This window comes from Paraburkholderia sp., assembly GCF_035656215.1.
Taxonomy (GTDB): Bacteria; Pseudomonadota; Gammaproteobacteria; order Burkholderiales; family Burkholderiaceae; genus Paraburkholderia.
In genome coordinates this window covers 1-55941 of the sequence record NZ_DASRSY010000318.1, presented here as the reverse complement: position 1 = coordinate 55941, position 55941 = coordinate 1, and the positions used below count along the sequence as shown (strand labels likewise).

At 61.1% G+C, this 55941-nt stretch carries 58 protein-coding genes and 2 pseudogenes (1 of these 60 only partly in view); 28 read left to right on the top strand and 32 right to left on the bottom strand.

Annotation, left to right across the window (positions count from 1 at the left end):
- Positions 1 to 430 carry the 5' end (the start) of an SMP-30/gluconolactonase/LRE family protein gene (locus tag VFE81_RS18220; protein WP_325045925.1) on the bottom strand. The gene continues 1502 nt to the left of window position 1, outside the view, so only the first 430 of its 1932 coding nucleotides appear in the window; the start codon lies at positions 428 to 430; its stop codon lies beyond the left edge, outside the window.
- 309 nt (positions 431 to 739) lie between these two features.
- On the opposite strand from VFE81_RS18220, the gene VFE81_RS18215 reads away from it, so the two are divergent.
- The 4 genes and pseudogenes from VFE81_RS18215 (at position 740) to VFE81_RS18200 (ending at position 2585) form a co-directional block, all read left to right on the top strand.
- Positions 740 to 1321, top strand: coding sequence for an RNA polymerase sigma factor (locus tag VFE81_RS18215; protein ID WP_325045924.1), 582 nt, complete (start codon positions 740 to 742; stop codon positions 1319 to 1321).
- Between the two features lie 12 nt (positions 1322 to 1333).
- Entirely contained in the window at positions 1334 to 1642 is a 309-nt protein-coding gene (locus tag VFE81_RS18210; RefSeq protein WP_325045923.1) for a hypothetical protein, read from the top strand.
- A gap of 117 nt (positions 1643 to 1759) precedes the next feature.
- Positions 1760 to 1900, top strand: a pseudogene (locus VFE81_RS18205) (SAM-dependent methyltransferase); the annotation flags it as partial.
- A 121-nt stretch (positions 1901 to 2021) separates the two neighbouring features.
- Positions 2022 to 2585, top strand: a complete 564-nt coding sequence (locus tag VFE81_RS18200; protein ID WP_325045922.1) for an isochorismatase family cysteine hydrolase — start codon at positions 2022 to 2024, stop codon at positions 2583 to 2585.
- Positions 2586 to 2971: 386 nt separating this feature from the next.
- On the opposite strand, the gene VFE81_RS18195 is transcribed toward VFE81_RS18200, so the two are convergent.
- The 6 genes from VFE81_RS18195 to VFE81_RS18165 form a co-directional block, all read right to left on the bottom strand.
- Positions 2972 to 3265, bottom strand: a complete 294-nt coding sequence (locus tag VFE81_RS18195; RefSeq protein ID WP_325045921.1) for a hypothetical protein — start codon at positions 3263 to 3265, stop codon at positions 2972 to 2974.
- A gap of 807 nt (positions 3266 to 4072) precedes the next feature.
- Positions 4073 to 5341, bottom strand: a complete 1269-nt coding sequence (locus tag VFE81_RS18190; RefSeq protein WP_325045920.1) for an RNA polymerase sigma factor — start codon at positions 5339 to 5341, stop codon at positions 4073 to 4075.
- Positions 5338 to 5709: a YciI family protein gene (locus VFE81_RS18185; RefSeq protein ID WP_325045919.1), complete on the bottom strand. Its 372-nt coding sequence runs from the start codon at positions 5707 to 5709 to the stop codon at positions 5338 to 5340. Before VFE81_RS18185 ends, VFE81_RS18190 begins: the two co-directional genes overlap by 4 nt.
- 214 nt (positions 5710 to 5923) lie before the next feature.
- On the bottom strand, positions 5924 to 6589 hold the full coding sequence (locus tag VFE81_RS18180; protein WP_325045918.1) for a glutathione S-transferase family protein: 666 nt from the start codon (positions 6587 to 6589) through the stop codon (positions 5924 to 5926).
- Positions 6590 to 7239: 650 nt separating this feature from the next.
- Positions 7240 to 9525: a xanthine dehydrogenase family protein molybdopterin-binding subunit gene (locus tag VFE81_RS18170; RefSeq protein WP_325045917.1), complete on the bottom strand. Its 2286-nt coding sequence runs from the start codon at positions 9523 to 9525 to the stop codon at positions 7240 to 7242.
- A complete protein-coding gene (locus tag VFE81_RS18165; protein ID WP_325045916.1) occupies positions 9526 to 10053 on the bottom strand; it encodes a (2Fe-2S)-binding protein in 528 nt (175 codons plus the stop codon).
- 141 nt (positions 10054 to 10194) lie between these two features.
- Here VFE81_RS18165 and VFE81_RS18160 point away from each other — a divergent pair, with 141 nt between their 5' ends.
- Positions 10195 to 11091, top strand: a complete 897-nt coding sequence (locus tag VFE81_RS18160; protein ID WP_325045915.1) for a LysR substrate-binding domain-containing protein — start codon at positions 10195 to 10197, stop codon at positions 11089 to 11091.
- A 78-nt stretch (positions 11092 to 11169) separates the two neighbouring features.
- On the opposite strand, the gene VFE81_RS18155 is transcribed toward VFE81_RS18160, so the two are convergent.
- A complete protein-coding gene (locus tag VFE81_RS18155) occupies positions 11170 to 12081 on the bottom strand; it encodes a LysR substrate-binding domain-containing protein (protein ID WP_325045914.1) in 912 nt (303 codons plus the stop codon).
- 242 nt (positions 12082 to 12323) lie between these two features.
- Between VFE81_RS18155 and VFE81_RS18150 the strand changes: the two genes are divergently transcribed.
- The 9 genes from VFE81_RS18150 to VFE81_RS18110 all read left to right on the top strand — a co-directional run bounded on the left by VFE81_RS18150 (position 12324) and on the right by VFE81_RS18110 (position 21438).
- Positions 12324 to 13289 (top strand): amidohydrolase family protein, encoded by a 966-nt coding sequence (locus VFE81_RS18150; RefSeq protein WP_325045913.1) that lies wholly within the window; start codon positions 12324 to 12326, stop codon positions 13287 to 13289.
- Positions 13289 to 14215: an amidohydrolase family protein gene (locus VFE81_RS18145; protein ID WP_074289307.1), complete on the top strand. Its 927-nt coding sequence runs from the start codon at positions 13289 to 13291 to the stop codon at positions 14213 to 14215. Before VFE81_RS18150 ends, VFE81_RS18145 begins: the two co-directional genes overlap by 1 nt.
- 103 nt (positions 14216 to 14318) lie before the next feature.
- Positions 14319 to 15713 carry a UbiD family decarboxylase gene (locus tag VFE81_RS18140; RefSeq protein WP_325045912.1) on the top strand — a complete coding sequence of 465 codons (1395 nt, stop codon included), beginning with the start codon at positions 14319 to 14321 and terminating at the stop codon, positions 15711 to 15713.
- Complete coding sequence (locus tag VFE81_RS18135; protein ID WP_325045911.1) at positions 15713 to 16327, top strand: UbiX family flavin prenyltransferase; 615 nt, start codon at positions 15713 to 15715, stop codon at positions 16325 to 16327. The genes VFE81_RS18140 and VFE81_RS18135 overlap by 1 nt, the downstream gene beginning before the upstream one ends.
- A gap of 67 nt (positions 16328 to 16394) precedes the next feature.
- The gene (locus VFE81_RS18130; protein ID WP_325045910.1) at positions 16395 to 17510 is read left to right on the top strand and encodes a GTP-binding protein; all 1116 of its coding nucleotides are present in this window, start codon (positions 16395 to 16397) and stop codon (positions 17508 to 17510) included.
- A 145-nt stretch (positions 17511 to 17655) separates the two neighbouring features.
- Positions 17656 to 19002, top strand: coding sequence for a nucleobase:cation symporter-2 family protein (locus VFE81_RS18125; RefSeq protein ID WP_325045909.1), 1347 nt, complete (start codon positions 17656 to 17658; stop codon positions 19000 to 19002).
- 90 nt (positions 19003 to 19092) lie between these two features.
- Positions 19093 to 20481, top strand: a complete 1389-nt coding sequence (locus VFE81_RS18120) for an amidohydrolase family protein (protein ID WP_414695617.1) — start codon at positions 19093 to 19095, stop codon at positions 20479 to 20481.
- 30 nt (positions 20482 to 20511) lie between these two features.
- Positions 20512 to 21243, top strand: a complete 732-nt coding sequence (locus VFE81_RS18115) for an Asp/Glu/hydantoin racemase (protein WP_325045907.1) — start codon at positions 20512 to 20514, stop codon at positions 21241 to 21243.
- Between the two features lie 9 nt (positions 21244 to 21252).
- The gene (locus tag VFE81_RS18110; protein ID WP_325045931.1) at positions 21253 to 21438 is read left to right on the top strand and encodes an SDR family oxidoreductase; all 186 of its coding nucleotides are present in this window, start codon (positions 21253 to 21255) and stop codon (positions 21436 to 21438) included.
- Between the two features lie 18 nt (positions 21439 to 21456).
- On the opposite strand, the gene thrS is transcribed toward VFE81_RS18110, so the two are convergent.
- On the bottom strand, positions 21457 to 22671 hold the full coding sequence (gene thrS, locus VFE81_RS18105; RefSeq protein WP_325045906.1) for a threonine--tRNA ligase: 1215 nt from the start codon (positions 22669 to 22671) through the stop codon (positions 21457 to 21459).
- Between the two features lie 280 nt (positions 22672 to 22951).
- Positions 22952 to 23347, bottom strand: a complete 396-nt coding sequence (locus VFE81_RS18100; protein ID WP_325045905.1) for a lysozyme inhibitor LprI family protein — start codon at positions 23345 to 23347, stop codon at positions 22952 to 22954.
- A 154-nt stretch (positions 23348 to 23501) separates the two neighbouring features.
- Here VFE81_RS18100 and VFE81_RS18095 point away from each other — a divergent pair, with 154 nt between their 5' ends.
- Positions 23502 to 23987 carry a GNAT family N-acetyltransferase gene (locus VFE81_RS18095; RefSeq protein ID WP_325045904.1) on the top strand — a complete coding sequence of 162 codons (486 nt, stop codon included), beginning with the start codon at positions 23502 to 23504 and terminating at the stop codon, positions 23985 to 23987.
- Positions 23988 to 24055: 68 nt separating this feature from the next.
- On the opposite strand, the gene VFE81_RS18090 is transcribed toward VFE81_RS18095, so the two are convergent.
- Complete coding sequence (locus VFE81_RS18090) at positions 24056 to 24640, bottom strand: flavin reductase family protein (RefSeq protein ID WP_325045903.1); 585 nt, start codon at positions 24638 to 24640, stop codon at positions 24056 to 24058.
- Between the two features lie 125 nt (positions 24641 to 24765).
- Here VFE81_RS18090 and VFE81_RS18085 point away from each other — a divergent pair, with 125 nt between their 5' ends.
- Together VFE81_RS18085 and VFE81_RS18080 are read left to right on the top strand one after the other, a co-directional pair.
- Positions 24766 to 25422, top strand: a complete 657-nt coding sequence (locus tag VFE81_RS18085; RefSeq protein ID WP_325045902.1) for an aspartate/glutamate racemase family protein — start codon at positions 24766 to 24768, stop codon at positions 25420 to 25422.
- A 4-nt stretch (positions 25423 to 25426) separates the two neighbouring features.
- The gene (locus VFE81_RS18080; RefSeq protein WP_325045901.1) at positions 25427 to 26233 is read left to right on the top strand and encodes an aminoglycoside phosphotransferase family protein; all 807 of its coding nucleotides are present in this window, start codon (positions 25427 to 25429) and stop codon (positions 26231 to 26233) included.
- 197 nt (positions 26234 to 26430) lie between these two features.
- Here the strand turns inward: VFE81_RS18080 and VFE81_RS18075 are convergent, their stop codons facing one another.
- Together VFE81_RS18075 and VFE81_RS18070 are read right to left on the bottom strand one after the other, a co-directional pair.
- Positions 26431 to 26763, bottom strand: coding sequence for a hypothetical protein (locus VFE81_RS18075; RefSeq protein WP_325045900.1), 333 nt, complete (start codon positions 26761 to 26763; stop codon positions 26431 to 26433).
- 224 nt (positions 26764 to 26987) lie between these two features.
- A complete protein-coding gene (locus VFE81_RS18070; protein ID WP_325045899.1) occupies positions 26988 to 28511 on the bottom strand; it encodes a PLP-dependent aminotransferase family protein in 1524 nt (507 codons plus the stop codon).
- Between the two features lie 108 nt (positions 28512 to 28619).
- On the opposite strand from VFE81_RS18070, the gene VFE81_RS18065 reads away from it, so the two are divergent.
- Positions 28620 to 29360, top strand: coding sequence for a GNAT family protein (locus tag VFE81_RS18065; protein ID WP_325045898.1), 741 nt, complete (start codon positions 28620 to 28622; stop codon positions 29358 to 29360).
- A 135-nt stretch (positions 29361 to 29495) separates the two neighbouring features.
- Here VFE81_RS18065 and VFE81_RS18060 read toward each other — a convergent pair whose 3' ends face one another.
- Both VFE81_RS18060 and VFE81_RS18055 read right to left on the bottom strand, forming a co-directional pair.
- Entirely contained in the window at positions 29496 to 30032 is a 537-nt protein-coding gene (locus VFE81_RS18060; protein ID WP_325045897.1) for a GNAT family N-acetyltransferase, read from the bottom strand.
- Between the two features lie 158 nt (positions 30033 to 30190).
- Entirely contained in the window at positions 30191 to 31057 is an 867-nt protein-coding gene (locus tag VFE81_RS18055) for a LysR family transcriptional regulator (protein ID WP_325045896.1), read from the bottom strand.
- A gap of 125 nt (positions 31058 to 31182) precedes the next feature.
- On the opposite strand from VFE81_RS18055, the gene VFE81_RS18050 reads away from it, so the two are divergent.
- The 3 genes from VFE81_RS18050 to VFE81_RS18040 all read left to right on the top strand — a co-directional run bounded on the left by VFE81_RS18050 (position 31183) and on the right by VFE81_RS18040 (position 33866).
- On the top strand, positions 31183 to 32127 hold the full coding sequence (locus VFE81_RS18050; protein WP_325045895.1) for an AEC family transporter: 945 nt from the start codon (positions 31183 to 31185) through the stop codon (positions 32125 to 32127).
- A gap of 248 nt (positions 32128 to 32375) precedes the next feature.
- The gene (locus VFE81_RS18045; RefSeq protein WP_325045894.1) at positions 32376 to 32954 is read left to right on the top strand and encodes a DUF4337 domain-containing protein; all 579 of its coding nucleotides are present in this window, start codon (positions 32376 to 32378) and stop codon (positions 32952 to 32954) included.
- Positions 32955 to 33176: 222 nt separating this feature from the next.
- Positions 33177 to 33866 carry a class I SAM-dependent methyltransferase gene (locus VFE81_RS18040; protein WP_325045893.1) on the top strand — a complete coding sequence of 230 codons (690 nt, stop codon included), beginning with the start codon at positions 33177 to 33179 and terminating at the stop codon, positions 33864 to 33866.
- A gap of 39 nt (positions 33867 to 33905) precedes the next feature.
- On the opposite strand, the gene VFE81_RS18035 is transcribed toward VFE81_RS18040, so the two are convergent.
- From VFE81_RS18035 to VFE81_RS18015, 5 genes are all read right to left on the bottom strand, one after another.
- Positions 33906 to 35183, bottom strand: coding sequence for an RNA polymerase sigma factor (locus VFE81_RS18035; RefSeq protein ID WP_325045892.1), 1278 nt, complete (start codon positions 35181 to 35183; stop codon positions 33906 to 33908).
- A gap of 4 nt (positions 35184 to 35187) precedes the next feature.
- Positions 35188 to 35595 (bottom strand): VOC family protein, encoded by a 408-nt coding sequence (locus tag VFE81_RS18030; protein WP_325045891.1) that lies wholly within the window; start codon positions 35593 to 35595, stop codon positions 35188 to 35190.
- 84 nt (positions 35596 to 35679) lie between these two features.
- Positions 35680 to 36207 carry an SRPBCC family protein gene (locus VFE81_RS18025; protein WP_325045890.1) on the bottom strand — a complete coding sequence of 176 codons (528 nt, stop codon included), beginning with the start codon at positions 36205 to 36207 and terminating at the stop codon, positions 35680 to 35682.
- Between the two features lie 61 nt (positions 36208 to 36268).
- Entirely contained in the window at positions 36269 to 36682 is a 414-nt protein-coding gene (locus VFE81_RS18020) for a YciI family protein (protein ID WP_325045889.1), read from the bottom strand.
- Positions 36683 to 36833: 151 nt separating this feature from the next.
- The gene (locus VFE81_RS18015) at positions 36834 to 37187 is read right to left on the bottom strand and encodes a YciI family protein (protein WP_325045888.1); all 354 of its coding nucleotides are present in this window, start codon (positions 37185 to 37187) and stop codon (positions 36834 to 36836) included.
- Between the two features lie 263 nt (positions 37188 to 37450).
- Between VFE81_RS18015 and VFE81_RS18010 the strand changes: the two genes are divergently transcribed.
- Positions 37451 to 37606, top strand: coding sequence for a glycine zipper 2TM domain-containing protein (locus tag VFE81_RS18010; RefSeq protein ID WP_325045930.1), 156 nt, complete (start codon positions 37451 to 37453; stop codon positions 37604 to 37606).
- A gap of 339 nt (positions 37607 to 37945) precedes the next feature.
- Positions 37946 to 38974 carry a tryptophan--tRNA ligase gene (gene trpS / locus VFE81_RS18005; protein ID WP_325045887.1) on the top strand — a complete coding sequence of 343 codons (1029 nt, stop codon included), beginning with the start codon at positions 37946 to 37948 and terminating at the stop codon, positions 38972 to 38974.
- Between the two features lie 99 nt (positions 38975 to 39073).
- Here trpS and VFE81_RS18000 read toward each other — a convergent pair whose 3' ends face one another.
- Positions 39074 to 39355, bottom strand: a complete 282-nt coding sequence (locus tag VFE81_RS18000; protein ID WP_325045886.1) for a hypothetical protein — start codon at positions 39353 to 39355, stop codon at positions 39074 to 39076.
- A gap of 264 nt (positions 39356 to 39619) precedes the next feature.
- Here VFE81_RS18000 and VFE81_RS17995 point away from each other — a divergent pair, with 264 nt between their 5' ends.
- The gene (locus VFE81_RS17995; protein ID WP_325045885.1) at positions 39620 to 40513 is read left to right on the top strand and encodes a glutamate/aspartate ABC transporter substrate-binding protein; all 894 of its coding nucleotides are present in this window, start codon (positions 39620 to 39622) and stop codon (positions 40511 to 40513) included.
- Positions 40514 to 40617: 104 nt separating this feature from the next.
- Here the strand turns inward: VFE81_RS17995 and VFE81_RS17990 are convergent, their stop codons facing one another.
- A complete protein-coding gene (locus VFE81_RS17990) occupies positions 40618 to 41091 on the bottom strand; it encodes a hypothetical protein (RefSeq protein WP_325045884.1) in 474 nt (157 codons plus the stop codon).
- A 796-nt stretch (positions 41092 to 41887) separates the two neighbouring features.
- Positions 41888 to 42160: a DUF1488 domain-containing protein gene (locus VFE81_RS17985; protein WP_325045883.1), complete on the bottom strand. Its 273-nt coding sequence runs from the start codon at positions 42158 to 42160 to the stop codon at positions 41888 to 41890.
- Positions 42161 to 42502: 342 nt separating this feature from the next.
- On the opposite strand from VFE81_RS17985, the gene VFE81_RS17980 reads away from it, so the two are divergent.
- Positions 42503 to 42976, top strand: a complete 474-nt coding sequence (locus tag VFE81_RS17980; protein ID WP_325045882.1) for a GNAT family N-acetyltransferase — start codon at positions 42503 to 42505, stop codon at positions 42974 to 42976.
- Between the two features lie 46 nt (positions 42977 to 43022).
- A complete protein-coding gene (locus VFE81_RS17975; protein ID WP_325045881.1) occupies positions 43023 to 43373 on the top strand; it encodes a DOPA 4,5-dioxygenase family protein in 351 nt (116 codons plus the stop codon).
- 28 nt (positions 43374 to 43401) lie between these two features.
- Here the strand turns inward: VFE81_RS17975 and VFE81_RS17970 are convergent, their stop codons facing one another.
- From VFE81_RS17970 to VFE81_RS17960, 3 genes and pseudogenes are all read right to left on the bottom strand, one after another.
- A complete protein-coding gene (locus VFE81_RS17970; protein WP_325045880.1) occupies positions 43402 to 43716 on the bottom strand; it encodes a high-potential iron-sulfur protein in 315 nt (104 codons plus the stop codon).
- A 28-nt stretch (positions 43717 to 43744) separates the two neighbouring features.
- Positions 43745 to 44434, bottom strand: a complete 690-nt coding sequence (locus tag VFE81_RS17965; protein ID WP_325045879.1) for a nitroreductase — start codon at positions 44432 to 44434, stop codon at positions 43745 to 43747.
- A gap of 115 nt (positions 44435 to 44549) precedes the next feature.
- Positions 44550 to 44726, bottom strand: a pseudogene (locus tag VFE81_RS17960) (peptidase); the annotation flags it as partial.
- Positions 44727 to 44891: 165 nt separating this feature from the next.
- Here VFE81_RS17960 and VFE81_RS17955 point away from each other — a divergent pair.
- The gene (locus tag VFE81_RS17955; protein ID WP_325045929.1) at positions 44892 to 45887 is read left to right on the top strand and encodes an aldo/keto reductase; all 996 of its coding nucleotides are present in this window, start codon (positions 44892 to 44894) and stop codon (positions 45885 to 45887) included.
- Between the two features lie 86 nt (positions 45888 to 45973).
- Here VFE81_RS17955 and VFE81_RS17950 read toward each other — a convergent pair whose 3' ends face one another.
- From VFE81_RS17950 to VFE81_RS17930, 5 genes are all read right to left on the bottom strand, one after another.
- The gene (locus VFE81_RS17950; RefSeq protein WP_325045878.1) at positions 45974 to 46543 is read right to left on the bottom strand and encodes a YbhB/YbcL family Raf kinase inhibitor-like protein; all 570 of its coding nucleotides are present in this window, start codon (positions 46541 to 46543) and stop codon (positions 45974 to 45976) included.
- A gap of 142 nt (positions 46544 to 46685) precedes the next feature.
- Positions 46686 to 47486, bottom strand: coding sequence for an ROK family protein (locus VFE81_RS17945; protein WP_325045877.1), 801 nt, complete (start codon positions 47484 to 47486; stop codon positions 46686 to 46688).
- Positions 47487 to 47521: 35 nt separating this feature from the next.
- Complete coding sequence (zwf, locus tag VFE81_RS17940) at positions 47522 to 49123, bottom strand: glucose-6-phosphate dehydrogenase (RefSeq protein WP_325045876.1); 1602 nt, start codon at positions 49121 to 49123, stop codon at positions 47522 to 47524.
- 162 nt (positions 49124 to 49285) lie between these two features.
- Positions 49286 to 52093 carry an MGH1-like glycoside hydrolase domain-containing protein gene (locus tag VFE81_RS17935; protein WP_325045875.1) on the bottom strand — a complete coding sequence of 936 codons (2808 nt, stop codon included), beginning with the start codon at positions 52091 to 52093 and terminating at the stop codon, positions 49286 to 49288.
- 51 nt (positions 52094 to 52144) lie between these two features.
- Complete coding sequence (locus VFE81_RS17930; RefSeq protein ID WP_325045874.1) at positions 52145 to 54238, bottom strand: amylo-alpha-1,6-glucosidase; 2094 nt, start codon at positions 54236 to 54238, stop codon at positions 52145 to 52147.
- A 225-nt stretch (positions 54239 to 54463) separates the two neighbouring features.
- Between VFE81_RS17930 and VFE81_RS17925 the strand changes: the two genes are divergently transcribed.
- Positions 54464 to 54772 (top strand): hypothetical protein, encoded by a 309-nt coding sequence (locus VFE81_RS17925; RefSeq protein ID WP_325045873.1) that lies wholly within the window; start codon positions 54464 to 54466, stop codon positions 54770 to 54772.
- A gap of 135 nt (positions 54773 to 54907) precedes the next feature.
- On the opposite strand, the gene VFE81_RS17920 is transcribed toward VFE81_RS17925, so the two are convergent.
- On the bottom strand, positions 54908 to 55885 hold the full coding sequence (locus VFE81_RS17920) for an IS5 family transposase (protein WP_325045872.1): 978 nt from the start codon (positions 55883 to 55885) through the stop codon (positions 54908 to 54910).
- Positions 55886 to 55941: the final 56 nt, after the last annotated feature.

Genomic DNA, 55941 nt, shown 5'->3' with positions numbered 1-55941 from the left:
CGACGTCCACCCGAGGCTGGTTGCTCAACGCACTGACCTGAACCAAAAGATCGCGAGTCCTGGTGGTGCGGTTGTATCGTCCCACCGCACCGCTTCCGTACGAGCTGCCGGGCTGCAGTGCCACGAAGATCGACGTCGCGTTGCCCGTGATCGCGCTGCCCTGAAACTCGCCGTGCGCGCCGATCGAGCCAACGCTCTTGCCGTTCTGGTAGATTGCGACGCCACCCTCGTACTCGTCCCACATAGAGGCCGTATAGATGACGCCGTCGGGCGCGACCCACATGGAACGCGCGGTGTTACCCACGTGGGCAGCGAGGGTGCCATAGGTGTTCGCCAGCCAGTCGGTGGTGTTTTGCGCCTGACAGGCCGGCGCAATCATGGCGATCGCCGCGGCGAGAAGCACAGCATGAATTCGTTTTTTTTCGACCATGACTGATGCTCTCCTGAATGTAGTGATCATTCACGTGAATGCCCGGTCAGCCAGATTTCCAGAAATCCGTGATCGGTGACCCCATATGAACATATGCAACTCATTGCGCCTTTACAAGCGGCACTGCGACTTTGCATACGGACGTGAATTGCGGTTTTGAGCGAAGCTTGAGCGTCTCTCCTGTTGGCCGCGTGCTGCCTCATGCATGGGGCATTGTCTCCCGTTGTGCGTAAAGCGGCGATCTGCGGCAGACGCAGCTTTTTTTAAAGCGGCCCACAATATTCCCATTCCTGAAACGTCTTCAGACGCATGGAACCGCCACCCACCCCGGACACGATGACCGATCGAGACAGCGACATCACCGCGACCGTGGTGCGCGAGCGCACGAAGCTCGTCAATTTTATCCGGCGTCGCATACGCGATCCAAACGACGCCGAAGACATCCTGCAGGATGTTTTTCACGAATTCGTGCAGGCTTACCGCCTTCCCGCTCCGATTGAACAAGCGAGCGCGTGGCTGTTCCGTGCCGCACGCAACCGCATCATCGACCGTTTTCGCAAGAAGAAAGAGGAGCCGCTGCCGGACCTGTCCCAGGATGGGGATGACGCCGACAGTGAGTTTCGCCTCGATCTTGCGCTACCGGCGCACGATGCAGGTCCCGAAGCGCTCTACGCTCGCACTGTATTGCTCAAGGCCTTGCAGGATGCGCTCGATGAGTTACCGCCCAATCAGCGTGAAGTGTTTATCGCGCACGAGTTGGAGGGGCGGTCCTTCAAAGATATGGCGGCGGAAAGCGGCATCACACTCAATACGCTGCTTGCGCGCAAACGCTATGCGGTCTTGCATCTGCGTGCCCGACTGCAGGCCATTTATGACGAACTGGATATTTAGAGGAGTTGACGGATGAATTATCGAATCAGATGTGCAGGCAAAGTGCTGCTTGTGGTGGTCGGCATAGCCGTGCTCGGGTGCGCGGTCACGACGCTATGGAACTGGGTGATGCCGGCGTTATTCGTTGGCGCCCGTACGATCGACTTCGCGCATGCACTTGGCTTGCTGGTTTTGAGCCGCATCCTGTTTGGCGGATTCCGCGGACACGGTGGCTGGCGCGGGCGACGGCATTGGCGCAAATGGGACGCCATGACGCCAGAAGAACGGGAACGCTTCCAGGCGGCGAGAGGGTCACGTCCGACTCGGCCCGCGGAAGATTGAGTACGCGTGGAGCGCGGTATCGGTGTGATTTTTGACATTTCGTCAGGATAACTCATGTTACTCGGAGAGCGTATGACATTGACTGCCACAATGCTTCTGCGGCGGCTTCACCGACAGAGCCACGTTCTCGCCGACAACATGTACACCGCCGAGGACGCCGTTCGGCCATACAAGGAGTACCTTGACGGCAATCCGCGCTTTTCAAGCACGACGCTGGACTTTGAATCGGGGGTCGAATTTACAGTCGTCGTTTCTTAAGCTGATGTGAAGTATTATTTCCCCGGTAGCGAAGCGTCGTTCTGACAACAGATGCTTCGGCGCGTTCGACGTTCTCTGGTTGTGAATATGAACCGCGTGTCGAAGTAAAGGAGATAGGTAAATGGAGGCAATCGCGCCGGCGCAAACCGCGCTTGTCGTCATGCATTATCAGACCGACATTCTCGGGCTCTTTCCATCGGTCGCGTCGGCGTTGCTCGCCAATACGCGCAAGCTATGCGACGCGGCGCGGGCCAAAGGCGTCAGCGTCTATTTCGCCAACCTCCGGTTCAGTCCGGGCTATCCGGAAGTCAGCCCGTTGAACAAGAATGGGCAGGGGATCAAGCAACTTGGCCTCTTCGTCGACGACTGGAGCGCGCCGGAGTTGGGCCGGCAGGCCAGTGAACCGGTCATCCTCGCGCATCGCGCCAGCGTGTTCTTCGGCACCGATCTGCAGGCACGACTTTCCGCACAAGGTGTCGATTCGCTGATTATGGTCGGTATTGCGTCGACCGGTGTCGTGCTGTCGTCGGTCGCGTATGCGAGCGACGCGGACTTCCGCCTGTACACGGTCAAAGATTGCTGTTACGACCCGGATCAGGTGGTACATGAGCATCTGTTCTCCACCGCATTCGATTCGCGCACCACGGTGCTGTCGCTCGCGGATGCCTTGCTGCTGCTCGCCTAGACGTTCGACGACCAGAAGAAGAGACAGTGCGCCGCCTCATTGATCATTCTGGACGCGGTTCGATGCAGGCGCGTCGCGGCAATACACCGGGCCAATGGCGGACGGGCGAATCTTTCATTCCGCTCTGCTTTCTCCCGCGCAGAATCGAATTCGACCCTGGCAAGATCGGGACGACCTAATGCCTGGAAGATGCTTCAATAATCAACTCGGCGACCTGGAAAGCGGCTCAAGGAAGTAAATTGTGCGTCAATACGCAGCCCGCGCGATGACGGACTGTTCCGTCAAAGGTTACTTGTGGGGGGCGGACCCATTGGCTGCAGCGCGTCGAACCGCTGGCCGCATGGCCAATTCATGTATTGCGGCGAAGAATTCGACCGCTTTTGCTGTTATTGGGCAGCCGGCGACACGGTGGTCGGGGTCGCCAGCGTGTTGTGACTCCCGGGAGCGTTGGTAAGAGACGTCGAGCTATTGTTCGTGCTATTCGGCAGGCGCGAGTTCGGCGACACGGCGCCCATGCCGCTGTCCGAGTTGGTGACGCCAGGCGTGCCGTAGCCGCTCGTTGCATTGGCCGGCGACACGGTGGACGGAGTCGCCAGCGTGTTGTTGCTCTGTGCATAAGCGCCGCCCGACAGCGTGAGTGCAGCGACGGCCGCGATTAATGTGCTGGTTACCTTGTTCATGACCCGCCCCTCCTTGATTGGACTGGAATTTCGATGCAAACCATCCATTCGTATTTCTCCATAGCGGTCGTTGTACGCTAGGCTCGTGGCGATCAAACTCGCGCGACCGTTCGCAGTGGTGCACGTGAAGCAAACCACAGATCGCCGCTCAGGGCTGGCAACGAGACACGTACTTTATTCCTGGAAAGAATCTACGCCCGCCTAAAGCCTACTTGGGTGACCGGCACCTCGTTTAGGCCCACGATGTCCTCTACGTCTCAATCAGCTCAAGCGACGCGCGATAAGGCTTCTCAGGCCGGTGCTGCACAAGTATTGACGACATACAGTGCGCCGACAGCGCGGGATCGAGCCCGTCGCAGTTAATACAAAGCTTAGGAAAATGGTCGCTGATAATTAAGCGCATTGTTCGCAACGATGAATTTCGATTTTCGGGGCGACCTCCCTGGTCCCCAATCCAAGGCCGGTGTGGTTCGGCAATGCGCGGTGGATGCTACGTGACCCGCGAGGAAACTGATCGGGCTGCGGATAGCTAACAGCCGCTGGAGCGGGGGCCGGTGAGCAAACTTGCTAACGAACTCGCCCACGTCGCTAACCCGACTCGGATTGCCAACGATCCAGGCGCTTGTGTCGAATGGCCCCAACTGGCCGATAGCACTAGTTCGATGAACGTTCTACCAAACGGACGTTGGAATCATACGGACTCAACCCAATTCCGGTGGGAACGGTCCGGACCGCGCAGCGCGGCGCGGAGTCTGAGCCGCGTTAGCGCGCGGCTTGCACCTCGCGTAGCAAACGCAAGGCGCCAAGCTAACTGCTCGCCGGTGACAGCTCGATGCGTTTGCGCTGCAGGAACCGGCGCACGGCCGGATCACGCTCGAGTCCGATCGCGAGATCGTACGCACCGAGCGCTTCGGCCGTCGCGCCGGCACGCGCGAGCAGATCGGCGCGCGCGGCCCAGTACGGCTGGTAGTCGGCCAGCCGCGGATCGTCCGCATACGGCTGGAGCGCGTCGAGCGCCGCCTGCGGGCCGTCCCGTTCCGCCTGCGCGAGCGCGCGGTTCACCGCGACCACCGGCGACGCTGCAATCGCGAGCAGCGCATCGTAGAGCTGCACGATCTCGTCCCAGTTCGGGCGATGCGTCAGGCAGCGGTAGACGTGCGCCGACTGCAATGCGGCCTCCAGCTGAAAGCGTCCGATTGCGTTGAATGCGCTTGCGCGCCGCAGCAATGCGTTGGCTGCGTCGATCATCGGCGCGTTCCATGTCGCCGGATCCTGAGCCGACAGCGGCACGTAGTCGCCGGCCGCATCGCGTCGCGCATCGCACCGCGCCTGCGCATACAGCATCAGCGCGAGCAAACCCAGCGTCTCTGGCTCCTCGGGCAGCAGGTCGACGAGCAGTTGGGCAAGAAACAGCGCCTCGCCGGCGAGATCGCGCCGCTCGGTATCGCCGCCGACCGGATCGGTCCACCCTTCCGCATACGCCGCATAGACCGCTTCCAGCACCGCAGCGAGCCGACCGGGCAACTCCTCGCGCTCTGGCACGCTGAACGGAATGCCCGCTTCGCGGATTTTGTTCTTCGCTCGCACGAGGCGCTTGCTCATCGCGGCGGGCGACATCAGGAACGCGGACGCAATCGTCTTCGCTTCGAGCCCCAGCACCACCTGCAGCATTAGCGGCGTGCGAATCGCGGCCTCAAGCGCAGGGTGCGTGCACGCGAACAGCAACGCAAGCCGCCGGTCGGGCAACATGCCTGCTTCACGCTCGTCGATCTCGTCGGCGAGAATCGCGAGCTGGTTCACCACTTCGTCGCCGACACGGCGATGACGCACGCCATCGAGCGCCCGGCGGCGCGCAACCGTCATCAGCCACGCTTCGGGATTCGCGGGGCAGCCGCGCTTCGGCCAGTCCGCGAGCGCGGCCGAAAACGCGTCGGCCAGCGCGTCCTCGGCAGCGGCGACGTCGCGCGTGCGCATCGCCAACAGCGCGACGAGCTTGCCGTAACTGCGGCGAGCGACCACCTCGGCAATCGAATGCGCGGCGCCGTCGGCGTCACGGCCGCCGCCGGACAGACTCATGCAGCAGATGGCGCGTCGTAGGGAGCGGTCCAGACCGGGCGCACTTCCATGAGGCCGTGCGCCGCGCCGGGACAACGCGACGCCCACGCGATCGCCGCGTCCAGGTTGGGCACGTCGATCAGGTAATAGCCGGCGAGCTGCTCCTTTGAATCGGAAAACGGTCCGTCAAGCACCTGCGGCTTGCCGTCGACGAGCCGCACCGTGGTGGCCGTGCTCGTGTGCTGCAGCCGGTTGGCGCCCATCAGCACCTCCGCTTTTTTCAACGATTCGGTGTACGCCTGATAGGCGGCAACACCTTGCTGCCGCTCGCTTTCGGTCATCTGGTTCCAGCCGTTTTCTTCCGAATAGATCATCAATAGGTATTGCATATGAGCCTCCGTCATGGGGTTAAGGCGGGTGAATCACATCGGGCCGCCATTACAATGACGCTCGGGCCTCATGCTGACGGACAGGCAGCGTCGAAAAAATCGCGAACGGTACACCCGCCTTAATCGTTCGCCTCCGTCGAGGACCCTGCGCGTGATCACTTCGGGTGAGCCCGCCATCCCACCCGCGCGGCTATCAATTCAGAGTTGACCTTCATCAGGCGGTCGGTGGCTTGCCAGTGAAAACCGCCAATTGAGCGGCGAAGGCACGCTTGTAGGCGGGCCGCGCTTCGCCGCGAGCGACATAGGCGGAAAGGTTCGGATATTCGTCAAGCAGACCCGATGCTTTCAACCTGAGTAGCACCGCCACCATCATCAGGTCGCCCGCGCTGAATGCACCATCGAGCCAGTCGGCGTTGCCAAGGCGATCGGAAAGCTCGCCCAGCCGGTCACGGATGCGATCCTCGACGATAGGCAGGCGCTGCTCGTACCAGGGCTTGTCGCCCTCCAGGAATCTGGTGGTCTGGAGATCGAGGATCGGCGGCTCAACCGTGTTGAGCGCGGCAAACATCCATGTGATCGCGCGTGCCCGGGCATTCGCGTCGTCAGGTAGCAGGCCTGCATGGCGCTCTGCGATATGGAACACGATCGCCCCCGACTCGAACAGGGCAAGAGCGCCTTCTTGATAGGTCGGAATCTGCCCAAAAGGATGAAGCGCTCGATGCGCGGGTTCCTTCACTGCAGCGAACGAAACAAGACGAACCTCGTAAGGCTGGCCCACCTCTTCAAGCGCCCAGCGAACACGCATGTCACGCGCCAGTCCCTTGCCGCGATCGGGCGACCGTTCAAAGGCAGTGATAACGGGGAGCAGCGGAGGGGTCATGGTGATTTCTCCTTGGCTGGACGTCTGGTTGGGTGCTGGATACGCAACCCCAGCGCTCACCTACTAGACGTTCAAGATAGGGCTAAATCGACATTCCTGAACTACTTTTTTTTCGAGGATTGGGTAAATCGGTGTCCCGGAAGAAAAAATCGTGGCGCCCCGAACGTTAGAAAAACTACGTGAGACTGCCGCATCAACGGCGAACGTCCACTATGGCCGGCACTGAGACGGACGACGACCGTCTCAGTGCACGAGTCTCAGAACGATTCGGATGCACATCGCCACCACCCGCCTCGCCTTCTTGAACGCTTAGTGTGACGTGACAACGCGCTGCTGCAATGCGTCGGTTCTTAATGCTGCCGCGTTTTTCTCTGGCGAGCTTTCGCGCTCTGAGGCGTTTGCGGTCGCCACGGGCTCTTTCGCTCTCTGCGATGCCTCTGCAAGCAGGCTTGCCGCCTGGCGTGCTGTGATGCGGCTGTGCGCAACACCCTTCGCGTCGAGTGCAATCACCTAAGGCGAATTATCTGGCTCACCGCAGTTGATGCCCTACGCATGGGCGTCAACATCGGGTTGTCCGACGGGCATAAAGTGATAAATATGGGAGGGATGGCCAAGCGGCTAACGCCAGGCATCAAGCGGCCGCCGCCCGTTCAAGCCTTCGCTTTCCCACCAACCTTCCCATGACCACCCGCTTGCGCCGCCAGCTTCTCAAGCTCAAACGGCGTATCCCTCACCCTCCTCCCCGTCAACCGAAACACCGCATTAGCCACCGCCGGCGCCACCGAGGGACTCGACAACTCCCCCACCCCACCCGGTTTCGCCGGATCCCCCTGCACGATCAAAATATCAACCTCCGGCATATCACTCATCCGCATCACGCGATACGTATCGAAGTTCTTCTGCTCAACCTGCCCATGCCGAATATCGATGCGATCCGCCGTCGCATGCCCTAACCCCCATATCAGCCCGCCATACAGTTGTTCTTCAACCCCACCCGGCGAAACAGCCAACCCGCAATCCGCCACACACGTCAGCTTCTCAACCACAACCGCATCGCCCTTGCGCACAACCCGCGCCACCACCGCAACATAGCTGCTATACGCCTGATTCGTCGCAACACCCAATGCCGTACCAGCAGGCAACGCCTTCCTCCACCCAGCCCGCGCCGCCGCCTCGCGCAACACCGCCTTATGTCGCGGGTCCTTCATATGCGCAAGCCGAAACTCAACCGGATCACGTTGCCCAGCATGCGCAGCCTCATCCATAAACGACTCCACCGCGAACACGTTCGGGATATAACTCACCGCCCGATACCAACCCGTCGGCACACCCGTCTCATGCCGCACCCAACCAAGATCGACATGCGGCGCATCGTAAGCGAACTCATATTTGCTGATCGCTTCGGTCGTGCTGTAGTCCATCCGGTCCGGACGATTGAAATACCCCGGCTCCCATTGTTCCGGTGAGGCAGGCATCACAGCGCGCAATTGCAACGTGGTGAGATTGCCGTGCGCATCGAGCGCAGCTTTGCCACGGTGATAGCTCGCTGAGTGATAGAACAGCGCGCGCATTTCGTCTTCGCGACTGTTCATCAGCTTGACCGGTTTGTCAACTTTCAACGCGAGCCAGGTCACCTCAAATAGCCAGTACTTCGATTCCCGCGAGCCAAAGCTGCCGCCCGAAACAAGTTCGTGCAACACCACACGCTCAGCCGGAATACCGCCAATCACTTCGGCCGCTTCCTGCACCGTGGAAGGCACCTGCAGTCCACCCCAGTACTCGATACCACCATCCTTCGCCCACGCGGTGACATTGATCGGCTCGAGCGCATTCTGGGCCTTATAGGGCATCGAATACGACGCCTCGATCACACGTGCGCCGTGCGGCCAAGCTGTTTTGGCGTCGCCATGCTGAATCGTCGGCACGACATGCGAAGCGGGATCATCGAGCCACGCAGCCTGACGCGCGGCGAGCGTGGTGCTGTCGAACGTTTCGAACGGACTATCTTCCCATTCGACCTGCAGTGCGGCCTGGCCCTTGTGCGCCGACCAATAATCGTCCGCCAGCACAGCCACGCCCGCCTGATTGCCACCGAGAATGTCAGGACGGCCAGGAATCTGCAGTACCTGTCGCACGCCCGGCACCGCCAATGCGGCTTTGGCATCGACGCTGCGCACGCGTGCATCGATAACCGGCGCACGTGTGACGACCGCGACCAGCATCCCCGGCAACGAGACATCGATGCTGTACGGAAACGCACCTCTCGCTTTCAGATCCGCACCGCGCTTCTTCTGCAGCTTGCCGATGTATTTGAACTGCGAAGGGTCTTTCAACGCGACGTCTCTCGGTGCGGGCAATTGCGCCGCAACGCTCGCCAACGATCCGTAGTTCGCGCGCTTGCCGCTCGCCTTGTCGATCACAAAGCCGTTTTCCGTCGAACACGCGGACGGCGCCACGTTCCATTGTTTCGCGGCGGCTTCAATCAACATGGCACGTGCGGTTGCGCCCGCACGCCGCAAGCGATCGTACTCAAGCGAGACGCTGGTACTGCCGCCTGTCGAAAACACTTTCCACAGCGGATGAATGTAATCCCCGTAAAACGGATTCTCCGGTGTAATCACATCCACGCGAAACGGATCGACATCGAGCTCTTCAGCAACAACCGCAGCCAATGCGGTACGCGTGCCCGTACCGGAGTCGTGCTTATGCACCACGAGTTTGATCGTGTCGTCAGGCAGCACGCGCACCCATGCGTTCGGTTCGAACTCGCCTGCTTGCGGTTTCGGATCGCCGCTTACGTTGGCGTCTTTCGCTAACGCCTCAGGAAGTTGAAAGCCGATCGCGAGGCCCGAAGCCAGCAACGCCGAACTCTGTTTGATGAAACGTCGACGCGCCGCACCGTGTGCGTTGCCCAGCGCTAGTTTGTCGTTGCTCATTCAAGCCTCCTCTTTTGTGGAGGTGCAAAGGGAAGCGCACATGGGCTCGACCCACGTGACCGACGCGAGCGCCGGATCGCCGGACGCCGCGCGTTTGATCGCCTTGCGAATGCGTGAATAGGTGCCGCAGCGGCAGATATTGCCGGACATGGCGGTGGCAATTGTTTCATCGTTGACGGTCGGCTTGTCCTTCAGAAACGAGGCCGCCTGCATCAACTGCCCCGATTGACAGTAGCCGCATTGCGGCACGTCTTCCGCGACCCACGCGAGTTGCAGCGGATGCGTGCCGTCTTTCGACAATCCTTCGATCGTCGTGATGTGTTTACCCGCTACCGCTGCAATTGGCAGCAAACAGGAGCGCACGGCCTCGCCTTCCAGATGCACCGTACACGCGCCGCAGAACCCGCCGCCGCAGCCGAATTTCGTACCGGTCAATTTGAGCCGGTCGCGCAACACCCACAACAGGGGCATGTCTTCCGGTACATTGTCGAGCGAGTGCCGCGTGTCATTGACCACGATCTCGATCATGCGCTGTCTCCTGAATGTTGTTGTGCAGCGCGGTGTGTGGTGCAGGCTACAAAGGCCGCGTGCTTGCGGTCATTATTGAAAGCCGTTAAGCACAACGCCAGCGACGATTTCTTCCAACATCCGTAAGTCCGGCTAACACCCATGTTGAAACGCTACCCTTCCATTCAGTCGATGCAGGCTTTCCTGCAAGCGGCACGCGTCGGCAGCTTTTCGAGCGCGGCGCGCCAGTTGTCGCTCACGCATAGCGCGATCAGCCAGCAGATCCGCACGCTCGAAGAGTTCGTCGGCCAGCCTTTATTTGTCCGCGAAGGCGGCGGCGTGGTACTGACGGACGCCGGCGTGCTGTTTGCGAATCAGTTGGCCGATGGCTTCGAGCAGATCGATCGTGCGTTGTCGTCCGTGAAAGAGCGCACGGTCAAGCAGTCGATCACGCTCGACGTCGATCCCGAACTCGCGCAGAGCTGGCTGGTGGCGCGCTTGCCGGCTTTGCTCGGTGCGTTGACCGGCACGTCGTTGACCGTGCTGTCCACGCCGCGCCATGATCGTAGCGCGTTCGAACGCGTGGATATTGCATTGCGGTATGGGTATGGAGAATGGGACGGCTTCGAGAACGCGCTGATATGCGGCGATCGATTGACTGCCGTGGGTTCGCCCACGCTTCTTGAGGCGCGAGGGCTGAGCGTGCCGCTTACGCCAGAACAGGTGCTTGATTTACCGCTGCTCGGCTATACGAAACGCTCGTGGATTCCGTGGCTCACTGCGGCTGGCATGCCCGCCGTCGAACCAGACGCGGTCGCTGTGTTCGACAATGCCGCCGGGTTGATTGCAGCAGCAAGCGCAGGCATAGGCGTGGGTTTAGCGCGCGGCCTGCTCGCTGCGGACGCGCGGCGCGAAGGGCGCCTGGTCGAACTCACGCAAGTGGAAATTCCGACGCATTACAACCTGTATGCAGTGTGGCCTCGCGACAAAGCGGCGCGCGTGGCGCCGCTGATCGACGTGATTCGAGAACTGGTCGCGCAGACGGTCGGCGCGCGTTAGCGCTCACCGCCCGCCCACGGCGTCCTTTGCGCCCATGCGCACTCTCGCGCATCACGCGAACGGTCAGAAGCGCTCGCGTTACGGCTCACCGCCTTTCGTGTCAGCGCCCACGCTAGCGGCCACCTCGCGCACGGTATCGAGAAACAGCGAAAGCACCGGCGACGGTTCCTCAGCACGATAGCGCGCGTGCAGCGACACCTCGGGACGCGGCGCAGCCAGCGGCACGAACGCCACGCCACCGGTTGTCAACTGCCGCGCCGACGAAGGCAGCAACGCCACGCCCAGCCCTTCGCGCACGAGGCACAGCAGCGTATGCACCTCGACCACCTCCTGATCGATCTGCGGTGTAAACCCTGCTTCGACGCAACAGTCCTGTAAGAAGCGCGCGAGTTGCGAATGCTGCAAACCGAACGACACGAAGCGCTCCGTTCCCAACTCGCGCAACGCAATCTCCTCACGCGTCGCAAGCCGATGCCCTAACGGCAGCGCCACCACCGCCGATTCGCGCATCACAACTTCGCTGCGAATCTCCGGGTCCTCATGCGACACCCGGAAGAAACATACATCCAGACGCCGTTCCTTGAGCGCGAGAATCTGCGCAGCGGGGGTCATCTCATGCAGCGTCCACTGCACTTGCGGATGCTTCTCCGCAAATACCCGTAGTGCACGCGGAATCGGATCGACCATCGCAGAGCTGATGATGCCGATCTCGAGACTTCCTACTTCGCCGCGCCCCGCACAACGCGTCAAATCGATCGCGCGTTCAAACTGCGCGAAGATCAGCGGCACCTGCTCCTTAAGTGTTTTCCCTGCATCCGTGAGTTCGACACGGTGTTGCGAGCGCGTGAACAACGCGGTGCCCATCTCCTCTTCGAGGATGCGAATCTGCTGGCTCAACGGTGGCTGCGAAATGTGCAGCCGTGCGGCTGCCCGGCCGAAATGCAGTTCGTCGGCAAGTACCGCGAAGTAACGCAACAGCCGGATGTCCATATCGCAAACGTATCAAGATCGTGGTTAAAAAATATTGTACAGAGCGTTTTTAACGCGTGAGACTGCATCGCAAGCAGCAGTGCACATCAGTGTGACACTCGATGCCGGCGAGGGGAAGGCGCACAAACACTGCGTCTTGCAAAGGGCCGCATGGGCAAGCCTAACTGGGCTCCGTTCCATCGATGCGCCTGCCCGCGATCCGGCAACTGGATACACCAGTTCCTCTCAAGGAGATCGAGTACATGATCATCGACACTAGCTGTTACCCGACCAATCTGGTCGACCTCGCCTGGCGCCACGACGGCGAGCCATTCACCGGCGAGCGTCTGATCAAGACGATGGACGGCCCGTACATCATCAACGGCAAGCCGCGCCGTATCGACAAGGCATTCATTCAACCGCCGCAAGGCAACACCATCTATACGTGGACCGACGGCAACCGTTCGGGCCGCGAGTCGATCGACGACTACATGGCCTACACCGTCGAAATGACGCAGAAGTATCCGGACCGTCTGATCGGCTGCTTCGTCTACAACCCGCGTTGCGGTCCTGAGAACGGCGCAGAAGCCATCGAGTTCTATGCGAAGGAACACGGCTTCAAGATGGTGCAGTTGCAGGCCAACATGCATGCGTATCGGCCCGACCGCGCGCTCGACTGGCTGCGTCCCGCATTGCGTAAATGCGCGGACCTCGGCCTGCTCGTGAAGCTGCACACCGGCGACGGCCCGTACAGCATTCCGACCGAGTGGTATCCGCTGATCCGCGAATTCCCTTCGGTGAATTTCATCATGGCGCACTTCGGTGTGCAGACGGGTGGCGTGTATTGCTTCGAGCCGTATCAGATGGCGCTCGATACGCCGAACGTGTATTGCGAATCGAGTTGGTGCCTGCAATCGCGAATCGTCGAATTCGCGAAGGTGCTGCCGACGCACAAGATTCTCTACGGCTCCGACACGCCGCCGAACGAGCCCGGCATGTGGCTGCGTTTGCTCGAAGTGTTGTGCCACGAGCCGCCGCAAGGCCTGAATCTCGACGAAGACACACTCGAGGACTATCTCGGCAACAACCTCGCCCGCATGATCGGCATCGAGCCGACCGCGCGGCCGAAAAGCGTCGAAGAAGCACAAGCCTATCTGAAACACCACGCCGGCGTGTCGCAGAAGCATGCCGCGAATGCAACTCAAGCAGCCTACGCAGGAGCCCGCTGATGATCATCGATACCCATCTGCACCCGACCAATCTTGTCGACGAAGCGTGGCGCCACACCGGCGAGCCGTTCACCGGCGAACGCCTGCTGAAGATGATGGACGGTCCGTACATCATCAACGGCAAGCCGCGCCGTATCGACATGGGCTTCATTCAGCCGCCACCGGGCAACACCGGCTATCGCGACGGCAATCGCCGCGGCCGTGAAGGCATTCGCGATTACATGGCGTATATCGCCGAACTCACGCAGAAGTATCCGGATCGCTTTATCGGCAACTTCACGTACAACCCGCGCTGGGGTCCGGAGAACGGCGCAGCCGAACTCGAATTCCACGTGAAAGAGTACGGCTTCAAGATGCTCAAGCTGCACGCGAACATGCACGGCTATCGTCCGGATCGCGCACTTGACTGGTTGCGTCCGGCGATGAAGAAGTGTGCCGAACTCGGCGTGGTGGTGCTGATTCACACCGGCGACGGGCCATACACGATTCCGACGCAGTTCTATCCGATCATCCGCGAATTCCCGATGGTGAATTTCATCATCGGTCACTTCGGGATTCAAACGGGCGGTAACTACTCGTTCGAATCGTTCTGGATGGCGATGGATACGCCGAACGTGTACTGCGAATCGGGCTGGTGCTATCAGTCGCGCATCGTCGAATTCGCTCGCGAACTGCCGCGCAACAAGATCGTGTTCGGCACGGATTCGCCACCCAATGAGCCGGGTATGTGGCTGCGCGAACTTGAAATGTTGTGCGGTCCGGCACCACAAGGCATGGATCTGGACGAAGACGGTCTCGAAGACTATATGGGCAACAACATCGCCCGTCTGGTCGGCATCGAACCGACCAAGCCGCCAAAAGATCTGGCCGAAGCGGAGAAGCGTTTGAAGGCAACTTACGTGAATGACGTAACGCAGCCTGCTTAACGCGTTTAGCGCTCGCTGCATGGGGCAGGCTCGGCTAACGGTTCGCACCGCGCCTGCCCCTCTTACCGGTCCGCTTTCGTTATCGCTTTCGACGGAGTTCACTATGGCGGATAACCTTTTCCGCGCCACGCAGGATTTTCACCGCTTCGCACAAGCGTATCGCGAGCAGTTCCCCGACGATGTATTGATGATCAAGCAACCATTGGCGGCGGATCAGGACGTCACCGCTATAGTGGCCGAATTGGCCGCGCGCGGACGGCATGAAATGTTGATCTGCGAAAAGGTCGACGGCATTGCGACGCCGCTGGTTACCAATTTCTTTGCTTCACGTACACGCATTGGGCGTTTGTTCGACGTGGATGCGTCAGGTTTATTCGACGCTTATCAACAACGTGCGAATGCGCCTATCGCGCCTGTTTTCGTTCCGACCGGCCCGATTCTCGACCAGGTTATCGAAGGCGACGCCGTCGATCTCGCGCAACTGCCGATGATCCGCCACTTCGATACCGACCGTGGGCCGTACATCACGAACGCGGTGATCATTGCTGAAGACCCGGTGACGGGCGTCGCGAATCTCAGCTATCACCGTTCGATGCGGCATGCCCGCAATGCGCTGGCAACCAGTCTGCATTCGCGCGGCCACCTCTGGCGCATGCTGCAAACCGCTCAAGCTCGCGGCGACACGTTGAAGGTCGCGATGGTGATCGGTGCGCATCCGTTGTTCATGCTGGCCGCTGCGGCGCGCGTGCCCTTCGGCACAGATGAGCGCACGATTGCAGGTGGATTATTCGGAGCACCGCTCGAATTGGTGCGCACGCCGCGATACGGCATCGGCGTTCCCGCTTCCGCTGAGTTTGTCCTTGAAGGCACGATCGATCCGGACGCCCATGCGGAAGAAGGCCCGTTCGGCGAATTCACCGGCTATTCGTCGGACCGCTCTACCAACAACGTGCTGCGCGTCGATACGATGATGCGGCGTAACGATGCATGGCTCGTCGATGTCGTCGGCGGCCCGTACGCGGAGCATCTGACTTTGGCCCGCTTGCCGCGCGAAGCGGAAATGAGCGAGAAGCTGAAGGCGCGTTTTCCCTCCGTCACCGCGCTGCACTATCCGAACTCGGGCACGCACTTCCACTGCTACGTCGCGCTGAACCAGACACGCGACGGCGAAGCACGCCAGATCATGCTCGCGTTGCTCGGCTGGGATCCGTATCTGAAGAACGTCGTAGCGGTGGATAGCGATATCGACATCACCAACGATTCGCAGGTGCTGTGGGCCATCGCCACGCATTTCCAGCCGCATCAGGACATATTCATCGTCGACGGCTTGCCGGGCAGTCCGCTCGATCCTTCGTCATCCGCTGCGGGCACCACGTCGCGCATGGGTATCGACGCGACACGCGGCTCCCACTTCGACGGCGTCCGCGCGAGGATCAGCGAACGTGCCTCGCAGCAAGCGGTTGAGATTCTGGCTCGCGCCGCCGCAGGAGCACAGTGATGACCCCGCGGCGACTCGTAGTCGGCATTAGCGGCGCGTCCGGCTTCACGTACGGTGTGCGCCTGCTGCAACTGCTGCGTGAACTCGATATCGAAACGCATCTGACCGTCTCGCGCAGCGCTCTGCTGACGATGACGCACGAAACCGACTACAAGTTCGCCGAAGTCAGCGCCCTCGCCCGCTTCACCTACCGTTGCGACGACATGGCCGCGGCCATTTCCAGCGGCTCGTTCCGCTCGCTGGGCATGATCGTCGCACCCTGTTCGATGAAGACGCTTGCCGAAATTGCCAGCGGCATGTCGTCAAGCCTGATCTCGCGCGCCGCCGACGTCACGTTGAAAGAACGCCGCCCTTTGGTGCTGCTGGCGCGTGAAACCCCTTACACGCTGGCACATCTGCGCAACATGATCGCTGTAACCGAAATGGGCGCGATCGTCGCTCCACCTGTTCCGGCGTTTTACGCGCGCCCGGTTTCGCTCGACCAGATGATCGATCACACGCTGGGCCGCGTGCTCGATCTGTTCGGTCTCGAAGCGGGCACCGTCAAACGCTGGCGAGAGGGCGAAGTAGAAACCGCATCACGGGAAGCCGCACAAGCACCGCCTATCGCCTGAAAGCCGAACCGCAACAACCGCACGAATCGCACGAACCGCAGTACGAACGAAGAAACGGAGACGAGCCATGAATCACATTCACACCACCCACAACGAAATCGAGAAAATCCCTGTCACTGTGCTGACCGGCTTTCTCGGCGCCGGCAAAACGACGCTGCTCAACTACATCCTGCGCGAGAAGCACGGGCGCAAGATCGCGGTGATCGAAAACGAGTTCGGCGAAATTGGCATCGACGGTGGTCTGGTGCTCGAATCGACCGAAGAGATCTACGAAATGACGAATGGTTGCGTGTGCTGCGTCGGCGCGGTGCGCGAAGACCTGGTGCGCATCGTGCGCATGCTGGTGGAAAGGCCGGACCGGCTCGATCACATCATTGTTGAAACGAGCGGGCTCGCCGATCCGTATCCGGTCGCACAGACTTTCTTCCTCGACGATCCGATCGCGAAACAGGTGACGCTGGACGCCGTCGTCACGATGGTGGATGCGAAGCATATCGCTGCGCACCTGGACGATCTGATACTCGACGGTAGCGATAACCAGGCGGTCGATCAGATCGTTTGTGCGGACCGTATTGTGATCAATAAGGTCGATCTGGTGACTGCAGAAGATATCGCCTCACTGACGCAACGCATTCGCGGGTTGAACGCCACGGCGGAGATCGTCGAATCAAGCTACGCACAGATCGACCTCGACAGGATTCTCGGCGTAGGCGCGAATGAGTTCTCACAGATTCTGGTCGAGACCGACGGCCTCCATGAAGAAGAGCATTCGCACGCCAACGAGCACGAGCATCAGCACCACGACGAGCACGAAGCCCATCACGATCATGAACACGCCCATCATGACGACGATCACACCGACCACCAGCACGACGAAAGCGTGTCCTCAGTCGGAATCGAAGTCGATGCGGACATCGATCTCGATGCGCTGCAAGCCTGGCTCACTGAACTGCGCGAGTCCGATGCCGCCAAACTGTTCCGCATGAAAGGCATTCTCGCTGTGCAAGGCCAGTCGCATCGCTATGTGTTGCAGGGCGTGCACAACGTCATCGAACTGCGTGCGGCGCAAGTGTGGGGCATTGAACCGCGCTCGTGCCGCATTGTATTCATCGGACGCGATCTCGATCGCGCCGCGCTGACCGACCGCTTCCATGCCTGTCTTGCCGTGCCGGTCGCGGCCTGACGGGAGATCCGGTCGGCGCGCGAAGTGATGCTGCACGTCAAAGCCGTGCGGCGCGCTCCGATCGAAAACGATAAGCGCAGCGAAATCTGCGTGGGACCGGAGTAAGCGCTAAAGCGCCAACTCCGGTCGACACAGGAGACACGTCATGAACACCGCCATACATCCCGTCGATCGGATTCTGCCGAAGCGCCAGATGATCACGCTCGGTTTGCAGCACATGCTAGTGGCTTATATCGGCGCGATTGCTGTTCCATTGATCGTCGCGTCGGCACTAAAGATGTCGTCGGCCGACACCACCGTGCTGATCAGCACCGCCCTGTTTTGTTCAGGCATCTCGACGATCTTGCAGACCGTCGGTATCTGGAAATTCGGCGTGCGTCTGCCGATTCTGCAAGGCGTGGCATTCAGCAGCGTCGGTCCGGTCATCGCGATCGGCCTGAGTCCGGGTGTCGGCTTTGCCGGCGTGTGTGGCGCAGTGATTGGCGCGGGTCTCTTCACGATGTTCGCCGCGCCTCTCGTCGGACGCTTACGAAGGTTCTTCCCACCTGTGGTGACCGGCTGCATCGTGACTGTGATTGGTCTGCAACTGTTCCCCGTTGCGTATCAATGGGCCGGTGGTGGCGAAGCCGCGCAGCAGCAGTTCGGCGCACCGCCCTTTCTGGGCGTCACGCTGTTCGTCGCGCTGGTGATTCTCGCGATCAACCGCTTTGCCGGCCCGTTTCTGCGCAATCTCTCGGTGTTGATCGGTTTGATCGCGGGCGGCATTCTCGCCTGCTCGCTCGGTATGGGTAACTTCTCGAGCGTGGGCGCCGCGCCATGGTTCACGCTGCCGATGCCGTTCCATTTCGGTACGCCCGTGTTTTCGGTGGTGCCGGTGCTGACGATGATCGTCGTGATGGTGGTGCAGATGGTCGAATCGATGGGGCTGTTCGTCGCCATCGGTGACATCGTCGGCAAGGAAGTAAGCGAGGAAGACGTGGTGCGTGGAATGCGAGCGAATGGACTTGCGAGCGCGATTGCCGGCATGTTCGCGGCGTTCCCGTTCATCGTCTTCATGGAGAACGTCGGCCTCGTCATCCTGACGGGTGTGCGCAGCCGCTGGGTGGTCGCAATCAGCGGCGTGCTGATGTGCGTGGTGGCGCTGGTGCCGAAGTTCGGCGCGGTGGTCGCGTCAACGCCTGCAGCGGCACTAGGCGGCGCCGGTATCGCGATGTTCGGCGTGGTGGTGGCGGCCGGCGTGCAGACGCTGGCAAAGGTGGACTTCGAGCGCAATCGCTACAACGTGCTGATCGTCGGCTTCACGATCGCCACCGCGCTGATTCCCGTGATGTCGCCGCAAGTCTTCAAGCACATGCCCGACTGGACGCAGCCTTTCCTGCATAGCGGTGTAGTGCTGGCGTGCCTGGTATCGGTCGTGCTGAACGCTGTACTGAACGGCGCGCATGAAGAAGAAAAAAAGATCGTCGAGACGCACAACCTCGTACGTGAATAAGCGACCCACGCAGTAAGACGAGCGCGGCCGTCGCGCCTCCCTGGACCGACGGCCGCTTCGCAGTAACTGAAAGGATATTGAATCGTGAGCATGCAAACTGAAGCGTTGCTGATCAAGAGCCCTGTCGCGGTGATGAGCGGCCGAAGCGGCCGAGATGGCAATAGCGCGCGCCTGGGCCAGGTCGATCTGCGGATTCGCAACGGCCGTATCGAGAACATTGCGCCTAACCTGGAACCGCGCGCCGACGAGCGCGTAATCGACGCGCGTTCATGCGTTGTTTATCCGGGCTGGGTGAATACCCACCATCATCTGTTCCAGAACCTGCTGAAAGCGGTACCGTCCGGCATCAACGCCGATTTGCAGGAATGGCTGGCCGCCGTGCCGTATCCGCGACTCGCACGTTTTACGCCGGACCTTGCACGCGTCGCCGCACGTTTGGGTCTTGCCGAACTGCTTCTGTCCGGCGTGACCACCTGTGCCGATCACCACTACCTGTATCACGCGGACGGCACCACCGAAACAGGCGATCTGCTATTCGATGAAGCGGCTTCGTTCGGCATGCGTTTCGTGCTGTGCCGTGGCGGTGCCTTGCAAGCGGCGGGCGATCATCCGGGATTTTCCAAAGTGGCTTTGAAACCCGAGACACTTGATCAGATGCTCGCGGATATCGAACGCCTGAAGTCTCGCTATCACGATTCAGGCGATGCTTCGATGCGTCGCGTCGTCGTGGCGCCCACTACGCCGACGTTTTCTCTGCCGCCAGAACTGCTGCCGGAAGTCGCACGCGCGGCGCGTCGCATGGGCTTGAGGCTGCACACGCATCTCTCTGAAACGACTCGCTACGTCGACTTCTGCAAGGAGCGCTTCAATCAACTGCCGGTCGAGTTCGTTGCCGATCACGAATGGCTTGGGCCGGATGTCTGGTTCGCTCACCTCGTGCATCTGCAGCCGAGCGAAATCGCGATGCTTGCGGAGACCGGTAGCGGTTGCTCGCACTGTCCAGTGAGCAATGCGCGGCTCGGCAGCGGCATTGCGCCCGCACCGCAGATGGCGGCAGCAGGTGTGCCGATGTCGCTGGCTGTAGATGGTGTCGCCTCGAACGAATCCGGCAGCATGACCAATGAAGCGCACTTCGCATGGTTAGTGCATCGCGCGGCGCAAGGTGCGTCGGCGACCACCGTCGAAGAGATCATTCATTGGGGCAGCGCGGGTGGCGCAGGCGTGCTCGGTCTGGATGCGGTCGGTACGCTCGAAGTCGGCAAGGCAGCGGATTTCGTGCTTTACGACGTCAGCGATCTGCGCTTCAACGGCTTCCACGATGTGGCGGTGGCGCCGGTGGCAGCAGGCGAACCCACGCGTGTGCGCTACAACGTGGTGAATGGCCGCGTGGTGGTGGACAACGGTGTGATTCCCGGTCTCGATCTCGAACAGCTTCGTTATGAAGCGGCCGAGGGTGTGAAGCAGCTTCTCGCCGATTAAATCACCCAAGCACCCAAGGGATACGCCCCGATGCAACAAAGAAGAATCCGGCTCGGTATTCTCACACCATCGTCGAATACAGCCTTGGAGCCGATGACCTCGGCGATGCTAAGCGAATTGCCACACGTTAGCGCGCACTTTGCGCGTTTCACCGTGACGGAGATCGCGCTATCGGAGCAGGCGCTCGGTCAGTTCGACGCGAGCCGGATTCTGGCTGCGGCGCGTCAACTGGCCGATGCGTGTGTGGATGTGATCGGCTGGAGTGGCACATCGGCCGGCTGGCTCGGCTTCGAGCACGACCAGACGTTGTGCCGCCAGATCACCGAGGAGACGGGTATTCCCGCGACGACCTCGGTGCTGGCGCTCAACGAAATCTTCGCGAAAACGGGAGTGCGGCGCTTGGGTTTGGTGTCGCCGTATATCGACGACGTTCAGCAACGGATCGTGCGCAACTACGAGAAGCTCGGCATCGAATGCGTTTCGGAACGACACCTTGGCTTGCAGGACAATTTCAGTTTTGCCGAGGTGCCGGACACGCAATTGGCGATCATGATGCGTGAAGCTGCGTTCGCAAGGCCGGATGCGGTGACGACGTTCTGCACGAATCTGCATGCTGCACATCTGGTGCGGGCGTTCGAAATGGCCACCGATATTCCGGCCTATGACACGGTAGCCACCGTCGTTTGGAAGTCTTTAAGAATGCTTGGGGTGGATACGAAGCCATTGGCAAGCTGGGGCAGCTTGTTTACCAACGTGGCATAACGTCAAGAGATCACAGGTCGCGGCGATTCTCGCAGTCTTCGTCGGGGTCCACCGCCGTCTGTCTGCGGTGCCGGCGTCCCCGCGGAAATCGGCGCCGTGGTCCAATTCCTGTGCTCCGAGCAGGCGTCGTATGTGAACGGCCAGACGGTGCCGGTGGACGGCGGCTTTATGGCGGCGGGCGTGCTGGAGATTTAGGAAGACGGCACGCTCGCGCTATAGACCGGATCGCAAAGGAGGCGGCTGCGCAGCCAGTCGCAAATGTTCGACACCCGCCGCGAGTGGAAGCGTCGATTGCTGCCCGTCGCGCATGCGAATGCTGATCGTCCGCTCGCGCTCATCGCGCGACCCCACCGCGACCAAAATCGGCACCTGCTTTTCGCGTGCGTCGACGATCTTCTTTTGCAGCCGCTCCGGCCTGCTGTCGAGCAGCGCTCTGATGCCGGCGTCGTCCAGCGCCTGCATCACCTCAAGCGCGTAGGCCGCGTTCGCATCGCTGATCGTCGCAACCACGACTTGCTCCGGCGCGAGCCATACCGGCAACCATCCTTCGTGATGTTCGAGCAGCATCGCGATGAAACGCTCCATGCTGCCGAGCACCGCGTGATGAATCATGACCGGCCCCTCGCGTTCGTTGCGCTCGTTGACGAACTCCGCGTCGAGCCGCTCGGGTAGCACGAAATCGAGCTGGATCGTGCCGCATTGCCAACTGCGTTCGCGGCTGTCCGTTAGATGAAACTCCAGTTTCGGGCCGTAAAAAGCGCCCTCTCCTTCGAGTACGTCGAATTCGAGACCCGCCGCGCGCGCGGCATTTGCCAGCGCTTCTTCCGCGCGATCCCACGTTTGATCGTTGCCCGCACGCATGGCGGGCCGCGTGGCCAGCGCTACCTTGAAATCGGGGAAACCGAGGTCCGCATAGACAGCACGCAACAGCGAACAGAAGCGGCCGACTTCAGCTTCGATATGCGCCTCCGTGCAGAACACATGCGCGTCGTCCTGCACGAAAGAACGCGTACGCTTGAGCCCTTCAAGCGACCCCGAAGGTTCGTCACGATGACACGCGCCGAATTCGCTATAACGAACCGGTAACTCGCGATACGACCGCACGCGCTGGTTGAACACCTGCACGTGACACGGACAACTCATCGGCTTCAAACACAGCGCGCGGCCTTCTTCCGCGTCGGCCAGTGAATACATCGCCGCGCCAAACTTCTCCCAATGGCCGCTTTTCTCCCACAGCGAACGCGCCAGCAATTGCGGCGTACGGATCTCGCGAAAGCCCGCGCGCCGCATGCGGGCGCGAATGTAGTCTTCCAGCACGCGGTACAACTCCCAGCCGCGCGGGTGCCAGAAAACCATGCCGGCGCCTTCTTCCTGCTGATGGAAGAGGTCGAGTTTGTTGCCCAGTACACGATGATCGATGTCGTTCACGATGACGCTCCGTTTGATTTGATGTGCAGATACTGCGGATCGATGCCGCAAACGGAGGTCCAGAAACGCCAAAGGCCCCGTCCGTTTCCGGCGGGGCCTTTGGTGGTCTGCCACTGCTTCGTACTTCTAGCGTGCGCAACCTCCAGACGACCCGCCTGTGAAGGTGGTCGTCGCGGTGGTGACGGCAGCGAAGGGAATCGAGTGGAAGTCCATGGATCGACAGTAAACGATTTTGCGAAGGGACGTCAATCGTAATTTCGACGATTGCATGTGCGCGCTGTTATTGCTGGCCGCAGCCGATGTCGCCTTCTGCGCAGTGCAATTGTTCGTCTAATAGCTTGGTTTGTGCTTCTGTGAGGCGGCTCAGGCAGTACGCATGAATCATCGGCTGGGCGCTGTAGGGTGTCGGCGACGAAGTCAGGAACTCGCATTGCGCGTCGCGATAGGCGACCCACGCGCGCTCGGCCTTCTGCAAACGCGGTTTGCCTTGCGGGCTGACCTTTTTCAGCAGCTTGCTGTAGGTCTCGTTCAGTTTTTTGTCGGCCGACTGGTAGTCGAGGTCGGCGCAATGGTTGAGCGAGTATTGGTCGGATGCATTCTTGCAATCGATGGTTTCGGCGTGCGCGTGGATGCTCAACCAGAGACATGACACGGCCAGAATCGACGCTCGCTTCATGGAAAACCTCACGCGTTGGGTTGCTTGATATCGTACGGTGGCGGCGCTAGCCGGCCAGGGCAGTAGAATAAACGATACGAAGCATGTTTGATCCGACGCTTACGCGTACTCGCTAAACTTCGATCCCCAACATAAACCGACCGAGCACCTCATCTTGACCATCCACATCCGCCCCGCCCACGCGCCCGACGCCGCCTTGATTCTCCGCTTCATCACCGAACTTGCCGTGTATGAAAAAGCGGAGCGTGAAGTTGTCGCTACCGTTAGCGACATCGAAACGAGCCTGTTCGCCGCTACGTCCACCGCGAAGGCTTTGATCTGCGAAATGAACGGCGAGCCGATCGGCTTCTGCGTTTACTTCTTTTCTTATTCGACGTGGCTCGGCAAACAGGGGCTTTATCTGGAAGACCTGTACATATCGCCGACATCGCGCGGCAGTGGCGCGGGCAAACAGATGCTTCGCCACCTCGCACAAATTGCATGCGAAACAGGCTGTGGGCGCTTCGAATGGAGCGTACTCGACTGGAACGAGCCGGCAATCGGCTTCTACGAATCGATCGGCGCGAGCGCGCAAAGCGAATGGGTTCGCTACCGGCTGGCGGGCAAGGCACTCACGGCGTTTGCCGACGGCAATGCGTGAGACACGCTCGCCCTCGAACAGAAACATAGCGGGCATTCGCAAAATGCTGGCGTGCCATCACTGACCCATTAATCTGCCGCCCCGTTCACGACCGGGTCAACCTCAAACGCGGCGCCGGTGGCGAAGAACGTCCCGCCCGCCACGTAATGGCACGTGCGCAGGTCAGGGTCGTCGCCGAAGTGCCAGCGATTGTTCGAATACACACGGCTATCCGCATATGCGGCGACCACTTCGCCGATGATCAGATCGTGCCGTTGGCTATCGTCCGGAATGACCTTGCATTCCATCCACGTGATACAGCCGGCTAGCATCGGCACATCGATTTCTTGTGCAGGGAACGTCTCGAGTCCAAAGGCCGAAAACTTGTCGATTTCAGCGCCTGCGTTCGAGCCCACCGCCAGCGTCTGCGCAGCGAACCCGCGGCTCGGCAGTTGCAGTCCGAACACGCCGCTCGCTTCGATCAGTTGCCGCGTGAGGGTGCGGCTGTCCACTACCACGACGACTTTCGGCGGGGTGAAATCGAGCGGCATCGCCCACGATGCCGCCATCACGTTCGAACGGCCGCCATGCGCGCTGGTGATGATCGTGACGGGGCCATGATTCAGTAACTGCGTCGCCCGCGACAACGCCACAGGTTCTCGTGTGATTTTCATACGTGCTTTTCCGCTTCGAATGGATCAGGCAGATTGTAGCGGGGACACGCAAAACGAGTGAGGCGCACACTTGCGCGCCGTTTTTGGGCGAGAATGCAAGACCACCGCAAACCGCTGGAGAGATTGTGCGCATCGTCTGCCTGCATACCGCTGACAGCAATATCGCCTTGTTCGAAGCAGCCGCTCGTGCCGCGGAATTCGAGGTGCTCGAATTGACCCATGTGGTCCGGGCTGACTTGCTCGCTGCTGCTGAACAGGCCGGCGGCTTGACCGATGCGATCGCAGCGCAAACCCGCGAGGTGCTCCTCGCGCTGAAGGACAACGCAGACGCTGTGTTGCTCAATTGTTCGACGCTCGGCCCATCTATCGACGACGCCCTTGCCGCGCAAGCGGCACCGGTGCCCGTTTTGCGTGCCGACGCCGCGTTGGCTCAGCGCGCGGTAGAAGGCGGCGGCAAGGTTGTCGTGCTATGTACCGTATCCACGACACTCATCCCGACCACCAACTTGTTCGCTCAAGCCGCCGCGCGTACCGCCGCGGAGGTCGGGGTTCAGTTGGTTAGCGGCGCTTGGAAACGTTTCAAAGCCGACGACACGGCGGGCTATCTGTCCCTGATCGCCGCCGCCGCGGATGCGGCCTACGAAAACGGCGCGGACGTCGTGGTGTTTGCACAAACATCGATGGCCGGCGCGGCCCTGTTGGTCACAGGCGCGGCGAGACCGCTGACCCCACCGGCCATCGCCCTCGCCGCCGCAGTCCAGGCGGCCAGGCTCGCAGTCTGAAGCCATGTTCGCCGAATACATCGTCAAGTGGAATTTGCTGCCGGATGGCGAGCCGATTCGCACGCATAGCAGCCGTCTGTTGCCGGTGCGCCAGCATGGCGTCGCCGCGATGCTGAAAGTTGCGCGGGAACCCGAAGAGAAATTCGGCGCGCAGTTGATGGTGTGGTGGGACGGCGACGGCGCGGCCCGCGTGCTCGCCCATGATGCCGACGCCCTGCTGCTGGAGCGCGCCCAAAGCAATCACTCGCTAGTAGACCAGGCCCGCACGGGCGACAACAACGCTGATGACTACGCTATCGACATCCTCTGCGCCGCCGCTGCACGACTCCACGCATCGCGAAACAAACCGCTGCCAGAACTGATCGGCTTGTCGCGCTGGTTCCAGAGTCTCTGGCCCGCAGCGGAGCGATACGGCGGCTGGTTTGCCGAGAGTGCCGCAGCAGCACAAGCACTGCTCGCGGCATCGCAAGACCCGGTCGTGCTGCACGGCGATATTCATCACGGCAACGTACTCGATTTCGGCGCGCGTGGATGGCTGGTGATCGACCCGAAAGGTCTGTACGGCGAACGCGGTTTCGACTACGCGAACATCTTTTGCAATCCCGACCAGGCGTCCGCGCTGGTGCCGGGACGGTTCGAGCGTCGCGTCGAACGGGTGGCGCAGATCGCCGGACTCGACAGACGCCGTTTGCTGCAATGGATTCTCGCGTGGTCGGGTTTGTCCGCGGCGTGGATTCTCGAAACGGGCGAGACGCCGGACATCGACATAGACGTCGGCAGAATGGCGGCCGAAGCGCTGAGGCGGAAGTGATTGCGGGAAAGTGACCGCGGGAAATTGGCTACGGGGAACTGAAGACGAAACGATCCTGGCCGGACGCAGCCGCTAAACCGCAGTCGAATACAGCCGCTTTTTTCCTTGCCTTCGCCTCGATCCCTTCTCGATCCTTGCCGGTGCATGCAGAGCCCATCAGGCGGCAGCCGGTAAGCCACCGCCATGCATTCCGTCAGTCAATGCGGGGCTTTACCGTTCGGTATGGCGTCCAGCGGTTTATGCTGTTCCTCGCCGAGTCCTGGGAAAAATGCGTTCCATGCGGCGCGCACGCCCTGAGCCGCGGTGGCCTCCGCGGCGATCGATTCGGTCTCGCCTTCGGCAGCTTTCGCTGGGTCGGCGGACAGGCCACGCCAGTGTGTGAAGACTAGCAACGGTTTCTCGGTCCATATCCCGTCGCCGTACTTCGCAAATGCCGTGTCCCCGCTCGTCAACTGCACCTCGTACCAGCCTTCACGGGCGGGCGTGTGCGCGGCAAGCTCAAACCACGCAGTCGGTTCGATTTCCTTCATGTCGTCTCCGGTCGGATAGATCGTCATTGGTAACCACAACAAAGGCATTCTTCATGCCCGAGCCCGGTAGCGGCGCGGCAGGCGGCCGCCGCATCTCACGCGATGTTGCACGGCCGCGCGCTGGGCATGACCTGCGGGCAATTCGTCGACGTTGCGTACTTCCAAATCGCCGCGCATAAACGACACGATAGCGCGACATGGGTCACGCGGACAAACGTAAAAACTTACACGGCGTGTCTGGCGGTCGCCAGGCTTACCGACCCGCTGCCCGACTCGCACGCTATCTCGCGCACCAGTTCGGCCAATACGCCAACAGCGAGCGTCAGTTGTTCGGCTGGCGTGCTGCCGTAGCCGATCACCAAGCCGTTCGCTTCTTCACGCTGCTGCAACGCAAAACCCGATAGCGCACGCGGGTTCAGCCGCCTGGTGAGCGCGCGTTCGGCGAGGGTCCGATCGGAAATGTGCGGCGGCAGGCGAAGCGTCAGATGCAGGCCGCAATTGCCGCCCAGAATCTGCGACGGCGCGAAATGCGCGGTGAGCCCATCGCGCAACGCCTGCTGGCGCTCGCGATACAAACGCCGCATGCGGCCCAGATGCCGCCCGAATTCGCCGCTGTCGATGAAATGCGCCAGCGCCAACTGCTCCAGCCGATGCCCGCCGCGCAGCATTTCCTGCAAGGCAACAGCCGTGTGCGCGGCGATTGCACGCGGCAGCACTACGAAACCGATGCGCAACGCCGGAAACATCGTTTTGCTGAATGAGCCGACGTACAACACCGGCGCATCCTCGACCAGCCCCTGCATGCTGGCAATCGGCTCGCCGGTATGACGGAATTCACCGTCGTAGTCGTCTTCGATCAGCCACGCGCCGCAGCGGCGCGCCTGCGCGATCAGCTCCAGGCGGCGCGCCACCGACAACACCGAACCGGTCGGATACTGATGCGCGGGGGAGGTATAGATCAGCTTCGGCGTATGTGTCTGCCACGCGCCGGGCGGTACGGCGATGCCCTCGGGATCGACCGGCATCGGCACTATGGTCAGATCGCCGAGATTGAACGCGGCCTTCGCGCCGCGATAGCCCGGATCTTCAATCCACGCGATGTCGCCCGGATTGGTGAACAGCCGGACGCACAGGTTCAACGCTTCCTGCGCGCCTTCGGTGATCACCACCTGCGAACCCTCGCAGCGTACGCCGCGCGCCATCCGCAGATGCGCGGCAATCGCGTCGCGCAGCGCCGGTTCACCTGCCGGTGAACCGTAGCCAAGCGCGAGGGGCAACGCGCGCTCCATCGAACGTTCTAGCGCGCGCCGCCAGGCCGCCAGCGGAAAGCGGTCCAGCGCGGGCGTGCCCGGTGTCAGCGGCAAGGTGTTGTCGGCGTGGGTGCGCGTCGCCGCGAATTGTTCGACGCGTGCCGCGTAGGCGACCTCCCGCGCGGCCGACGGCGTCTGCGGTTCGCCCCGTGCGGCGGGACTGGAGAGCGGGCTCACACGCGTGCCCTGTTTGTCGGCCACCACATAGCCGACCGCGGCCAGATGCTCGTAAGCGATCACTACCGTGTTGCGTGACACGCCCATCTCCGCCGCCAGCAAGCGCGACGAAGGCAGCAGCGACCCCGCTGGCAAACGCCCCGCGAGAATCGCCTGCTGCAAACGCTCGATCAGTTGTTTTTGCAGCGGCGCGGACTTTTCGCCATTGCCGGCGGCGGTTGCGGCGGCCGGGTGGGTAAGCGGGCCAATGATCTCGATCATCTCGGCTGGACCTATCAAATACTATTCCCGTGGATCTTTTTAACATACCACGTTTGCCGTATTGTTCTCCATAAGCGACGATCATCTACGACTAACAGGAGAGCAGGCATGGAACCCAGACGCAACGCATTCGAGCAGCCGATCGGCGCGCCCGTCCCGGGCTGGAAAGGCGCCCGGGCGCCCGGCCGCGAGCCGCTGGTGGGCAGCTATTGCCGGATCGAACCGGTGGACGTCGAACGCCATGCGGCCGACCTGTACGAGGCCTACAGCTCCGCGCCTGACGGCCGCGACTGGACCTACCTGAATGTCGGGCCGTTCGAGAGCCTCGCCGCATATCGCGAGCATCTGACGCGCATGGCCGCATCGCCTGATCCGCTGCATCACACAGTGATCGATCTGGCGACCGGCAAGGCAGTCGGCACGCTCGCGCTGATGCGCATCGACCGCGCGAACGGCGTGATCGAAGTCGGACACGTCACCTATTCGCCGCGCCTGAAACGCACGCGCATCGCTACCGAGGCGATGTTCCTGCTGATGAACCACGTGTTCTACGACCTCGGCTATCGTCGCTTCGAATGGAAATGCGATTCGCTGAACGGACCGTCGCGCACGGCGGCGTTGCGCTATGGCTTTACCTTCGAAGGGATCTTCCGGCAGGCGATCGTGTATCACGAACGCAATCGCGATACCGCATGGTTTTCGATTATCGAGAGCGAATGGCCCGCGCTGCGTCCGAGCTATGTGCGCTGGCTCGATGCCGGCAACTTCGATGCGCAGGGCAAGCAGGTTGAGCGGCTGGTCGATCTGATCGCACAGCAGCGGGCTGCGGCGAGCGAAGGCGGTCAATAAGGTAGCCGGTGTTCGCGGGCCGGTTGCAGGCCGGCTAGAGGGCCGGCTTGCAACTGGCCCGACAATTCCGAGGTTTTGCGTGCTGACGAGACTGTGGAGACTAACGCGACTTCAGCTGACGTGCCTCGCGACGAATCAGGCGATGCTTGCTGCTCGCCGCAGCACAATAGTCGGTTTGCCTTTGTATGTCGTGCGAAGCTGTTCGCGGTAACCGCACTTATGCGCGACATTCAGCGACGGCTGGTTTTCCGGCGCGATGATGCAGGCGGTGTCACCGTCCGGCCAATGCGCATCGGCCCAAGCGAGTGCGGCGCGCACCGCTTCGGTCGCGTAGCCGCGGTTGTGCACGGCGGGGTCGAGTGCCCAGCCGATTTCAGGCGTATCCATCAACGAAGGTTCGATCTCGCGGTGGTAGTCGGCAAAGCCGACTTCGCCGAGGAAGCGGCCGCTGTCCTTTTCCCGTACCACCCAGTAGCCGTATCCCAGCATCGCCCAATGTCCGGCGTAGCGCAGCAGGCGCGCCCAGACTTCTTCGCGCGTGAACGGCTTGCCGCCGATGTAGTGGATCACCTCGGGATCGGACCACATCGCATAGCTCTCGAGGAAATCGTCGCGCGTATGCGGCCGCATGATCAGGCGGTCGGTGGTGAGGAGCGTGGGGCGGGTGGGCATAGGCGGGCTGATGGTTGGCGCGAACGCTTTGGGGTTGAGAGGCGTTAAAGAGAGGCAGTGAAGAGTGCCTGGGATGATCGCAGATTTTTTGCGCGCCAGGTTCGCCACCAAAATCCCGGGAGTGCTCGCGCTGCCCCGTCAATCAAAGCCTCAGCCCCTCACGCCAGCTCAAGAAACCGCGCCAGACACGGATTGCGATTCGTCGGCGACCACGCCAGCACCTGCTCGATCAGCGGCGCGTCGACCAGCGGCCGGAACACCACACCCGCAAGTTGCGCCTTGCGCATCGAGGCCGGCACCAGCGCCACCCCCACGCCTTCATCGACGAGACTGAGCACGGTCTGCTGCAACTGCACTTCAAAGCGGATATCCGGTTCGAAGCCGCCCGAGCGGCAATGCTCGAGGATAGTCGCGCGCAAAGTGGGGGCGACTTCCTCGGAAGCCAGCACGAACGGCTCGCCCGCCAGTTGCGCGATCTTCAACCGCCGCGCGCGTGCTCGCGGATGGCTGCGCGACAACGCAACGCACAGCGGTTCGCGGAGGATCGTCCGCGTCGCGATGCGCTTGTCGGGCACGTTCGGAAACATGATCGCCGCGTCGATCTGGCCGGCCAGCACCTGCGCGGCCAGATCGTTCGAGACGACCTCGCGCAGATTCAATGCGACCTCGGGAAACGCGACGCCGAAAACGCGCGCATAGCCTGGCACAACGTTGTACGCGGCGCACATCGTGAAGCCGATAGTGAGTTTGCCGGCATCGCCGTGCGCCGCGGCTTGCGCGTTACTGACCGCCTGCTCCACCGACGCAAGGATCGCCTTCGCATCGACGTAAAAACGCTCGCCTGCCGCGGTCAGCGTGACACTGCGCGGACTGCGTTCGAGCAGCGTCACACCCAGGCTCGCCTCCAGTGCCGCCAGTTGCCGGCTCAACGGCGGTTGCGACAGATTCAGGCGTGCCGCCGCCCGGCCAAAATGGCGCATCTCGGCGAGTGTCACGAAGTAGCGTAGCGGCTTGATGTCGATCACGACGCCCTCAGTCTGAATAACGATGCAAAAAAGGTATTGTTGGAGGCGAAAAACAGTATTGGATTGTATCAACGCAAGCCACTACGCTGGCGCATCGCTCTGTCCGCCCACGCCTTTTTGTACCGATGTTAGCCACTCTTGAAATTCTGCTTCCCGTGTTCGGCCTGATTTTCGCGGGCTTTGCATGCCGCCGGCGCGGCGTGCTCGGACCGAACAGCGCGTCCGAGCTAAACCGCTTCGTGGTCTGGCTGGCGCTGCCAGCGCTGCTGTTCGACACGATGGCGCACGCCACATGGCAACAGCTCTATCAGCCGGCCTTCGTCGCGGCGTTCTCGATCGGGTGCATCGGCGTATTTCTGCCGATTCTCATCATGCGCATGATGAGCGGCCGGCATCTGGCCGACGCGAGCGTCGACGCAATTGCGGCCTCGTATCCGAACACCGGCTACATCGGTTTTCCGCTCGGCGTGATCGCGTTTGGCTCAGCTAGTCTGACGCCGACGACGATCGCCACGATCCTCGTCGCGTGCGTGCTTTTTGCGCTTGCCATCGTGCTGATCGAAGTCGGCTTGCAGACCGAACGCACGCCGCACAAGCTGGGGTTGAAAGTGCTGGGCTCGCTGGCGCGCAATCCGCTGATCGTGTCGCCGATTGCAGGTGTGTTGTTCGCGAGCTTCCACGTCGCGTTGCCGCAAAGTGCGGAGACCTTTCTGAAGTTGTTGAGCGGCGCCGCCAGTCCCTGCGCACTGGTGAGCCTCGGCTTGTTCCTTGCGGAAAAGCGTCCATCCGAAACCGGCGCGCGCGGCATCTCGTTGCTGCTGACCGGCGTCAAGCTACTGGTCCAACCGGCGCTGACCTGGTGGCTCGCGGCGCGCGTGTTCGGGCTCTCGCCCGCGCTGGTCGAGATGGCCGTTGTCCTGGCCGCACTGCCCACTGGCACCGGCCCGTTCATGCTTGCCGAGTTCTACGAGCGTGAAGCGCACATCACGTCACGCACGATTTTGCTGTCGACGGTGGGCTCGGTCGCGACCCTGTCGTTACTGCTGCTGGTGATGGGGCATCGCACGTAAGCGGACCGGGGCGCTGTGCCCCTAAACGCCCTGAGCGCAGTTGCGCGCACCTGAACCGGCGTCGCCGGCATTCATTGACGTCTTTCATTGACGTCTCCTCGCGCGATACCTTTTCCATCACCGGGCACCTCACGCTAAGATTGAGCCCGCTGGGCCGGCGCGCCGCGTAAGCGACGCTGCCCGCGCATGTGTCGTCATCATGCGTGCCGCCCGAAAGATCACACGAAAAGCTTCGCTCGGAGAATCAGATGTCTGAAGAATATGAAGTGCATGGTCCGCACGACCATGCAGTTGAACACGCCGGCCACCACGACGCCGATCCCTTTGCGAGCCGCATGGCCGTGATGACGGCGATCCTCGCGACGATCGGCGCACTGTGCGCCTACCAGAGCGGCAACAGCGAAAATCTGGCGCTGTACTACAAGAACGAAGCCGCCATCAAGAAGACCGAAGCATCGAATCAATGGAACTACTACCAGGCCAAGGGTGAGAAGGAAAATCTGGCGGAACTCGGCGCGGCGCTGTCGCTCGGCAATGCCGATGCACACGCGAAGTTCCTCGCCGACGTCGACAAATACAAGCAGCAGAAAGAGCCGATCCGCGCGAAGGCTGAAGCGATCGAAAAGGACGTCGTGGACAACGACGCTAAAAGTGAAGCGCTGCTGCACGGCCATCATCGCTGGGCACAGGCCACGACTTTGATTCAGGTCGCGATCGCCCTGTCCGCGATCACGTTGCTGACCCGCAAGAAATGGCTGCGCAATCTCTCGTTCGGTATTGCGGCCGCGGGCGTGGTTACTGCGGCTGTGGCGTTCTTTTCGACTTGATCGTCGCGCTGGGTGTGCGTCAGCTGAGCCCGCAAGTCTCTTGCCGCTCACAAGCTCTACTTCGATCCTAAAACCCTACACACGTCACTTTGCGATAGGTCAAAGACGCGCGGATTGGATGCTCAGCAGTCCAACTTTCATGACATTAATTAAGGATGTCGCGACCTCACGTCGCGCATCCGCGCCGTTGCATCTGGCGCAACCTGTCATGGAGGACTCAACATGAATGCATCCCCGGATGCTGCAGGTGACTTCGTCGCCAATCTCGACGAAAGTGTTCTGCTTCCGCAACTCGGCTGCCCGTCAGGCGAGATCGGCGTGGCAGTCGGCGACATGCTCGAGCGCACCAACCTGGCTATCATCGACGCGTCTTTCGATTTGCTCGACCTGCACGCGAACGAGCGGATTCTTGAAATTGGTTTGGGCAACGGCGGCCATATCGCATCGGTATTGGATCAGGCGGCAGGGCTCCGCTACACCGGCATCGATCTATCGCCGACCATGATCGCCGAGGCGCGCCGCCGCAACGCGGCCTTCGTCCGCGATGGCCGCGTGTGGCTCGAAACCGCCGACGTCATGTCCTTGCCCTTCGCAGCCGGCCTATTCGACAAAGCCATTGCGATCAACACGACGTATTTCTGGCCAGGCCTGATCGCCGCGCTGAAGGAGACGCGTCGCGTGTTGCGCGCGGGCGGCGTGCTGGTGATCGCGGCCGTCACACCCGAGGCCGCCGCGGAGATGCCGTTCGCCAAATACGGCTTCACCGTCGACAATGCCGCCGCACTGGAAGCCGCCTGCATTGCCGCCGGCTTCGACCACGTAGGTATCACGCGTTACGTCGAGCCGTTGCTCGATCCGCCGCAAGAATTCGGCGCACGCGAGTTTTATCTGCTGCGGGCCCGCGCCGGCTGAGGCGGCGCTAAACCGCTCAGACGCGATGCGCAGTGCCCCTCAATGCGCGATACCGCGAGCAGCACGTTCGAGCAATAGCTCACGCTCGCGCGCGTTGCGCGTCATGGCGGCCGCGCGTTCAAATTCGGCGCGCGCCTCTTCCACGCGGCCGAGTTTCTCCAGCAGATCGCCGCGCACGCTCGGCAACCAGTGATAGTTGGCGAGCGCGGCATCGGCTGCTAGCGCGTCGACGATTTCCAGACCGGCAGCCGGTCCGAACGCCATGCCGACCGCCACCGCCCGGTTCAGCTCGACCACCGGTGAAGGCGCCACCTGCGCCAGCGCGTCGTACAACGCGACGATCTGCGCCCAGTCAGTCTCTTCAGCGCGACGGGCGCGCGCATGACACGCGGCCAGCGCCGCCTGCAATGCATACGGGCCGCTCGCGCCGCCCAACGCATGCGAGGTGCCGAGCGCGGCCAGCCCGCGGCGGATCAGCAACGGGTCCCAGTGGCTGCGGTCCTGATCGAGCAGCAGCACCGGCCTGCCTTCGGCATCCGTGCGCGCGTACGTGCGCGACGCCTGGATTTCCATCAACGCGACGAGGCCATGCACTTCGCTTTCGTCAGGCACGAGCCCGCTCAGCACACGCCCAAGCCGCAGCGCTTCCTCGCACAAGGCCGGACGCATCCAGTCGTCGCCGCCCGTGGCCGAATAGCCTTCGTTGAAAATCAGATAGATCACCTGAAGCACCGACGCGAGCCGCGGCGCACGCGCATCCGCTTGCGGCACCTCGAACGGCACCTTGGCCGCCGACAGCGTGCGCTTGGCCCGCACGATGCGCTGCGCGATCGTCGGCTCGGGCACGAGGAACGCACGCGCGATTTCGTCCGTGGTGAGGCCACCGAGCAGGCGCAGCGTCAGCGCGACGCGTGCGTCGGTGGACAGCACCGGATGGCACGCCGTGAACACCAGCCGCAGCAGGTCGTCGCCGATATCGTCGGCACGCGCGGCATCGAGGGTATCGACGAAATCCGGCACGAGGTGCGCCTCCTGTGCGTCGAGATCGTGGCCCAGCTCCTCGCGCTTGCGGGCATGGAGCGCTTCCTGCCGCAAGCGGTCGAGGGCGCGGTTCTTCGCGGTCGCCATCAGCCACGCTCCCGGATTGTCGGGTACGCCCGCGTCCGGCCAATGTTCCAGCGCCGACACCAGCGCGTCCTGCGCCAGCTCTTCGGCGAGCCCCACGTCGCGCACAATCCGTGCGACGTGGGCGATGACCTTGGCGGATTCGATCCGCCAGACTGCCTCGATGGCACGATGGGTGGCCGGTGTTGTCACTGGATTAGCCCGCTGCCTTGGCGTTCGGGTCCATGTAGATCAACTCCCAGATGTGTCCGTCGATATCTTCGAAGCCGTGCCCATACATGAAGCCGTAATCCTGCGGCGCGCGCGGCACCGTGCCGCCGGCGGCGAGCGCCTTCGCGACCAGCGCATCCACCTCGCCCCGGCTCTCGCACGACAGGCCCAACAGCGCCTCGGTACTTTCCTTCGGATTGCAAAGCGACTTGCGCGTGAAGGATTTGAACAGGTCCTTGACCAGCAGCATCGCGAAGAGGTTCTCGCCGAGGACCAGACAGGCGGCCTGCTCGTTGGTGAATTGCGGCTCGAAGCTGAAACCGATCGTGCTGAAGAATTCCTTCGACCGTCCGAGATTGTCGACGGCGAGGTTGACGTAGATCTGCTTATGCATGATGAAATCCATTGATCCAGTTGTGTGCTTGCTGGGGCAGCGCATTGCGTTGCAGTGCGCCGCCCAGGCAGCGATGCAGCGTGTTCAGCTCGCCTCGGCAAGCGTTTTCAGATTGCTCAGGCCGTCTTCGAAATCCTTGCCGACCATCTTGTCCATGCTGACGAACACCTGTATCAGCTTCGACAGAAACGGCGCCGGCCCATGCATCGCCCACGTAACTTGCGTCGCGCCCGCCTCGGGCTTCAACTCGAATTCGGCGATGTTATGCGCTTCGAACGGCTTGAGGAAATCGAGGTTCATCGTCACGCTCGACGGCGCCGTCGTATCCACGATCTCCATCTGCCCCACGCCGATCTTTTCGCTTTGCCATGCATAACGCGCGCCCTTGCCGCTTGACGTACCGCTATAGGTGCCTTGCGTCGCGGGATCTTTGCGCAGGAACGGATTCCAGCGGTTGAATTGATGCATGTCGTCGATCAACGCGTAGATCCGCTCAGGCGGCGCCTCGATGCGCACGCTGCGTTCAATGCGAAAGTTGTCGGGTCGCGTCGCCGCATAGATGAGCAGCAGCGCTACCGCCGCGACGACGGTAATCAGAATGGTCTTGAGCATGACGAGTCCTTTCGATGTAGCCGGATCGACGCCTCGTTCGGCAATCAGATCGGCGTCAGGATCAATGTTTGGCCGCGTCCAGTTTATGAAAACGGTCCAGTTCCGGGCTCGGCTCGAAGTCCTCGAGTTCGTACAGTTGCCGCACTTCGATTTCGCCTTCGGCCTGCTCGCCGAACGGTGACGGAAACCGCCGCGCCCATTCCATGGCTTCTTCGCGGGAGCGAACCTGAATCACCGTGTAGCCGGCGACCAGTTCCCTGGTTTCCGCGAACGGACCGTCTAGCACCGTGCGCTTGCCACCGCTGTAATGGATGCGCCAGCCTTTCGAACTCGGTTGCAAGCCGGTTGCGTCGAGTAGCACGCCGGCCTTGGCCAGTTCTTCGTGGTAGGCGCCCATCGCAGCCATCAGCGCATCGTCCGGCGGGCCGCCGGCTTCGCTGACGGCAGTCGCCTTCACTATGATCATGAATCGCATCGCGATCGCTCCTTGGGTGGTGTGTGGTAAGTAGCGAGCCATTCTCTGTTTGCTCCTTACTCACACGACGAGCGATACGCGAGTGGATCGACATATTTGTCGTCGATCTAGGGAAAACCCTAGAAAAATAGCCGCGAATGGGCGAACCCGCTTACATGAAACAAGGCCCGAGCTTGCGGACTTCGACGGTGCACCACGTGGCCGCCGGGCAGGCTTGCGCGATCGCCACCGCTTCTTCCTGGCTTTCACAATTGAGCAGGAAGAAACCGCCGATCATTTCCTTGGCTTCAGCGAACGGGCCGTCGAGCAGTTTGGGCTTTCCGTCGCGCACCTGCACGCGCACGGCGTCACTGGAGGAGGTCAGCGATTCGACCGCGACCAGCTTGTCGCGCTCCTTGAGATCGGCGGCGAAACGCACCATCTGGTCGTAGACTTCGCGCCCGGCCTGCTCGCCGCGTTCGATGCGCTGATTCGGGGGTTCGACGATAAGCAGCATGTACGACATGACGTCTCCGATTTATCGCGCCGTGGACGTGAACGCCAGGCGGGCGTACGACGGCAAAAACGCGCTTACAGTTAGGTAGCGAAAGGCAGTCTAGCAAGCGCAGATGAGTCCAGCAAACCCGTTTCACCGCCCCGGCGCCAACGGAGCGCAGGCCCTACGGACACTCGTAATACAAGCGTGGCATGTGGATTGCTGACCCGCTTGTATCGACACGCATCCGAGGTGACATCATGGGAAATCGATCTGGCTTGGGCATCATCGCCATGTTATTGACGCTACTGACATTCACAAACGGGTGCACGCTTGGCGGTGCGGCGGCAGGTGGCGTGATCGGCAACGAGGCGACCAATCACAGTGCGGTCGGCACGGTCGGCGGCGCGGTAGCGGGCGGGATCATCGGACACGAGTTGGGCAAGTAGTTGGGCAAATAACGGAAGCGCTGAACTGCTTCCTAACACGCGACACGAAACCGCCGCTTTAAAGTATTCTCCGGGCGCGCTAAAGCTCGTCATGAATTTGCCGTTTATCGATTAATCGCGGTAGATAATCCGGGTTCAATCCGGCAATACTGCGCGGCAAACCGAGCCCAGGCTCATGGCATAGTCTGCCGGCATAACACACGCATCATATAAACCGAGCATCGGGGAAATTCATGCATCGATCGTGCAGTTGAGTGGTGGGCGCAATGGGACCGCATACTACGATATTACGAAGTACAACGATTAGACTGGTGGTGTTGCAAACACGGATATTTAACCATGTCGCACGCATCCAGATCTGAAAAACAACCTGTCATCCTCACCGGTGACCGCACCACCGGCCCGCTTCACCTGGGTCACTACATCGGCTCGTTGCGCTCGCGCGTGCAACTCCAGCACGAAGCGCAGCAATTCCTCCTGCTTGCCGATGCGCAGGCCATGACCGACAACGTCGGCCAGCACCAGAAAGTCACTGAAAACGTCATCGAGGTGGCGCTCGACTATCTCGCGGTCGGCATCGACCCGGCGAAATCGACCATCTTTATCCAGTCGCAGGTGCCGGAGCTGGCGGAACTGTCGCAGTATCTGCTCAACCTTGTGACGGTCGCGCGCCTCGAACGCAACCCGACCATCAAGGCGGAAATCGTGCTTCGCGGTTTCGAGCGGGATATCCCCGCCGGCTTCCTGACGTATCCGGTCAGCCAGGCCGCTGACATCACTGCGTTCAAGGCGACCCGCGTGCCTGTTGGTGACGACCAGTTGCCGATGATTGAACAAACCAATGAACTGGTGCGCCGTTTCAACAACACGGTCGACAAGCAGGTGCTGGTGGAATGCGAAGCGGTGCTCTCACACGTGGCGCGGCTGCCGGGCATCGATGGCAAAGCCAAGATGAGCAAGTCACTGGGTAACGCTATCACGCTGGGCGCGAGCCCGGACGAAATCACCAAGGCCGTAAACAACATGTACACCGACCCTAACCATCTGCGCGTCAGCGACCCAGGGCAAGTTGAAGGCAATGTTGTGTTCGCCTTCCTCGACGCGTTCGAGCCGGACGTACCAATGGTCGACGAACTCAAAGCGCACTACCGTCGTGGCGGTCTTGGCGACAGCGTGGTCAAGCGCGCGCTCAACGAACGTCTGCAGGCGATGCTCGCACCCATTCGGGAGCGCCGCCGCGAGTTGGCAACTGACCGCGCGGAGGTGCTGAATGTTTTGCGCCGCGGGACCATGCGCGCGCGGGAAGTAGCCGGTACGACGGTGTCAGAGGTGAAAGGTGCGCTCGGGTTGAATTACTTCCAGAACTGAGCGACCGAGAGTCTTCGTCGCTCAGTTCCCCTTGCGCGTGATGTGAACGTCGCATCCCATTTCGGTGGCGCTGCTCATCACCGCGTGCCACAGCGACTTTCACGTAGCGGCTAAAAGCGACCGGGCCTGCTCAAGAAGCGCGTGGGACGCCAGAAATTCGTTACGTCCTGCCATGGTAAGCGCAGCCTGCGCAGTCAGAGCGAATAGCTCGTCGTTGGACACCACAACCATCTCCAAACCCAAGCCAACCTGGTCGTATCGGCGAAAGAACGCGAGCATTTCGAACGCATCGAACCGGCGGTCCTGGGGGCCAGCCTTAGCTAGAAGCTCGGCGGCGGCGGCCAGTTGTCGAGTGGCTGCGAGGAAATCAGAGGGTTCCATGACATCGACCTCCTTATAAGTCGTCGTCGCCGAATGTTCCTGGAGTTTAGCGCAGGTCTTTGACAGTGCCAGAGAGGCAGCGCGCGGGCGCCAAAGAGATGCGGTTCGGCCGGTTAGCGATGCCGACTGCCCACTCGCCGCGGGCGGCTGAAGTCTCGCATTGGTAGTTAACATATGTTGTTGTTAATTTTGTTATGGCAACATATGTATCAGGCCGGGCGTCGATTCGACCTATAGTTCTGCCGAAACCGATAGGAGATTGTCATGAAATACGCGTCGCTACTGGCTCTCGCAGCTTTTGCGATTTTTTCGCAAGCCGTCTCGGCCCAGGATGCACAACCGACCTTGGCGAAGGTTCAGAGCGTGAACCTGATTGCAATCGGGCACAGGGAGACGTCTGTGCCGTTCTCCTATGTCGATGCCAATAACCAGGTCATTGGGTTCTCCCAGGACTTGTGCAACAAGATTATCGACGCGGTCAAGGCAAAGACGGGACACCCAGACCTACGCGTCCGCTTCATTCCTGTCACCTCGCAGAACCGTATTCCGCTGGTTCAGAACGGAACCGTCGACCTTGAATGCGGCGTCACGACCAACCTGACTTCGCGGCAAAATCAGGTCGCGTTTTCCGATACGTTCTTTGTTGCCACGACACGCCTCCTTACGCGCAAAGACTCCGGCATCAAGGATTTCTCCGATCTCGCTGGGAAAACCGTGGTGACCAATCAGGGCACGACGTCTGAACGCCTCCTCAGAAAGATGAATGAGGAGAAGAAGATGAACATGCAGATCATCAGCGCGAAAGACTACGGCGAAGGCCGTGTCACGCTCGAAACGGGACGCGCCGTCGCCTACATGATGGACGACGTTCTGCTTGCCGGCGCACGTTCGCTGACCGCCAAGCCGGCCGACTGGGTTATCGTGGGGACGCCTCAGTCCTCGGAAGCGTACGGTTTCATGCTTCGCAAGAACGACCCCGAGTTCAAGAAGCTGGTCGACGACGCAATGACTGGCGTAATGAAGAGCGGCGAGATCAAAACCATGTACGACAAGTGGTTCATGAAGCCGGTGCCCCCGAAAAACATCAACTTCGATTTCCCGATGAGCGACGAAATGCACAAGCTCTATGCGTCACCGAACGACAAGGCTTTCGATTGAGGAGATGAACGTTGAAATAGAAAAACGCCCCATGTGGGGCGTTTTTCGTTTCAGCGTGCTCGCGTAAGTTTGAGCGTTCCCGAAATAGAAACCAGACGCGGGTTTTAAACCACTGCTTCGACGATCGCTTGCGTGTGGGTGGATCTCATCAGCCCCTCGATCATCTTCGCTTCCGCGTTCGCGATCTCGCTCAACGATGCGACAGACAGCTGCCCATCCAGAATCGCCAGCCCCGTGCGAAGCCGGGCATATTCGCTGTCATCGAGAATCCACGCGCCGTCGTGATGCTCACGTGCGTCGAGCTGCACCATTGCCGCATGGGCGCTTTCGATATCGGCAAGAACATCCTCGCCAAGACCAAGACGCGCCAGCTCTTGCGATACCAGCAAATGCCGGCTCAGGGTCAGGTGCAAATCCCGCGAGCCCCGGCCGCGCCGGAATGCATCGAGGGCGGTGTAGCACTGCAGGAGCATCGCCGCGGTGACCGGCTCGTGGGCGGTGCGGCTAAAGGTCAGCGCCCGCAACAGCGGGGACATGGCCGGCTGGGTGTGCTTGCGGACTCGCGATTTACTGGACATATCGATTCAATCTCCTTCGCTAACTCTCGGCTTTGCCACCGAATGCTGTGCTCTCCGGTGGCAAACGCCGCCGATGCGCCGGCGGCTTGACAGACCCTTAACGTGAGTCTGTGTAACCATCATGGCAAGCAACTATTAAGACAGACTTAAACAAGCCAAAGTCTCGATTGCGTGACATCTCGCCGCGCCCGAGCGGATTTTCCGCTGCGACGCACCCGACACGCAACGTTGCCATATAAGTTCGGACCGGCTAAATACAAGTCACATTTATTGTACTGACGAAAAAAAACCCTGTTCCCGCGAGGGAACAGGGCCGGACAGGATGGAAGAGCCGTGCAGGCGCGTGGATGCTTGCCGGCCTTATAACCATCACAAACTAACTAACAAAGCTGTTGCTACCTGAACTGCAACTGCGTTACAGCTCGGTCCCTCGTATTCAACCTCACCTCGCTGCAACCCCCTGCTGATTCGCACGCATGGTTGCTTTGATTGCGCGCTATTGCATTGCTTCGACTTCCTACTGCTTTACTGCCCTGCCACGTCGGACAACCGCGGCAAACTGCCATCAACGGTACGGTTCAAAACAACGCGGGGGAAGACCGCGTCGATGGGCTCGGTGACTTGTCGCTCCATGGAAAACAGTTTATGTGAGCGCGCCCGAATGCAATTGCGCGAAAGGAGGGGAATTGGCAGGCCAGTTCGCTGAATCGGTGCAGCGTGGCGATTTCGTCAGACGTGAAGGCGGCTTGTACAGGCCGGTGGCAAAGCCATCGCGCCGCAGGGTTGCGCAAAGCAATCAACCCCGCGCAACAAAATCGCTAATCGTCAGCAGCACTTTTTCGCCCGGGCGCGCCAGCATTTTTCTTTCGGCCACCGCGGTAATACGTTTGCGTCCATCCGCGAACGTCTTCAGTACGCGCTCCTCGCCCGCACCGCGCTGCAACCAGAAGTGCTGTTCCAACGCCTCACGCGTGACGGCGCACTCGAGGTCTCTTCCTCGCGTCGAAAGCTGGAAAATCACCGCGCGTCCGTCTGGCGAGACGCTAGGTTCAAGCTCGATAATTTCCATAGCCCACCTCGCAAAATTCGTTGAGCCGCTCGATCGGCGGATGAGGCAAAAGCAAACCGCATGCCAATAAATACATCACGTGCCTCGCCAAACGTCGCGACGGTCACGCAAACCCGATACGCGCCGCGGCCAGTGATTCGCAAACATCGACTGCGCTTGAAGCGGCAAGCGTAACGGTGCGCTTTTTCGTGGCGAAGCAGAGCTTCAGCAAACAGCACTCACGCGTGCGTCGAGCAATGAAGTCGAGAGACCATCACATGAGCGCGTGGTAAAAAAGCGCTGCAGCCGCGACAATTCACGATAATTCTTACTAGCCACCCGTGCACTGGAAACGTTACCAGCATGTCTGCTCAAGCACCTTCCCTCACCCTGCGTCCGGCGTTAGCGGCGGACGAGCTTTTTCTGTTCGAATTGCGCAAGGCCACCATGACGGAGCATCTGACGCGTGCCGGCGAACCCATTGACGATGCCGGGCATCGCGCGCGTCTGCTGCACCGTTACGACGCGGCACAGGTGATTTGTATCGACGGCGCGCCGGCCGGTTTGCTGAAAGCGCATCGTACTGAGAACGAATGGGTCGTCGTGCAATTGCAGATCGCGCCGGCGCATCAAGGGCGCGGCATCGGCGAGCGGGCACTGCGGACGGTCTTGCTGGCCGCGCACGCCGACGCGTTGCCGGTTACGCTCAAGGTGCTCAAAGGCAATCCCGCAAGGCGCCTGTACGAACGCCTCGGCTTCGAGACCGTCGGCGAAGATGAAATACAGTTTCACATGAGACGCGCGCCGAGCGCGTCGGCGGAAACTCAAGCAGAATGAATGTCTGATAACGACTGATACAAAGCGACGCGCAATGGACCCTGTTATGACCTTTCGCGACACCTCAGCTATCGAAAGCTGGCACGCTCACGTTTATTTCGATTCGGGCAGCCGCGACACCGCGTGGTCCTTTCGCGAGCAAATCGAAGCACACTGGAACGGCAAGCTGCAAATGGGCCGCTTCCACGAGCGTCCCGTCGGACCGCATCCGATGTGGTCGTATCAGCTCGCATTCACGCAGGAGCAATTCGCCAATCTCGTCGGCTGGCTCACGCTGAATCACGGCGCACTTGATATTTTTCTCCATCCGAATACCGGTGATGCCTTGCGCGACCATCGCGATGCAGCGGTGTGGATCGGCCATTCGCACGAGCTGGTGCTGAGCGCCTTGAATTGACCCGTACTGGCAGGCGGCGCGTGCCCGGTCAGATATTCGAATACGAGCTGCACCAGCCGCGCGCCGCGACCTGTTTGTCGCCGAATAGCGTGCAGCCGCCGTAGGCGTCGGTGGTCTTACCCTGGAACAGCGAGCAGTTGCCGCAGGTTTGTCCGGCGGCGTAGTTGGGAAATTTCGCCTTGTCGACTTTGGATGCGTCCTCTTTGTAGCCGACGGCTTGCGCCGTCGGATCGGCTTCGCTCAGTTTGTTCGCGGTGTCGTCGGCGAACGCAGCGCGAAACAGCAGGAGCGATGAGCTCACGCCCACGCTCAGCATCAAAAAAAGGCGGCGCGAAGTTTTCATAGTGGTCCGATGGGGATAGTGACGCTCGTCAATCGATAAACCGCGTGAACCGTTCAACCGGTTCCCGGTCAGTGCGCAGCGTATTGACCCGTGCGGTTTCGTCGGCGAAACCGAGCGACATGCCGCACACCAGTTGCTCCTCGCCCGGCAGCCCGAGATGCTCGGCAATCACGCGATGAAACGGCGTGAACGCAGCCTGCGGGCAGGTATCGAGGCCACGGCCGCGCGCCGCCGTCATGATGGCTTGCAGGAACATGCCGTAGTCGAGCCAGCTGCCGCGCTCCATCACCCGCTCGATCGTGAAGAACAAGCCGACCGGTGCGCCGAAGAACCGGTAGTTCTGCGCATGCTGTTCGTGCATACGCGCCTTGTCGCCTTTCTGGATGCCCAACAAGCCGTACAGATTCCAGCCGATTTTGCGGCGGCGGTCGATATAGGGCGACACCCATTCATGCGGGTAGTAGCGATATTCTTCCTGATACAACGCGTCGCGCTGAGGGTCGTTATACGCCGCGACCAAAGCCTGCGACAGGCGCGCCAGCGACTCGCCCGTCACCACATACACTTTCCACGGCTGAGTATTGGTGCCGGAGGGCGCGCGGCTGGCGGCTTCGAGAATCGCTTCGATATCGGTGCGCGCAACCGGCGTGGGCAGAAAGGCACGAATCGAACGCCGCGACATCAGTGCGGCGTCGACTTGGTTGGCAGGTGCGGTCATCAGCGGAATCCCGGCAGGGTCAACAGTTTGGCGGTCTGCGAAGATTCTAGCGCGAGCGGCGGGTTTTCCGCTTGCAGGCTTGCAGGCTTGCAGGCTTGCAGGCTTGCAGGCAGTTTTAAATCCACCCCATGCAGACGGCGGCGACGATCGATCCCATCACCAGCACCGCACCTACGGTTTTGCGTTTGTTCAGCTCCGTCCACACCAGGACACCTGTGAGCGACAACAAAATGATGCTGCCCGCCAGGGTATCGATCAGCAGCACCCAGCCGACGCTCAAGCCGACGCCCTTGCGTTTCCCACTCGCGCCTATAAATTGAGCAGCATGACAAACTTTCTAAATGCTGACGATTTGTCAAACCTGTCTGCATCGCCGGCCGAGCACGAAATCGCCACACCGTTTATCCTTTTGCAACACCGCATACCGCAACTGTTCCGTCCATCTTCGGAGTTGACCATGCAATACCGCAAATTCGGCCGCACCGGCCTGACCGTTTCGCGCCTGTGTCTGGGGACGATGACCTTCGGCCTGCAGACTGAAGAAGACGTTTCGCATCGCATTCTCGACACAGCGGCGGATGCCGGCGTGAACTTCATCGATACGGCCAATGTTTACCCGCTCGGTGGCGGCGAGAATATTGCCGGGCGCACGGAGGAGATCGTCGGACGCTGGCTGAAGGGCAAACGCGACCGTTTCATTCTGGCGACGAAAGCCGTGGGCAAGATGGGGCCGTCAGCATGGGATCAAGGCGCGTCACGCAAGCATCTGCTGGATGCCGTCGATGTATCGCTGCGGCGGCTCGGCACGGATTACGTGGACCTGTACCAACTCCATTCCGACGATGCGAATACCCCGCTCGATGAGACGCTGGAGGCGCTGGATGTGATCGTCCGATCCGGGAAGGCACGCTATATCGGCGTGTCGAATTTCCTCGCATATCGGCTGGCGCGGGCGTTGGGTCGCGCGGACGTATTGCGCGTGTCGCGGTTCGTATCCGTGCAGCCGCGGTACAACTTGTTGTTCCGCCAGATCGAGAGGGAATTGTTGCCTTTGGCGGCTGAAGAGCAATTAGCCGTGATGCCTTATAACCCGCTGGCGGGTGGTTTGCTGACGGGTAAGCATCGGATGGATGCCGCGCCGGCGTCCGGGCGCTTTACCGATGTCGTCGGGAAGGCCGGGGCGATGTACCAGGAGCGGTACTGGCATAAGCGCGAGTTCGAAACGATCGAGAAGTTGAAGGCGATCGCTGCGCCGACTGGCGAGTCGTTGACCCGGGTTTCTCTTGCCTGGGTGTTGGCTAATCCGCTGATTACGTCGGCGATTATCGGCGCCAGTCGCGCTGAGCAGTTGAGCGACACGCTCGCGGCTTCAGAGCTTGTGCTCGATGCACAAGTCAAGACGCAGCTTGATGAAGTGAGTTTTGAATATCGATGGGGTGACGCGGCCAGGTAATGTGTTGCCTTTAAGTGTGCCTTTGCGTGTTGCTTTTGACGGCGGCTGCAGTTACCCGGCCGCCGCCGCCGTCAAAGGCAGAAAAATCACCGTCCGTATCGAAGCACAGTACTGGTGGCAGCAAGCACATGATCCTTCATCGCTGCCAGCAACGCGTCCCGCGTCAATCCTGTCGGCAATGCGTCGGGAGGTAAATCAAGCGCGTAAATCTGCACGACATAATGATGCGGAACATCCCCGACCGGCGGGCACGGCCCGTAATATCCGGGGCCGCCAGTCCGGTTCGTTCCCGCCACGCTACCGGCCGGCGGCGTAGCACCGGCACCCAGCCCGGTCGCCCAAGGCGCGACGCCATATAGCACCCAGTGCACAATCCCCAGTCCCTTGGCGCCGTCCGGGTCGAAAATAGTAATCGCGTAACTCTTCGTACCGGCAGGCGTATTTCGCCATTGCAGAGCGGGCGACACATTCCCGCCACCACAATTATTCGCGCTCGCCGCGTGGCTCGAATCCAGCGTGCCGCCGTCGGCCAAACCCGGCGACGACAGCGCGAATCCATCCGCCGCACGAGCAGCGGCGGCAGAAAAAGTCAGCACAGCACACAAGCTGACACATAACAGGCGTCGTGCAACGCCAGCGTTTTCGCTTTGAGTCATCGTGAGTTGCCCCCGGCTATAAGTTAGCTAACCTGAAAAAGACCGCAGCGCAGCAAACGCGCGCCACGACCATTGATGGCAAACGTATCGACCGGGTGCTTTATTCCGCCGACGAGCTACGAATCCATCAGCGGATCACGTATCACTTGAACGGGCCGGTTCGCTTATTGGCCTCCGGCAACTGCCGCGTCTCACGCAAAGACTTCGGATGCCACAGGCGCACGCCGCCTTCGATCCCTGCATCGTTCGATACTGTCGCGACGTTCGCGGGCAACTTGATCGTCAGCCGCGCCGCGTTGCCACCGCCAATCCACAGCTTGTCGTAGTTCACCAGCGAATCAAGAATCCCGATCACCTTCTCGACCCGGCGATTCCAGCGCTTATTTCCTGCCTTATCGCGTGCCGCGTCACCGATGTACTCGTCGTACGCCACGCCCTTCTTGCTGACCGGATGATGCGCAAGCTCGAGGTGAGGCATCAATTCGCCATCGCGGAACAGCGCCGTGCCCGCGCCCGTGCCCAGCGTCAGCACGAGTTCGATTCCATGGCCTTCGATCGCGGCAAGGCCTTGCATCTCCGCATCGTTGATCATCCGCACCGGCAGACCGCCGAGGCGCTGCGCCAGCGAATCCGCTAGCGGAATGTCGTGCCAGCCTTCAACGCCAAAGTGCGGCGCAGTCAGAATGCGGTTGCTGCGCACCACGCCAGGAAAGCCGATCGACATCAGCGTGGGCGGCTCCTTTTCGACGAGCGGTGCAACCAGCTTCACCAACGCATCCACCAGTTGATCCGGCGTGCAAGGATGCGGCGTCGCCACGCGCAAACGCTCGGTTTTCATCTGTCCGTCTGCATCGATGATCGCGGCTTTCAGGCCAGTGCCACCGACATCGATCGCCAGAATCCGCTCGGTGCTGCTTTTTACTTTCGTCTTACGTGTGGCCACGGTGTCCCCCGATTGTGTTGCTGCGTCTCATGGTGTTACTTCTTTTCGACTGCGTCCTTTTGCAAAGGCCGCCAAGCGTGGCCGTTGCGTGCGAGCAGGGCATCCGCTTCTGCCGGGCCTTCGCTGCCTGCGGCGTAGCCGCGTACCGGCATCGCGCCGCCGGTCTTCGGGTGCAGCACGTCGTCCACAGCAGCCCAGCTCGTTTCAATGCTGTCGGCCCGCTGGAACAGCGTCTCGTCGCCGAGCATGCAGTCGTACAGCAAAGTCTCGTAGCCGACGTTGGCCTGTTCCGCGAAGAAGTCCGCATAGTCGAACGACGATTGCACCGCGCCGATCTGCATCACCGGCCCCGGCGTTTTTACATTGAAATCGAAACTCGTGCCGTGCGCGGGATCGATGCGCAAGGTCAGCACATTCGGCGTCAGCGCGTCGACCGGCGTATCGCGGAACAAACGGAACGGCACCGGCTTCAGTTGCACCGAGATCTCCGTGCGGCGCGCGGCAAGCCGCTTACCGGTGCGTAGATAGAACGGCACGCCCGCCCAACGCCAGTTCTCGACGTACACGCGTGCGGCGGCGTAGGTTTCGGCCGTACTGCCCGGCGCGACGTCCGGTTCCTCGCGATAGCCGATGCCCGCCGGACCCTTTTCGTATTGACCGAAGACGACATCGTCGGCGGTCAGCGGCTGGATCGCGTCGAAGATTTCAGCCTTTTTGTCGCGCACGGCTTCGGCATCGAACGAATTGGGCGGCTCCATCGCGACCATGCCGAGCAACTGGAACAGGTGGTTCGGCAGCATGTCGCGGAACGCGCCGGTCTGCTCGTAGAACTTGCCACGCCCTTCCACGCCGATCGTTTCGGCCGCGGTGATCTGCACGCTATCGATATATTCACGCCGCCAGATCGGTTCGAACAACGCATTCGCAAAACGCACTGCGAGAATGCTTTGCACGGTGTCCTTGCCGAGAAAGTGATCGATGCGATACACCTGTGACTCGTTGGCGTACGAGAGAATGTGCGCGTTCAGATCGCGCGCCGAAGCGAGGTCGGTGCCGAACGGCTTCTCGATCACGATGCGGCGGAAACCGCCCGCGTCGCCCTCGCCTTCTTTCAGCAAGCCCGCCTTGCCGAGATGCTCGACGATCGGTTTGAAAAAACGCGAGCCGACCGCCAGGTAAAAAATGACGTTGCCGCCTGGCGATTGATCGAGCTTTTGCTTGACCTTAGTGAAGGTGTCGTCGGTTTCGAATTCGCCGGCCATGTATTCGAGCCGCTGTGCGACCCAGTCCCACGCTTTGTCGTCGAGCTTGCCGGCGTGGAAGGTGCTGGCTTTGTCGGCGGCAAACTGTTGCAGCGACTTGTGCAAGTCGTCACGCCATTCGCTCGTCTCGCGCTCGCCGTGATTCACGCCGATGATCTTCATGCCGCCGTCGAGCAGGCCATCCACAGCAAGGTTGTACAGCGCAGGCATCAGCAACCGTTTAGTCAGATCGCCGCCCGCACCGAAGATCACCAGCGTGCAAGGTGGCGCAGGCCGCTTGCCGGCCGGCGACGGCGGCGCGTCATGCGGGCTCGCGCTGACTTTGCAACTGGGTTCGGGGCTGGCGGAAGTTGGGGTGTTCGGAGTAGTCGACATGGGATTCGCTTAAGGAAGCCAATGAAACGGACGTGGCGGTACATGAAAGACCACGCTTGAACCCACACAGTTCAAAAACAAGCACTAAACCTGCACTCCGCGCTGTATGGCTTATGTAACCTCGCGCGGGTGAGTCGCTATTTACTACCTGTTCACGGCTCGCTACTTGGTGACCGCCGTTGTCAGCGCCGGCGCAGGTTCGGACGCGGACTCGGACGGGCACGCGGGCGCGGGCGCGGAGGTCGACGCAGGAATGGGCGCCCGGTCCGGCTCGCCTGCCAGCGGCACATTCCCGGACGCGGCCATCGCCCTCGGTTGCAGGAGCAACGCCACCAGCCCGGTCCAGCCGGTTTGATGCGACGCGCCCACGCCACGCCCGTTGTCGCCATGGAAATACTCGTGGAACAGCACGAGATCGCGTGAACGCGGGTCGGCTTGCAATAGCGGATACGCGCCCATCACCGGACGTTCGCCGTTTTTGTCCGTCAGGAACAGGGTAGTCGCCCGGCGCGCCAGGTCGTCGCCGATTTCGCTGAGCGAGAGTTTTTGCCCTGAACCGGTCGGATACTCGACGCGAAAATCGTCGCCGTAATAGCGATGAAACTCGTACAGCGATTCAATCAGCAGATAGTTCACCGGCATCCACACCGGACCGCGCCAGTTCGAATTGCCGCCGAACACGCGCGTGTCGGATTCGGCCGGCAGATACTTGACGGTAACGCTGGTGTCGTTGTGGTTGAACACGAACGGGTTGTCGCGATGAAAGCGCGACAGCGCCCGCACGCCGTGATCGGAGAGAAATTCGCTTTCGTCGAGCGCACGGCGCAGCAACGCTTTCATCCGATGCCCACGCAACAGCGAGAGCAGGAGCGCATTGCCCTTGCCGGGCTCATTCCAGCGCGAGACCAGCTTCGCCAGATCGGGCCGATGTTCGAGGAACCAGACGAGCCGCTCGCGCAGACCCGGCAAGCTGCCATGCAAACGTTCTTCGAGAACATGCACGGCGAACAGCGGGATCAGGCCGACGATCGAGCGCAGGCGCATCGGGATATTGCTGCCGTCGGGCAGGCGCAGTTTGTCGTAGAAGAATTCGTCTTGGGTGTCCCATAGGCCGGTATCGCAATCGTCGTCGCAACTGACGGCCTCGGCGATATACAGGAAGTGCTCGAAAAACTTCACGCCAATATCGACGAACACGTGGTTCGCATACGCGAGTTCGAGCGCGATCCGCATCAGGTCGAGCGCGTACGCGGCCATCCATGCGGTACCGTCGGCCTGATCGATATGACCGCCGGTCGGCAGCGGCGACGAGCGGTCGAAGATACCGACGTTGTCCAGCCCGAGAAAGCCGCCCTGAAACACGTTGCGTCCGTCCGCATCCTTGCGGTTTACCCACCACGTGAAATTCAGCAATAGCTTGTGGAAGACGAGTTCCAGAAAATCGCGATCCCCCTTGCCATTCAGCGCGCGGTCGATTTCATAGACGCGCCACGCGGCCCAGGCATGCACAGGCGGGTTCGCGTCACCGAGCGCCCATTCATAGGCGGGCAGTTGGCCATTCGGATGTTGATAGCGGTCCTTCACCAATAGCAGCAATTGACGTTTGGCAAACGCCGGATCGATCAGCGCGAACGCGGCCGCATGAAACGCCAGGTCCCACGACGCGTACCACGGGTATTCCCACTTGTCGGGCATCGACACGATGTCCGCGTTGCACAGATGCCGCCACTCCGAATTGCGGCCGCGTTTGCGGGACTCAGGCGGTTTAGGTTGCAGCGGATCGCCTTCGAGCCAGCGCTGCACGTCATACTGGTAGTACTGCTTGGACCACAGCATGCCGGCGAGCGCCTGGCGCTGTACGAGGCGGCCGTCGGGATCGACGATCTCGTGTTGCAGCGCGCCATAGAATTCGTCGGCCTCGGCGATACGGTGAGCGAACACCGCATCGGCATCGAGCTGTGTGTCATCGGGACTCGACTGCGGGCGCCAGCGCATATACACCACGGCGCGGCCATGCGGACCGAGTTCAATCGACGCATGCGCGGCCGCCTTGGTGCCGGCGTCGCGGCGTACCGCCTGTCCGTCGCCGTGTACCAGGTAATCGTTGAAGCCGTCCTTGAACGGCCCGGTGCCGTCCATGTTGAACAGGCGCTTGACGTTGGTGTCGTTTTCGCAAAACAACCACGCCATCTGCGGCGCGTCTTTCGACCACGCCGTCACGACGATCGGTTCATGGCCGTGCTGCCGCCCGACCACCTGGGCTTCACCGTTGTGGTCCGTTCCAGCGACGAGTGACGGCTTGTCCTTGTTCTCCTTCCACGACCATGAATTGCGCGCCCAGATCTGCGGCAGCACATCGAGCGAGGCCGCCTGGTCCGCGCGATTCTCGATGGTCACGCGCATCAGGATATCGTCGGGCGCATGTTTCGCGTATTCGACCTGCACGTCGAAGTAACGAAAATCGTCGAACACGCCGGTGTCGAGGATCTCGTACTCGGGCATGTCACCGCCACGCCGTGCGTTTTCCTGCACGAGGTCGTCGTATGGAAAAGCGGCATGCGGGTACTTGTAGAGCATCCGCATGTACGAATGGGTAGGCGTACCGTCGACGTAGAAGTACAACTCCTTCACGTCCTCGCCATGATTGCCCTGCGCGTTGGTGAGCCCGAACAGGCGTTCCTTCAGGATCGCGTCTTTGCGATTCCACAGCGCGAGCGACACGCACCAGCTGAGTTTGTCGTCGCCGAAACCGGCAATGCCGTCTTCGCCCCAACGGTAGGCGCGGCTGCGCGCATGGTCGTGTGGAAAGTTGTCCCAGGCAGTGCCGTCCGGGCTGTAATCCTCGCGCACCGTGCCCCACTGACGCTCGCTGAGATACGGCCCCCAGCGCTGCCAATGGGCACACTCGGCGGAGTGCAGGCGTGAACCTTCAATAGTGGCGAGCAGATTGGCAGCGCGCAGCGGTGGCATGACTACGTCCTTGCGTCGGGCCTGGCGGCGGGACCCACATCGTAGCGCGGTTTAAGCGGCGGTGGACTCCAACCGGGCAAGCAGGTTTTCAATGCGTAGCAACTCCCCCAGCGACCACGCCTGAAACGGCGTGCCGGCGGGCGTGTGCGGCGCGTCGCCATCGGCGATCTCGGAGAGATGATCGAGGCCGGCGTGATCGAGATGCGCGTACAGAGGGTCGAGAAAGCGCGCTTTGGCTTGTGCACGGGCATCCGCTTCGGCGCCGTGAACCCGTAGCCATGCTTCGACAAACGGTCCTAACAGCCATGGCCAGACCGTACCCTGATGATAGGCGCCATCGCGCTCCAGCGGCGGACCGCCGTAGTGCCCGCGGTACGCTGGATCAGACGGGGCGAGCGTTCGGAGGCCGAGTGGCGTGAGCAACTGCGCTTCGACATGATCGACCACCGCGCGCGCCGCCGCGCCTTCGAGTAACGGAAACGGCAGGCCGCCCACGGCAAAGATCTGATTCGGGCGGATCGAGCGATCCACTGCGCCTTTGACGAAATCCACGTCGACGTTGTCGACAAGCGCTTGCGTCGACGGATCGGTGAAGCGGTCATGAAACGCTTGTAACGCGCGTTCTGCAGGCTGCTGCCACTGCGGATTCCACATTGCTGCAATGCGCAATGCGTTGATCCAGAGCGCCTGCACTTCCACGGGTTTGCCGATGCGCGGCGTGACCACCCAGTCGCCGACCTTTGCATCCATCCACGTGAGTTGCACGCCGGGCGTGCCCGCGCTCAGGAGGCCATCGTCGGTGGATGCCTTGATGTTGAAGCGCGTGCCGTTCGTGTAGCCGGTGACGATGGTTTCCACTGCTTGTTGCAGGCGCGCTCGGGTGTCAGCCTTCGCGTGGTTCGTCGCCAGATAGTCGTGGACGGCGATGACGAACCATAACGATGCATCGACGGAGTTGTATTCCGGGGTGTCGCCATAGTCGGGGAAACGGTTCGGCAGCATGCCTTCGGATAACGTACCCGACCATTCGAGCAGGATCGCTTCGGCTTCGGCGAGGCGGCCCGTTGCGATCAGCAAGCCGCGCATGGCGATGAACGTGTCACGGCCCCAATCGGTGAACCATGGAAAGCCGGCGAGGATCGTGCGGCCTTCGTTACGCGCCACTACGTAGGCATCGGCGGAACGCTGCAGGCGTGAGCCGAGTGCGCTGCGGCGCTGCTGTTCGACGCGCGCGAGTTCAGTTGCGTGGGCGGCGGCTGGTTTGGTGCTGGCCGAGTCCGTTGCCCGAGCTGCAGCGGTGTTCGCGCCTGGCGGTTTCGTTGCAAGGGCGGCGGTGCCAACTGACTCCGCTGCATAGGCGGCTGTCTTCGTGTCTGCCGGCTCCGCTGCCAACGCCGACAGTGCGATCGACGCACTGAGGATCATCACCGCTTCGCCATCGACGAGATTGAAGCTGAACACACCGGGCGTGGCGAGGTCTTCGCTGAAATCGAGGCCACGCTCGCGCTCGCGAACGTAGCAGAAGTTTCGGTACCAATCCGGTGCGTGCGTGTAGATGCCATTAGTCGCCACATTGATGACCGGCAGATCCTCGTAGGGCTGCCAGCTCACGCATGCCTGGTCGCCACTTGTCCGCGCGTTGAAGTTGAATGCGGGGTTTTCGTGATGCAGCGCGTGATAGTCGCGACCTGAGAGCAAGGGCCTCACCTTCAGGTTGAACGCGCCCGCGCCAGATCCCGCTTCTGCACTTTCCAGCCGCCAACGCAGAACCGTTTCGCGCGTCGCCTTGCTCACGAACACCTCGGCCGTCAGTGTCTTTTCCGAATCGAGTTGGAGGCGCCACGTCGGCCATGGCTCCGTGTTGAACTCGAGGAGACTCGCTGTCAGATCCGGATAGATCACGTCCGGCATGTACCGCTGCATGCTCAATGGATAACGCTTGCCGTCCGCCTCGAGCCAGGCTTCGATGCCGTTGACGAGCACCACACGCCCACCAGGCGCGCGCGTGGCGGTGAGCAGCAACGCGTGATACCGGCGCGTGCGCAGCGTGCCGACCGTTCCCGATGCGAAGCCGCCCAAGCCGTCTGCTTCGAGCCATTCGTCTTCGAGACGCGTGATGTCGAAAGGTCTTTCGATGCGTGTCATGAACCTACCGGAGTACGCAAAGCCGCCAATCAAATCTTTCGGTGTGCCTGGGCTTCAACCGCTTCAACCATATGGCACTAACGTGACCATTCTCCTGCTTACTGCTTTCCATTTCCTTTCGAACAACTGACATTGCAGATTAAGTTAAAGCACTCGCAAACGTTTCACAATTATTTCTTGAAAGGACTGGAGACTGCATCCGCCATCACGAAACTGGATGCGGACATGAGAAGAGATGCACGCCTCGCCACCACCGTTTTTGTTGCACTCGCAACTTTCGCGTTGAGCGGCTGTGGCGCGGACGACTCCGCGTCAGTATCCTCATCGCCGAGCGTTACCAATAACGATACCGCGCAAAACTCGGCCATCAAACCTGTACCCGACGTGCTTGATGCATCGGCGTCACTCGCAGCCGGCCCTGCCGCAGCGTCCGACGCGATCACACAAAACATGCAAGCCAGCCTCGCCGCCGACAACCAGCAAGTCGTGCCCGTGATGCATTACGCACCAGGCGACAACGCTAACAGTAACTAAGGCTACGCTGAAGAAGTCGCCGTTTTCGCCGACGGTTTGCTGCTGAATTTTGGAATGCGAGATCAGCGACGCGATTGGTTCGATTTTCTTGCCCTGAGGGCCTTGTAAGCGGGTCTATCGACCCACTTTGGCCGCTCATGGACGCACCTGTGCCATCAGCCGCTCGCGGCTCATGTAGATGTTGCTCAACGCCAGTGCGGTGAAGGCACGCGTGGCGTTCTTCGCCAGGCCGCGATAGCGCACCTTGACGAAACCCCATAGCCGCTTGACCACCGCAAAGACGTGCTCGACCCGCGCACGTATCTTCGACTTGTTGCGGTTCTTCGAGCGTCTGGCGTCATCGACTTCACCACTTCGCCTGCGCACACGCTGGTTGGTAAAGTCCTTCGCGTGCGGTGCCTTGCTGGCGATGAGTTCCTTCTGGCTCGCATAGGCGCTGTCACCGTACACACGCCGCTCGGCGCCGTGCAGCAGAGCCGGCAGCGGATGCTTGTCATGCACGTTCGCAGCCGTCACTACCGCGCTGTGTGCCAGTCCCGTCTGGCTATCCACACCGATGTGCAGCTTCATGCCGAAGTGCCACTGCTGGCCCTTCCTCGTCTGATGCATTTCGGGGTCTCGCGCCTTGTCCGCATTCTTCGTGGAACTGGGCGCCCCGATGATGGTGGCATCCACGATCGTGCCGGTGCCAACCTTCAGCCCACGCCCTTGCAGTACTTCGCCGACCTTGGCGAACAACTGCTCGCCGAGCTTGTTGCGCTCCAGCAGCCGGCGAAACTTCAACAGCGTCGTGCCATCGGGAACCCGCTCGCGCCCCAGGTCAATCCCGACAAATCGCCGCAATGCGGTGCTGTCCAGCAGCGCCTCCTCGCACGCTTCATCCGCCAGGTTGAACCAGTGCTGCACAAAGTGCATGCGCAGCATGCGCTCCAGACCAACTGGCGGGCGTCCGCCTTGACCCTTCGGATAGTGCGGCTCGACAACCTCGCACAACTGCGTCCACGGCACGATCTGCTCCATCGTCTCAAGGAACACATCGCGTTTGGTTGGCCGACGGAACTGTTCAAATCCGGCGCCTTGATCGGCCGCCATCGCAAGGGTTTGTTGTTTCATCCGCATTTAACGATTCACCGCCCAACGGCGTTGACCTTTTTCAGCGTAGCCCTAAC

Coding starts and splice junctions, on each gene's coding strand:
- VFE81_RS18215 (WP_325045924.1), top strand. CDS start 740: ATGGAACCGCCACCCACCCCGGACACGATGACCGATCGAGACAGCGAC.
- VFE81_RS18210 (WP_325045923.1), top strand. CDS start 1,334: ATGAATTATCGAATCAGATGTGCAGGCAAAGTGCTGCTTGTGGTGGTC.
- VFE81_RS18200 (WP_325045922.1), top strand. CDS start 2,022: ATGGAGGCAATCGCGCCGGCGCAAACCGCGCTTGTCGTCATGCATTAT.
- VFE81_RS18195 (WP_325045921.1), bottom strand. CDS start 3,265: ATGAACAAGGTAACCAGCACATTAATCGCGGCCGTCGCTGCACTCACG.
- VFE81_RS18190 (WP_325045920.1), bottom strand. CDS start 5,341: ATGAGTCTGTCCGGCGGCGGCCGTGACGCCGACGGCGCCGCGCATTCG.
- VFE81_RS18185 (WP_325045919.1), bottom strand. CDS start 5,709: ATGCAATACCTATTGATGATCTATTCGGAAGAAAACGGCTGGAACCAG.
- VFE81_RS18180 (WP_325045918.1), bottom strand. CDS start 6,589: ATGACCCCTCCGCTGCTCCCCGTTATCACTGCCTTTGAACGGTCGCCC.
- VFE81_RS18170 (WP_325045917.1), bottom strand. CDS start 9,525: ATGAGCAACGACAAACTAGCGCTGGGCAACGCACACGGTGCGGCGCGT.
- VFE81_RS18165 (WP_325045916.1), bottom strand. CDS start 10,053: ATGATCGAGATCGTGGTCAATGACACGCGGCACTCGCTCGACAATGTA.
- VFE81_RS18160 (WP_325045915.1), top strand. CDS start 10,195: ATGTTGAAACGCTACCCTTCCATTCAGTCGATGCAGGCTTTCCTGCAA.
- VFE81_RS18155 (WP_325045914.1), bottom strand. CDS start 12,081: ATGGACATCCGGCTGTTGCGTTACTTCGCGGTACTTGCCGACGAACTG.
- VFE81_RS18150 (WP_325045913.1), top strand. CDS start 12,324: ATGATCATCGACACTAGCTGTTACCCGACCAATCTGGTCGACCTCGCC.
- VFE81_RS18145 (WP_074289307.1), top strand. CDS start 13,289: ATGATCATCGATACCCATCTGCACCCGACCAATCTTGTCGACGAAGCG.
- VFE81_RS18140 (WP_325045912.1), top strand. CDS start 14,319: ATGGCGGATAACCTTTTCCGCGCCACGCAGGATTTTCACCGCTTCGCA.
- VFE81_RS18135 (WP_325045911.1), top strand. CDS start 15,713: ATGACCCCGCGGCGACTCGTAGTCGGCATTAGCGGCGCGTCCGGCTTC.
- VFE81_RS18130 (WP_325045910.1), top strand. CDS start 16,395: ATGAATCACATTCACACCACCCACAACGAAATCGAGAAAATCCCTGTC.
- VFE81_RS18125 (WP_325045909.1), top strand. CDS start 17,656: ATGAACACCGCCATACATCCCGTCGATCGGATTCTGCCGAAGCGCCAG.
- VFE81_RS18120 (WP_414695617.1), top strand. CDS start 19,093: ATGCAAACTGAAGCGTTGCTGATCAAGAGCCCTGTCGCGGTGATGAGC.
- VFE81_RS18115 (WP_325045907.1), top strand. CDS start 20,512: ATGCAACAAAGAAGAATCCGGCTCGGTATTCTCACACCATCGTCGAAT.
- VFE81_RS18100 (WP_325045905.1), bottom strand. CDS start 23,347: ATGAAGCGAGCGTCGATTCTGGCCGTGTCATGTCTCTGGTTGAGCATC.
- VFE81_RS18090 (WP_325045903.1), bottom strand. CDS start 24,640: ATGAAAATCACACGAGAACCTGTGGCGTTGTCGCGGGCGACGCAGTTA.
- VFE81_RS18080 (WP_325045901.1), top strand. CDS start 25,427: ATGTTCGCCGAATACATCGTCAAGTGGAATTTGCTGCCGGATGGCGAG.
- VFE81_RS18075 (WP_325045900.1), bottom strand. CDS start 26,763: ATGAAGGAAATCGAACCGACTGCGTGGTTTGAGCTTGCCGCGCACACG.
- VFE81_RS18070 (WP_325045899.1), bottom strand. CDS start 28,511: ATGATCGAGATCATTGGCCCGCTTACCCACCCGGCCGCCGCAACCGCC.
- VFE81_RS18065 (WP_325045898.1), top strand. CDS start 28,620: ATGGAACCCAGACGCAACGCATTCGAGCAGCCGATCGGCGCGCCCGTC.
- VFE81_RS18060 (WP_325045897.1), bottom strand. CDS start 30,032: ATGCCCACCCGCCCCACGCTCCTCACCACCGACCGCCTGATCATGCGG.
- VFE81_RS18050 (WP_325045895.1), top strand. CDS start 31,183: ATGTTAGCCACTCTTGAAATTCTGCTTCCCGTGTTCGGCCTGATTTTC.
- VFE81_RS18045 (WP_325045894.1), top strand. CDS start 32,376: ATGTCTGAAGAATATGAAGTGCATGGTCCGCACGACCATGCAGTTGAA.
- VFE81_RS18040 (WP_325045893.1), top strand. CDS start 33,177: ATGAATGCATCCCCGGATGCTGCAGGTGACTTCGTCGCCAATCTCGAC.
- VFE81_RS18030 (WP_325045891.1), bottom strand. CDS start 35,595: ATGCATAAGCAGATCTACGTCAACCTCGCCGTCGACAATCTCGGACGG.
- VFE81_RS18025 (WP_325045890.1), bottom strand. CDS start 36,207: ATGCTCAAGACCATTCTGATTACCGTCGTCGCGGCGGTAGCGCTGCTG.
- VFE81_RS18020 (WP_325045889.1), bottom strand. CDS start 36,682: ATGCGATTCATGATCATAGTGAAGGCGACTGCCGTCAGCGAAGCCGGC.
- VFE81_RS18015 (WP_325045888.1), bottom strand. CDS start 37,187: ATGTCGTACATGCTGCTTATCGTCGAACCCCCGAATCAGCGCATCGAA.
- VFE81_RS18010 (WP_325045930.1), top strand. CDS start 37,451: ATGTTATTGACGCTACTGACATTCACAAACGGGTGCACGCTTGGCGGT.
- trpS (WP_325045887.1), top strand. CDS start 37,946: ATGTCGCACGCATCCAGATCTGAAAAACAACCTGTCATCCTCACCGGT.
- VFE81_RS18000 (WP_325045886.1), bottom strand. CDS start 39,355: ATGGAACCCTCTGATTTCCTCGCAGCCACTCGACAACTGGCCGCCGCC.
- VFE81_RS17995 (WP_325045885.1), top strand. CDS start 39,620: ATGAAATACGCGTCGCTACTGGCTCTCGCAGCTTTTGCGATTTTTTCG.
- VFE81_RS17990 (WP_325045884.1), bottom strand. CDS start 41,091: ATGTCCAGTAAATCGCGAGTCCGCAAGCACACCCAGCCGGCCATGTCC.
- VFE81_RS17985 (WP_325045883.1), bottom strand. CDS start 42,160: ATGGAAATTATCGAGCTTGAACCTAGCGTCTCGCCAGACGGACGCGCG.
- VFE81_RS17980 (WP_325045882.1), top strand. CDS start 42,503: ATGTCTGCTCAAGCACCTTCCCTCACCCTGCGTCCGGCGTTAGCGGCG.
- VFE81_RS17975 (WP_325045881.1), top strand. CDS start 43,023: ATGACCTTTCGCGACACCTCAGCTATCGAAAGCTGGCACGCTCACGTT.
- VFE81_RS17970 (WP_325045880.1), bottom strand. CDS start 43,716: ATGAAAACTTCGCGCCGCCTTTTTTTGATGCTGAGCGTGGGCGTGAGC.
- VFE81_RS17965 (WP_325045879.1), bottom strand. CDS start 44,434: ATGACCGCACCTGCCAACCAAGTCGACGCCGCACTGATGTCGCGGCGT.
- VFE81_RS17955 (WP_325045929.1), top strand. CDS start 44,892: ATGCAATACCGCAAATTCGGCCGCACCGGCCTGACCGTTTCGCGCCTG.
- VFE81_RS17950 (WP_325045878.1), bottom strand. CDS start 46,543: ATGACTCAAAGCGAAAACGCTGGCGTTGCACGACGCCTGTTATGTGTC.
- zwf (WP_325045876.1), bottom strand. CDS start 49,123: ATGTCGACTACTCCGAACACCCCAACTTCCGCCAGCCCCGAACCCAGT.
- VFE81_RS17935 (WP_325045875.1), bottom strand. CDS start 52,093: ATGCCACCGCTGCGCGCTGCCAATCTGCTCGCCACTATTGAAGGTTCA.
- VFE81_RS17930 (WP_325045874.1), bottom strand. CDS start 54,238: ATGACACGCATCGAAAGACCTTTCGACATCACGCGTCTCGAAGACGAA.
- VFE81_RS17925 (WP_325045873.1), top strand. CDS start 54,464: ATGAGAAGAGATGCACGCCTCGCCACCACCGTTTTTGTTGCACTCGCA.
- VFE81_RS17920 (WP_325045872.1), bottom strand. CDS start 55,885: ATGAAACAACAAACCCTTGCGATGGCGGCCGATCAAGGCGCCGGATTT.